At 54.6% G+C, this 48,436-nt stretch carries 45 protein-coding genes and 1 tRNA gene (1 of these 46 running past the window's edge); 14 read left to right on the top strand and 32 right to left on the bottom strand.

Annotation, left to right across the window (positions count from 1 at the left end; genetic code table 11):
• Positions 1–32: 32 nt before the first annotated feature.
• The 20 genes from WFN87_RS05830 to sdhC form a co-directional block, all read right to left on the bottom strand.
• Positions 33–108: transfer RNA gene (locus WFN87_RS05830), tRNA-Lys, on the bottom strand.
• A 164-nt stretch (positions 109–272) separates the two neighbouring features.
• Positions 273–1,058, bottom strand: coding sequence for a cell division protein CpoB (gene cpoB / locus WFN87_RS05825; RefSeq protein ID WP_008456174.1), 786 nt, complete (start codon positions 1,056–1,058; stop codon positions 273–275).
• Positions 1,059–1,067: 9 nt separating this feature from the next.
• On the bottom strand, positions 1,068–1,589 hold the full coding sequence (gene pal / locus WFN87_RS05820; RefSeq protein WP_008456172.1) for a peptidoglycan-associated lipoprotein Pal: 522 nt from the start codon (positions 1,587–1,589) through the stop codon (positions 1,068–1,070).
• Between the two features lie 31 nt (positions 1,590–1,620).
• A complete protein-coding gene (gene tolB / locus WFN87_RS05815) occupies positions 1,621–2,913 on the bottom strand; it encodes a Tol-Pal system beta propeller repeat protein TolB (protein ID WP_008456170.1) in 1,293 nt (430 codons plus the stop codon).
• Between the two features lie 131 nt (positions 2,914–3,044).
• Entirely contained in the window at positions 3,045–4,364 is a 1,320-nt protein-coding gene (gene tolA / locus WFN87_RS05810) for a cell envelope integrity protein TolA (RefSeq protein WP_039291240.1), read from the bottom strand.
• Positions 4,365–4,396: 32 nt separating this feature from the next.
• Positions 4,397–4,822 (bottom strand): colicin uptake protein TolR, encoded by a 426-nt coding sequence (tolR, locus tag WFN87_RS05805; RefSeq protein WP_008456166.1) that lies wholly within the window; start codon positions 4,820–4,822, stop codon positions 4,397–4,399.
• Between the two features lie 13 nt (positions 4,823–4,835).
• Positions 4,836–5,522 carry a Tol-Pal system protein TolQ gene (gene tolQ, locus WFN87_RS05800; protein ID WP_008456164.1) on the bottom strand — a complete coding sequence of 229 codons (687 nt, stop codon included), beginning with the start codon at positions 5,520–5,522 and terminating at the stop codon, positions 4,836–4,838.
• A complete protein-coding gene (gene ybgC / locus WFN87_RS05795; protein ID WP_008456156.1) occupies positions 5,519–5,923 on the bottom strand; it encodes a tol-pal system-associated acyl-CoA thioesterase in 405 nt (134 codons plus the stop codon). The genes tolQ and ybgC overlap by 4 nt, the downstream gene beginning before the upstream one ends.
• A 148-nt stretch (positions 5,924–6,071) precedes the next feature.
• A complete protein-coding gene (gene ybgE, locus WFN87_RS05790) occupies positions 6,072–6,365 on the bottom strand; it encodes a cyd operon protein YbgE (protein WP_008456154.1) in 294 nt (97 codons plus the stop codon).
• On the bottom strand, positions 6,365–6,478 hold the full coding sequence (gene cydX, locus WFN87_RS05785; RefSeq protein ID WP_008456153.1) for a cytochrome bd-I oxidase subunit CydX: 114 nt from the start codon (positions 6,476–6,478) through the stop codon (positions 6,365–6,367). Before cydX ends, ybgE begins: the two co-directional genes overlap by 1 nt.
• Before the next feature lie 13 nt (positions 6,479–6,491).
• Positions 6,492–7,631 (bottom strand): cytochrome d ubiquinol oxidase subunit II, encoded by a 1,140-nt coding sequence (gene cydB, locus WFN87_RS05780; RefSeq protein WP_008456151.1) that lies wholly within the window; start codon positions 7,629–7,631, stop codon positions 6,492–6,494.
• A 15-nt stretch (positions 7,632–7,646) separates the two neighbouring features.
• A complete protein-coding gene (gene cydA, locus WFN87_RS05775) occupies positions 7,647–9,215 on the bottom strand; it encodes a cytochrome ubiquinol oxidase subunit I (RefSeq protein ID WP_039291231.1) in 1,569 nt (522 codons plus the stop codon).
• 820 nt (positions 9,216–10,035) lie between these two features.
• A complete protein-coding gene (gene sucD / locus WFN87_RS05770) occupies positions 10,036–10,908 on the bottom strand; it encodes a succinate--CoA ligase subunit alpha (RefSeq protein ID WP_336982242.1) in 873 nt (290 codons plus the stop codon).
• Entirely contained in the window at positions 10,908–12,074 is a 1,167-nt protein-coding gene (sucC, locus tag WFN87_RS05765) for an ADP-forming succinate--CoA ligase subunit beta (protein WP_008456146.1), read from the bottom strand. The genes sucD and sucC overlap by 1 nt, the downstream gene beginning before the upstream one ends.
• Before the next feature lie 98 nt (positions 12,075–12,172).
• Positions 12,173–13,399 carry a 2-oxoglutarate dehydrogenase complex dihydrolipoyllysine-residue succinyltransferase gene (gene odhB / locus WFN87_RS05760; RefSeq protein WP_008456145.1) on the bottom strand — a complete coding sequence of 409 codons (1,227 nt, stop codon included), beginning with the start codon at positions 13,397–13,399 and terminating at the stop codon, positions 12,173–12,175.
• A gap of 15 nt (positions 13,400–13,414) precedes the next feature.
• Positions 13,415–16,222, bottom strand: a complete 2,808-nt coding sequence (sucA, locus tag WFN87_RS05755; protein ID WP_166875785.1) for a 2-oxoglutarate dehydrogenase E1 component — start codon at positions 16,220–16,222, stop codon at positions 13,415–13,417.
• A 261-nt stretch (positions 16,223–16,483) separates the two neighbouring features.
• Positions 16,484–17,200 carry a succinate dehydrogenase iron-sulfur subunit SdhB gene (gene sdhB, locus WFN87_RS05750; RefSeq protein WP_085541216.1) on the bottom strand — a complete coding sequence of 239 codons (717 nt, stop codon included), beginning with the start codon at positions 17,198–17,200 and terminating at the stop codon, positions 16,484–16,486.
• 15 nt (positions 17,201–17,215) lie between these two features.
• The gene (gene sdhA / locus WFN87_RS05745) at positions 17,216–18,982 is read right to left on the bottom strand and encodes a succinate dehydrogenase flavoprotein subunit (protein WP_008456142.1); all 1,767 of its coding nucleotides are present in this window, start codon (positions 18,980–18,982) and stop codon (positions 17,216–17,218) included.
• Complete coding sequence (gene sdhD, locus WFN87_RS05740) at positions 18,982–19,329, bottom strand: succinate dehydrogenase membrane anchor subunit (RefSeq protein ID WP_008456141.1); 348 nt, start codon at positions 19,327–19,329, stop codon at positions 18,982–18,984. Before sdhD ends, sdhA begins: the two co-directional genes overlap by 1 nt.
• Positions 19,323–19,727, bottom strand: coding sequence for a succinate dehydrogenase cytochrome b556 subunit (sdhC, locus tag WFN87_RS05735; protein ID WP_034808195.1), 405 nt, complete (start codon positions 19,725–19,727; stop codon positions 19,323–19,325). The genes sdhD and sdhC overlap by 7 nt, the downstream gene beginning before the upstream one ends.
• Before the next feature lie 645 nt (positions 19,728–20,372).
• Between sdhC and WFN87_RS05730 the strand changes: the two genes are divergently transcribed.
• Positions 20,373–21,659: a citrate synthase gene (locus WFN87_RS05730; protein WP_008456139.1), complete on the top strand. Its 1,287-nt coding sequence runs from the start codon at positions 20,373–20,375 to the stop codon at positions 21,657–21,659.
• Positions 21,660–21,704: 45 nt separating this feature from the next.
• Here the strand turns inward: WFN87_RS05730 and nei are convergent, their stop codons facing one another.
• From nei to WFN87_RS05700, 6 genes are all read right to left on the bottom strand, one after another.
• Positions 21,705–22,496 (bottom strand): endonuclease VIII, encoded by a 792-nt coding sequence (nei, locus tag WFN87_RS05725; protein WP_336982241.1) that lies wholly within the window; start codon positions 22,494–22,496, stop codon positions 21,705–21,707.
• A gap of 18 nt (positions 22,497–22,514) precedes the next feature.
• On the bottom strand, positions 22,515–23,447 hold the full coding sequence (pxpC, locus tag WFN87_RS05720; RefSeq protein WP_336982240.1) for a 5-oxoprolinase subunit PxpC: 933 nt from the start codon (positions 23,445–23,447) through the stop codon (positions 22,515–22,517).
• The gene (gene pxpB / locus WFN87_RS05715) at positions 23,441–24,097 is read right to left on the bottom strand and encodes a 5-oxoprolinase subunit PxpB (RefSeq protein WP_008456136.1); all 657 of its coding nucleotides are present in this window, start codon (positions 24,095–24,097) and stop codon (positions 23,441–23,443) included. Before pxpB ends, pxpC begins: the two co-directional genes overlap by 7 nt.
• A gap of 13 nt (positions 24,098–24,110) precedes the next feature.
• On the bottom strand, positions 24,111–24,854 hold the full coding sequence (locus WFN87_RS05710) for a type 2 GTP cyclohydrolase I (RefSeq protein ID WP_166994592.1): 744 nt from the start codon (positions 24,852–24,854) through the stop codon (positions 24,111–24,113).
• Positions 24,855–24,869: 15 nt separating this feature from the next.
• Complete coding sequence (gene phrB / locus WFN87_RS05705) at positions 24,870–26,279, bottom strand: deoxyribodipyrimidine photo-lyase (protein ID WP_166994555.1); 1,410 nt, start codon at positions 26,277–26,279, stop codon at positions 24,870–24,872.
• 207 nt (positions 26,280–26,486) lie between these two features.
• On the bottom strand, positions 26,487–26,693 hold the full coding sequence (locus WFN87_RS05700; RefSeq protein WP_336982239.1) for a YbfA family protein: 207 nt from the start codon (positions 26,691–26,693) through the stop codon (positions 26,487–26,489).
• A gap of 313 nt (positions 26,694–27,006) precedes the next feature.
• Here WFN87_RS05700 and kdpF point away from each other — a divergent pair, with 313 nt between their 5' ends.
• From kdpF to WFN87_RS05665, 7 genes are read left to right on the top strand one after another with little or no spacing between them, the layout of a single operon-like run.
• Positions 27,007–27,096, top strand: a complete 90-nt coding sequence (gene kdpF / locus WFN87_RS05695; protein WP_008456132.1) for a K(+)-transporting ATPase subunit F — start codon at positions 27,007–27,009, stop codon at positions 27,094–27,096.
• Entirely contained in the window at positions 27,096–28,781 is a 1,686-nt protein-coding gene (gene kdpA / locus WFN87_RS05690) for a potassium-transporting ATPase subunit KdpA (RefSeq protein WP_336982238.1), read from the top strand. Before kdpF ends, kdpA begins: the two co-directional genes overlap by 1 nt.
• A 13-nt stretch (positions 28,782–28,794) precedes the next feature.
• Entirely contained in the window at positions 28,795–30,843 is a 2,049-nt protein-coding gene (gene kdpB / locus WFN87_RS05685) for a potassium-transporting ATPase subunit KdpB (protein WP_008456125.1), read from the top strand.
• 12 nt (positions 30,844–30,855) lie between these two features.
• The gene (gene kdpC, locus WFN87_RS05680; RefSeq protein ID WP_336982237.1) at positions 30,856–31,431 is read left to right on the top strand and encodes a potassium-transporting ATPase subunit KdpC; all 576 of its coding nucleotides are present in this window, start codon (positions 30,856–30,858) and stop codon (positions 31,429–31,431) included.
• Positions 31,432–31,443: 12 nt separating this feature from the next.
• A complete protein-coding gene (gene kdpD, locus WFN87_RS05675) occupies positions 31,444–34,131 on the top strand; it encodes a two-component system sensor histidine kinase KdpD (RefSeq protein WP_008456121.1) in 2,688 nt (895 codons plus the stop codon).
• A complete protein-coding gene (kdpE, locus tag WFN87_RS05670; protein WP_336982236.1) occupies positions 34,128–34,805 on the top strand; it encodes a two-component system response regulator KdpE in 678 nt (225 codons plus the stop codon). Before kdpD ends, kdpE begins: the two co-directional genes overlap by 4 nt.
• 36 nt (positions 34,806–34,841) lie before the next feature.
• Complete coding sequence (locus WFN87_RS05665; RefSeq protein WP_008456117.1) at positions 34,842–35,270, top strand: EamA family transporter; 429 nt, start codon at positions 34,842–34,844, stop codon at positions 35,268–35,270.
• A 34-nt stretch (positions 35,271–35,304) separates the two neighbouring features.
• Here WFN87_RS05665 and pgm read toward each other — a convergent pair whose 3' ends face one another.
• The gene (pgm, locus tag WFN87_RS05660) at positions 35,305–36,948 is read right to left on the bottom strand and encodes a phosphoglucomutase (alpha-D-glucose-1,6-bisphosphate-dependent) (RefSeq protein ID WP_336982235.1); all 1,644 of its coding nucleotides are present in this window, start codon (positions 36,946–36,948) and stop codon (positions 35,305–35,307) included.
• 27 nt (positions 36,949–36,975) lie between these two features.
• On the bottom strand, positions 36,976–37,524 hold the full coding sequence (seqA, locus tag WFN87_RS05655) for a replication initiation negative regulator SeqA (protein ID WP_008456114.1): 549 nt from the start codon (positions 37,522–37,524) through the stop codon (positions 36,976–36,978).
• A gap of 174 nt (positions 37,525–37,698) precedes the next feature.
• Here seqA and ybfF point away from each other — a divergent pair, with 174 nt between their 5' ends.
• From ybfF to fur, 4 genes are all read left to right on the top strand, one after another.
• On the top strand, positions 37,699–38,466 hold the full coding sequence (gene ybfF / locus WFN87_RS05650; RefSeq protein ID WP_336982234.1) for an esterase: 768 nt from the start codon (positions 37,699–37,701) through the stop codon (positions 38,464–38,466).
• 141 nt (positions 38,467–38,607) lie between these two features.
• Positions 38,608–38,886 carry a LexA regulated protein gene (gene ybfE, locus WFN87_RS05645; RefSeq protein WP_008456110.1) on the top strand — a complete coding sequence of 93 codons (279 nt, stop codon included), beginning with the start codon at positions 38,608–38,610 and terminating at the stop codon, positions 38,884–38,886.
• Positions 38,887–39,065: 179 nt separating this feature from the next.
• A complete protein-coding gene (fldA, locus tag WFN87_RS05640; RefSeq protein WP_008456108.1) occupies positions 39,066–39,596 on the top strand; it encodes a flavodoxin FldA in 531 nt (176 codons plus the stop codon).
• 279 nt (positions 39,597–39,875) lie between these two features.
• On the top strand, positions 39,876–40,322 hold the full coding sequence (gene fur / locus WFN87_RS05635) for a ferric iron uptake transcriptional regulator (protein WP_008456106.1): 447 nt from the start codon (positions 39,876–39,878) through the stop codon (positions 40,320–40,322).
• 94 nt (positions 40,323–40,416) lie between these two features.
• Here the strand turns inward: fur and chiQ are convergent, their stop codons facing one another.
• From chiQ to nagE, 4 genes are all read right to left on the bottom strand, one after another.
• The gene (chiQ, locus tag WFN87_RS05630) at positions 40,417–40,743 is read right to left on the bottom strand and encodes a ChiQ/YbfN family lipoprotein (RefSeq protein ID WP_008456104.1); all 327 of its coding nucleotides are present in this window, start codon (positions 40,741–40,743) and stop codon (positions 40,417–40,419) included.
• A 47-nt stretch (positions 40,744–40,790) separates the two neighbouring features.
• Positions 40,791–42,197: a chitoporin ChiP gene (chiP, locus tag WFN87_RS05625; RefSeq protein WP_008456102.1), complete on the bottom strand. Its 1,407-nt coding sequence runs from the start codon at positions 42,195–42,197 to the stop codon at positions 40,791–40,793.
• 464 nt (positions 42,198–42,661) lie between these two features.
• A complete protein-coding gene (gene glnS, locus WFN87_RS05620; protein WP_166994543.1) occupies positions 42,662–44,329 on the bottom strand; it encodes a glutamine--tRNA ligase in 1,668 nt (555 codons plus the stop codon).
• 177 nt (positions 44,330–44,506) lie between these two features.
• Positions 44,507–46,531, bottom strand: a complete 2,025-nt coding sequence (gene nagE / locus WFN87_RS05615; RefSeq protein ID WP_336982233.1) for an N-acetylglucosamine-specific PTS transporter subunit IIBC — start codon at positions 46,529–46,531, stop codon at positions 44,507–44,509.
• Positions 46,532–46,865: 334 nt separating this feature from the next.
• Between nagE and nagB the strand changes: the two genes are divergently transcribed.
• Positions 46,866–47,666 (top strand): glucosamine-6-phosphate deaminase, encoded by an 801-nt coding sequence (gene nagB, locus WFN87_RS05610; protein ID WP_008456097.1) that lies wholly within the window; start codon positions 46,866–46,868, stop codon positions 47,664–47,666.
• 175 nt (positions 47,667–47,841) lie between these two features.
• Positions 47,842–48,436: the 5' portion of an N-acetylglucosamine-6-phosphate deacetylase gene (nagA, locus tag WFN87_RS05605; protein WP_336982232.1), read on the top strand. The gene runs 554 nt beyond the window's last position; only the first 595 of its 1,149 coding nucleotides appear in the window; it begins with the start codon at positions 47,842–47,844; its stop codon lies off the right edge, out of view.

Below are 48,436 nucleotides of genomic sequence, written 5' to 3'. Positions count from 1 at the left end.
TTCACGCCTTGCTACTGCTTACTACTTTAAAGTGGTGGGTCGTGCAGGATTCGAACCTGCGACCAATTGATTAAAAGTCAACTGCTCTACCAACTGAGCTAACGACCCACTTTTGCGTCACTTTGGGTTTGTTTAGTATCCCTTGGCAACGGCGGCATATATTACTGATTTAAGATTTTGACGCAACAATAATTTTGACGCAGATCGCTCAACTGCTTATGTTTCGCACGGCAAGACCAGAAAAGCGACGATATCTGGTCAGGCCGCACGCATTATTGCGCATTCAGACGTTTTTGAGCCTGCTTTGCACCGTCAGTATTGGGATACTGTTTAACGACCTGCTGGTAGACGGCTTTCGCTTTTGCAGCGTCGCCTTTGTCCTGCATGATCACGCCAACCTTAAACATGGCGTCCGGCGCTTTAGGGGATTTCGGGTAGTTTTTCACCACGGAGGCAAAATAAAACGCCGCATCGTCCTTTTTGCCTTTGTTGTAATTCAACTGACCCAGCCAGTAATTGGCGTTAGGCAGATAAGTTGAATCCGGATACTTCTTCACAAAGGACTGAAACGCATTGATAGCATCGTCCTGGCGCGATTTATCCTGCACCAGCGCGATAGCAGCGTTGTAATCGCTATTAGCATCACCGCCTTGCACTGGGGCCGCAGGCGCCGCGTTAGAGGCCCCTGCGTCCGGCGTGGCAGTCTGGGATGCACCGGCAGCAGGCTGTTGCCCTGCTCCCGCCGCAGCGCCGCTAAGGCTATCCATCTGCAGCAAAATTTGCTTTTGACGTTCCACAACCTGATTCAGCTGATACTGACTTTCCTGGATCTGACCACGCAGGGAATCAATATCATTCTGGTTATCGGAGAGTTGCTGCTGGAGTTGGGTCAAAAGCTGACTGTGAGCGTTAGAAATACGCTCGAGTTGAGTGACACGGTCTTCGACCGAGCCTGAGCCGACACTACTGATTGGCGCCTGAGCAGTAGCGGCCCAGGGGGCCGCTATGCCAACCAGTAACGACAGACTCAACAAGTGATGTCTGAAGTTACTGCTCATGCGATTCTCTTAGTAAACCAGTACGGCACGACGGTTTTTAGCGTAAGCCGCTTCGTCATGACCCAGTACTGCAGGTTTTTCTTTACCGTAAGAAACGATGGAGATCTGGTCTGCAGAAACGCCTTTACCTTGCAGGTACATTTTAACAGCGTTAGCACGACGTTCGCCCAGTGCGATGTTGTACTCTGGGGTACCGCGCTCATCCGCATGACCTTCTACGGTCACTTTGTAAGACGGGTTGCTACGCAGGAAGTTAGCGTGTGCATCCAGCATTGCAGCGAATTCAGAGCTAACATCGTATTTGTCCAGACCGAAGTAAACGATGTTGTTCTGCTGCAGCTGTTGCATCTGCAGACGAGCCTGCTCTTCAGAAGACATGTTGCCGTGGCCGTTAGCGTCCATACCAGTGCCGGCACCCAGCATACCTTCACCGCTCTGACCATTGTTGGCGCTCTTGTTAGAAGAACACGCCGCGATAGCCATAACCGGCAGAGCAATCATCAGCCCTTTCAGCACTTTGTTCAGTTGCATTTCTTTGATCCTTTAATAATCAATATTGTTATCACAGATACGGCGACCAGGCAGGGAATTTGACCTGTCCATCAGTTGCCGGAAGACGCGCTTTGAAACGCCCATCTGTTGAAACCAAATTCAGCACGGATCCCATCCCCTGAGAAGAGCTGTAGATTACCATAGTGCCGTTAGGTGCCAGACTTGGCGTTTCATCCAGGAACGTTGACGATAAAGTTGTTACGCCACCCGCTACCAGATCCTGTTTGGCAATGTGCTGCTGACCGCTTGCGGAGCTGACCATTACCATAATTTTACCGTCGGCACTGACATCGGCATCCTGGTTCTGAGAACCTTCCCAGGACAGACGCTGCGGAGCACCGCCACTAATACTGACTTTATAAATCTGTGGACGACCCGCCTGGTCAGAGGTATAGGCCAGGGTTTGGTTGTCCGGGAACCAGGTCGGTTCGGTGTTGTTGCTGCGACCTTCAGTTACCTGACGAATCTGGCCAGAGCCCAGGTCCATCACGTACAGCTGCAGGCTGCCGGTTTTAGACAGCGCGAACGCCAGCTTAGAACCGTCCGGAGAGAACGCCGGTGCACCGTTGTGCTGCGGGAACGAAGCAATCTGACGTACTGCACCGTTAGCCAGAGTCTGCACAACCAGCGCAGAACGGCCGCTTTCGAAGGTCACATAAGCCAGTTTACTGCCGTCCGGAGACCAGGCTGGAGACATCAGCGGCTGCGGAGAACGGTGTACCACAAACTGGTTGTAGCCATCGTAATCAGACACGCGAAGCTCATACGGGAACTGGCCGCCATTGGTCTGTACAACGTAAGCAATACGGGTACGGAATGCGCCTTTAATGCCGGTCAGCTTCTCAAACACTTCATCGCTGGCGGTATGGCCGGCATAGCGCAGCCACTGTTTGTTCACTTTATAGGAGTTCTGCGCCAGCACCGTGCCCGGTGCACCAGAGGTGTCAACCAGCTGGTAAGCCACGGTGTAACTGCCGTCGCCGTTTGGCGTAACCTGACCTACCACGACGGCGTCAATGCCGAGCGCGGTCCAGGCAGCAGGCTGAACTTCCTGAGCAGAACCCGGCTGCTGTGGCAGGCGAGATCTGTCGAGCGGGTTGAATTTACCGCTGTTACGCAGGTCAGCGGCAACAATACCGCCGATATCTTCAGGCGCGGCGCCAGGGCCTGCCCAGGTGAACGGAACCACACCGATTGGACGAGCAGAATCCACGCCCTGGGTGATCTCGATACGAACTTCTGCGTGCAGCACTGCTGCCCACAGCATTAAGAAACTTAACGCTACACGAAATGCCTGCTTCATCATATCTCCCTTATCCGGGCGAAAAGCCCACGATAATTTAGCAGAATGTTAACAAACCCAAATACACAAAACTACCAAAACCCTGTAACTCAGCTTAGTGTGCTTTCCCCGTCGTGACGGGGAAAACCGCGTTAAGGCTTAAAGTCGATCGGTGCGTTCTTGAAGACTTCATAAACAGCTTCACTTGGCGGCTTCGGAATCTTCGCCAGACGCGCTGCCGCAACGGCAGCCTGACAAAGTGCTGGATCACCGCCTTCTGGCTTGATATCAAGCAGAAGGCCGTCTGGTGCCAACTTGATCCGCAGCGAACAGGTCTTACCGGCAAACGAAGGATCGTTATAGAACTTACTCTCGATCGCCGCCTTTATCTGACCAGCATAGCCGTTGATCTCCGCGCCACTAGCGCCGTTGTTCTTATTATTCCCTTTTCCAGCGGCAGCTGCGGCATTACCTTTCGCCCCACCGCCCGTTTTCGGTGCATTCTTACCTGAGCTTAAATCACCGAATAAATCGTCGACGCCCTGCGCTGCGGCCTTGTCAGAAGCAGCTTTCTCAGCAGCAGCCTTTTTCTTCGCGTCGGCGGCCGCTTTCTTATCTGCGGCGGCTTTCGCTGCGGCAGCCTTGTCAGCAGCGGCCTTCTCGGCAGCTTTTTCTGCCGCTGCCTTTTCTGCAGCAGCCTGTTTCGCAGCTTCAGCTTTTTCAGCAGCAGCCTGCTTAGCTGCTTCAGCGGCGGCTTTCTTCTCCGCATCCTGCGCAGCCTTCTTAGCGGCAGCATCTGCAGCTTTCTTCTCAGCATCCTGCTGAGCTTTTTTCGCTGCAGCAGCAGCGTCAGCGGCGGCTTTTTTCTCAGCGTCAGCTGCTTTCTTAGCAGCTTCTTCAGTGGCTTTCTTCTGAGCATCCGCAGCCGCTTTCTTCGCGGCTTCTTCCGCAGCTTTGGCCTGGGCATCAGCCTGAGCTTTTGCCTGCGCGTCAGCCTGCGCTTTCGCCTGAGCGTCCGCTTTTGCCTTCGCCGCTGCGGCCGCAGCTTCGGCCTGTTTTTGCTGCTCTTGAGCCTGCTTCGCGGCCGCTTCAGCCTGTTTCTGCTGTTCGGCCTGCGCTTTTGCCTGCTCCTGGGCGGCTAAACGCTCCTTCTCCAGCTCTTTCAGCCGCTGTTGCTCCGCCGCCTGTTTTTGCTGAAGCTCTTCTGCCTGCTGCTGCGCCTGTTTTTCACGCTGTTCAGCGGCGCGCTTGCTGCTTGCCTGCTGCTGCTGTTGGCGATTGTAGTTTTCCACTACCGCACCCGGGTCAACCATCACCGCGTCAATAGAAGAACCACCGCCACCGCCAGCGGATGCATCAATGTGCTCATCAAACGAGCTCCAGATCAGGATGGCAATCAAAATGATATGCAGCACCACTGAAACGATGATCGCCCGTTTTAATTTAGCGTTCTCTTCGGTTGCCTTTGACACTCTCGGTTCCCAAACGGTTTAAGCGAAATGGATCAGATTGGCTGTGTCATCAAACCAACGGACTTCACGCCCGCCTGATGCAACAGATTCAGCGCCTTGATGATCTCGTCATACGGAACATCTTTTGCGCCGCCGATCAAAAAGACCGTTTTTGGATTCGCCTGCAGACGGCGCTGCGCTTCGGCAACAACCTGCTCTGACGGCAGCTGATCCATGCGATCTTTTTCAACCACTACGCTGTACTGCCCTACCCCGGACACTTCAATAATGACCGGCGGTTCATCGTTACTGCTGACGGTCTGAGAATCTGTCGCATCCGGCAGATCCACCTCGACGCTCTGGGTGATGATCGGCGCTGTTGCCATAAAGATCAGCAGCAGCACCAGCAGCACGTCCAGCAATGGAACGATGTTAATTTCTGACTTCAGCTCACGACGACCACGTCCGCGTCTGGCCATGACTTACCCCTTGTTACTGCTTTTCGCTGCTGGTAAAAGCCTGACGGTGCAGGATAGCCGTGAACTCTTCCATGAAGTTGTCGTAATTCAATTCCAGTTTGTTCACGCGTTGGTTAAGGCGGTTGTACGCCATAACGGCCGGAATAGCAGCAAACAGACCAATCGCAGTCGCGATCAGCGCTTCGGCAATCCCTGGCGCAACCATCTGCAGCGTCGCCTGCTTCACCGCGCCCAGGGCGATAAACGCATGCATGATCCCCCACACCGTACCAAACAGGCCGATATACGGGCTGATGGAACCAACGGTGCCGAGGAAAGGAATATGGGTTTCCAGCGTTTCCAGCTCGCGGCTCATCGAGATACGCATCGCACGAGATGCCCCCTCAACCACAGCTTCTGGCGCATGGGTATTGGCGCGATGCAGTCGCGCGAACTCTTTAAAACCGGAATAGAAGATCTGCTCAGAACCGCTCAAGCTGTCGCGGCGGCCCTGGCTCTCCTGATACAGGCGAGACAGTTCGATACCGGACCAGAACTTGTCTTCAAACGCCTCAGCTTCACGGCTGGCGGCATTAAGGATACGCGTTCGCTGAATGATGATTGCCCATGATGCGATGGAAAAACCAATCAAAATCAACATGATAAATTTGACCAGAAGGCTTGCCTTCAGGAACAAATCAAGGATATTCATGTCAGTCACTGCTTGAACTCCGCGACAATAGACTTGGGAAGCGCACGAGGCTTCATTAGGTGTGGATCAACGCAAACAATCAGCACTTCAGCTTGGTTAAGCAACTGATTTTCAGCGTTGACTATTCGCTGCGTAAACACCATAGAAGTGCCGCGCATCGATGTAATTTCACTTTGGATTTCGAGTAAATCGTCGAGTCGGGCAGGCGCAAGATAATCAACCGTCATCCTGCGTACGACAAAGGCGACACGCTCCGCCAACAAGGAATGCTGATTAAAGTTGTGCTGGCGCAGCATCTCTGTGCGTGCTCTTTCATAAAAAGCAACATAACTGGCATGGTAAACCATACCACCGGCGTCTGTGTCTTCGTAGTAAACACGGACCGGCCATCGAAACAGCGTTGTACTCACTTTACATCCCGGTAATGCAATTAAACGCTGCTTACTATACGCAAGAGAATGAGGGTTTGGAATGGATTGTTTTAAACGTTAAGTAAATTTTTATGGGCTTGTTAAAGCCCATAATTTCTGCTTCAGGCGGGGGAATGTACGCAGACATTCAGAAGAAGAAAAACAGCAGGCCAGCGATGAGCACTAAATCGGCAACCAGCGGGCAGAAAATGCCCTGCCAGAGCACTTTGGTTGGGCGGAAACCCACGCCGTGAATGATCCCAGCACAAACGCCCCACATCAGCAGGAAGCCATGCCAAATCTCCAGCTCACTCGTTTTGGCGGCAAAACGAGACGGGTCCCAAAAAATACACCCAGCCAGCACCAGTGCCATCACTAAGGAAAGAGCCCGCAAGGGGCTCTTGTCCATTACCGCGTACAGTTTCGCGATAACGTATTCCATCAGTGCTCTTCTTTTCCGGCTTTGCTCGCCTCAACGTGCTCGAGAGCCAGCGCGGTAATAATCCCGAATGCACACGCCAGAAGCGTGCCCAGAATCCATGCAAAGTACCACATAATCAGCTCCTTATTAGTACAGAGAGGTGGAGTTGCTTTCGATGTGCTCTTTCGTGATACGACCGAACATTTTCCAGTAACACCAGGTGGTGTAGAGAAGAATGATTGGCACGAACACGATGGCAACATAGGTCATCACATTCAGCGTCAGCTGGCTGGATGTCGCATCCCACATGGTCAGGCTAGCGTTCATCATGGTGCTGGAAGGCATCACGAACGGGAACATCGCGATACCGGCCGTCAGGATCACACAGGCCAACGTCAGCGAAGAGAAGATAAACGCCAGAGCGCCTTTCTCCAGACGAGACATGAGGATGGTCAGCAGCGGCAGCACAACACCCAGAGCAGGAATCAACCACAGCGCTGGCGTATTGTTGAAGTTCACCAGCCAGGCACCCGCCTGACGCGCGACTTCTTTGGTCAGCGGGTTAGATGCAGCATGATGATCCAGAGCAGAAGTCACCACATAGCCATCAATGCCGTAGATCACCCAGACACCGGCCAGCGCGAAGCAAACCATCATCACCAGCGCAGCAATCTGAGCCGCCGCTTTAGCACGCAGATGTAACTCACCTACGGTACGCATCTGCAGATAGGTTGCGCCCTGGGCCACGATCATCGACACGCTAACAACGCCTGCCAACAGGCCAAACGGATTTAGCAGTTGGAAGAAGTTACCGGTGTAGTAAAGGCGCAGGTAGTCATCAACGTGGAACGGAACGCCCTGCAGCAGGTTGCCGAAAGCGACACCTATCACCAGAGGTGGTACGAAGCTACCAATGAAAATGCCCCAGTCCCACATGTTGCGCCAGCGGGTATCTTCGATCTTCGAGCGGTAGTCGAACCCTACCGGACGGAAGAACAAAGAAGCCAGCACCAGAATCATCGCGACATAGAAGCCGGAGAAGGCAGCGGCATAAACCATTGGCCAGGCAGCAAACAGAGCCCCGCCCGCGGTGATCAGCCAAACCTGGTTCCCGTCCCAGTGCGGCGCGATGGAGTTAACCATGATGCGGCGTTCAACGTCAGTACGGCCAATCACGCGCGACAGCATGCCCACGCCCATATCGAAGCCGTCGGTGACGGCAAAGCCAATCAGCAGAACGCCGACCAGCAGCCACCAGATAAAACGCAATACTTCATAATCGATCATTTGACGACTCCTGTCTTAGCGTGCCGGCTGAGAAGCCACGTTGGACTGCTCAAAGTGATAGCGCCCTGTTTTCAGACTGCTCGGCCCAAGGCGAGCAAATTTGAACATCAGGAACAGTTCCGCCACCATAAACAGCGTGTAAAGGCCGCAAATCAGTATCATGGAGAACAGCAGGTCGCCCACGCTCAATGACGAGTTTGCCACTGCCGTCGGCAGAACCTCACCCACCGCCCAAGGCTGACGCCCGTATTCCGCGACAAACCAGCCGGATTCGATAGCGATCCAAGGCAGTGGAATACCGTACAGCGCGGCACGCAGCAGCCATTTTTTCGAACCAATGGCGTTACGGGTCACGGTCCAGAAGGACACAGCAATAATGAACAGCATCAGGAAGCCACAGGCCACCATAATACGGAACGCGAAGTACAGCGGTGCTACGCGAGGAATAGAGTCTTTGGTTGCTTTCTGAATCTGCTCTTCGGTCGCGTCAGTGACGTTTTCCGTGTAGCGCTTCAGCAACAGACCATAGCCCAGGTCTTTTTTCACGTGGTTGAAGCTATCACGCACGCTTTGATCGGTTGAACCACTGCGCAGTTGCTCCAGCAGGCTGTAAGCCTTCATCCCGTTACGGATACGCTCTTCGTGCTGCACCATCAGCTCTTTCAGGCCCGTGACCGGCTTATCTACCGAGCGGGTAGCGATGATGCCCAGCGCGTAAGGAATTTGAATGGCGAAGCGGTTTTCTTGTTTATCCTGGTCAGGAATACCAAACAGGGTAAACGCCGCCGGCGCTGGCTGAGTTTCCCATTCGGCTTCAATCGCGGCCAGTTTGGTTTTCTGCACGTCACCCATTTCGTAGCCAGACTCATCGCCCAGTACGATAACGGAGAGAATAGCGGCCATACCGAAGCTCGCGGCAATCGCGAAGGAACGCTTCGCAAAAGCGACGTCGCGGCCTTTCAGCAGGTAGTAGGAGCTGATACCGAGCACGAACATCGCGCCACAAACATAGCCGGACGCTACGGTGTGTACGAATTTAACCTGCGCAACCGGGTTCAGGACCAGCTCGGCAAAGCTGACCATTTCCATACGCATGGTTTCGAAGTTGAAATCGGAAGCGATAGGGTTTTGCATCCAGCCGTTAGCGACCAGAATCCACAGCGCGGAGAGGTTGGAGCCCAATGCCACCAGCCAGGTGACGGCCATATGTTGAACTTTGCCGAGGCGATCCCAGCCAAAGAAGAACAGACCAACAAAGGTAGATTCGAGGAAGAATGCCATCAGGCCTTCGATCGCCAGCGGCGCACCGAAGATATCCCCTACATAGTGAGAATAGTAAGACCAGTTAGTCCCGAACTGGAACTCCATGGTCAAACCGGTTGCCACCCCCAGCGCAAAGTTGATTGCAAACAACTTGCCCCAGAATTTGGTCATATCTTTATAAATCTGCTTACCTGACAGCACATAGACCGTTTCCATGATGGCCAGCAAGAACGCCATACCTAGCGTCAGCGGCACAAACAGGAAGTGGTACATCGCGGTCAAGGCAAACTGTAAGCGCGACAGTTCGACAATATCAAACATCTTGACTCCTTGCTCTTCGCATGAAGACTTCGACTGTGGTTCACCGGGAGGTTCACCACAAGCATGCCCTAATACAAATACATTCGCTTCCAGTCCCCTTTTTCTCGCCCACTTTATTCAAATGTGAAATCAAAAGGTGAAAGGTTACAAACACGTTAATTAAATCAAAAATAACCCGTAATTATATTACCCTGCAATTCCCTTACAATAAACAGGTCTTTGCTTAATGTTTTTTACGTTTTACGACGGCGATCAATTTATAGCTAAAACACCGTTATTCGGCCAGTTTGATCTGCAGCAATTTTGCCCCTTTATACCCCGCAACGCCAGCTTTAAACATTGATCCAAAACAATTTACATTGGCAATGTTAATTATTTTTCAATAGAGAATTAATCGTGAATTTGTTGTTAATGATATGTTCCAACGCTTCGTTTGAGGTTAATTTCATGACGCTTATTCTCAACATAAAGCCGATATTTAAAGCTGAAGATTAAATTTCTCCCATGCACGCCAGGTCATCTTTACACTATTTATCGGGCATCTTTTTCCGTAGTTTTGGCTCCCTCCTTTTAATATTCACAAATAATTCACTTTTGATATAAACTAAATTAACAAATCATTATTTTTTATAAGGTTACATCAAGAAAATATTGCAGAGAGAAATTATTCAGGAAAAGAATAAGTGCGTGGGCATGCGCGATACAACGTAAGACGAGGCAGGGTTATCAAAGCCGAAACATAAAAAAAGGCCACCCAGGGTGGCCAACCATGTCGAACACTTATTATTACTGTTTCCCCCGCTTGCGCGGGGGCATCTGCTTACTGCGGCAGAATAGCTTTCAGCGCATCGCCAATGTCGGCGAGGCTGCGAACGGTTTTCACGCCAGCGGCTTCCAGAGCAGCGAATTTCTCATCCGCCGTCCCTTTCCCGCCCGCGATGATGGCGCCCGCGTGGCCCATACGCTTGCCTTTTGGCGCGGTAACGCCGGCAATGTAGCCCACAACAGGTTTGGTCACGTGCTCTTTGATATAGGCCGCAGCTTCTTCTTCTGCGCTCCCGCCGATTTCACCGATCATCACAATGGCCTCGGTTTTCGGGTCTGCCTGGAACATCTTCAGGATATCAATGAAGTTGGAGCCAGGAATCGGGTCACCACCGATACCAACGCAGGTTGACTGGCCGAGGCCGATGTCAGTTGTCTGCTTAACGGCTTCATAGGTCAGCGTCCCGGAACGGGAAACGATGCCTACTTTGCCCGGCAGGTGAATGTGGCCCGGCATGATGCCGATTTTGCATTCGCCTGGGGTGATAACGCCCGGGCAGTTTGGCCCGATCATGCGCACGCCAGCTTCATCCAGCGCCACTTTCACGGTCAGCATATCCAGCGTAGGGATACCTTCAGTGATGGTGATAATCAGCCTAATGCCCGCATCAATCGCTTCCAGGATAGAGTCTTTGCAGAACGGGGCTGGAACGTAGATAACGGAAGCAGTCGCGCCGGTAGCTTCAACGGCTTCACGCACGGTATTGAATACCGGCAGACCCAGATGTTCAGTACCGCCTTTGCCTGGCGTCACGCCGCCAACCATTTGCGTACCGTAGGCAATCGCCTGTTCGGAGTGGAAAGTCCCCTGGCTGCCGGTAAAGCCCTGGCAAATTACCTTGGTGTTTTTATCGATCAAAATGGACATTATTTCCCCTCCACGGCAGCAACAACCTGCTGTGCTGCGTCCGTCAGACTTTTCGCTGCAATGATGTTCAGGCCGCTATCTGCCAGTTTTTTCGCGCCCAGTTCGGCGTTGTTACCTTCCAGACGCACCACCACCGGCACGTTAACGCCCACTTCAGCTACCGCACCAATGATGCCGTCGGCAATCAGGTCGCAACGGACGATACCACCGAAGATGTTCACCAGAACGGCTTTGACTTTGTCGTCGGACAGGATGATTTTGAACGCTTCGGTAACGCGCTCTTTGGTCGCACCGCCGCCCACGTCGAGGAAGTTAGCCGGCTCGCCGCCGTGCAGCTTAACAATGTCCATGGTGCCCATTGCCAGGCCCGCACCGTTAACCATACAGCCGATGTTGCCGTCCAGCGCCACGTAGTTCAGTTCCCACTGTGCAGCCTGAGCTTCACGCGGGTCTTCCTGAGACTGGTCGCGCATTTCACGCAGATCCGGCTGGCGGAAAAGCGCGTTACCGTCAGCGCCCAGTTTGCCGTCGAGGCAGATCAGGTCGCCCTGCTTAGTGATCACCAGCGGGTTGATTTCGATCAGCGCCAGGTCGCGCTCGAGGAAGATAGTCGCCAGCCCCATAAAGATCTTGGTGAACTGCTGAACCTGTTTACCTTCCAGACCCAGTTTGAACGCCAGCTCACGTCCCTGGTAAGGCATTGGTCCCGCCAGCGGATCCAGCGCAACTTTGTGGATCAGGTGCGGCGTTTCTTCCGCTACTTTTTCGATTTCCACGCCGCCTTCGGTGGAGGCCATGAAGACCACGCGGCGAGAGCTACGGTCAACTACCGCGCCCAGATACAGCTCTTTGTCGATGTCGGTTGCAGCTTCAACCAGAATCTGGTGTACAGGCTGGCCAGTAGCGTCCGTTTGGTAAGTCACCAGACGTTTGCCCAGCCAGTGCTCGGCAAAAGCACGAATGTCTTCTTTGCTGTTAACCACTTTCACACCGCCCGCTTTACCGCGGCCACCGGCATGAACCTGACATTTCACCACCCAAGGACCCGCGCCAATTTTAGAGGCGGCTTCTTCCGCTTCACGCGGTGTGGTGCAGGCGTAACCGACGGGTGCCGGCAAACCATACCGAGCAAACAACTGTTTCGCCTGATATTCGTGTAAGTTCATGAGTTCTATCCATCCAGATAAAGAGCATTAATGCTCGGGGTAAGGTTAGATTTGGTTGTAGGGGCGGGTGTCATAGCACCCGCCAGAGTCTTGTTCGACTACACGTCCAGCAGCAGACGAGTTGGATCTTCCAGCAGCTCTTTAATGGCTACCAGATAACCCACGGACTCGCGGCCATCGATCAGACGGTGATCGTAAGAGAGCGCCAGGTACATCATCGGCAGGATCTCAACTTTACCGTCCACCGCCATTGGGCGGTCTTTGATGGCGTGCATACCCAGGATCGCACTCTGCGGTGGGTTGATGATTGGCGTAGACATCAGGGAGCCGAAGACGCCACCGTTGGTGATGGTGAAGTTACCGCCGGTCAGCTCTTCCACGGTCAGTTTGCCGTCACGGCCTTTCACCGCCAGCTCTTTGATGCGTTTTTCGATGTCGGCCATGCCCAGGGTATCAACGTCTTTCAGCACTGGGGTCACCAGGCCACGCGGGGTAGAAACCGCGATGCTGACATCGAAGTAGTTGTGGTAAACCACGTCTTCGCCGTCGATGGAAGCATTCACTTCCGGATAGCGTTTCAGCGCTTCAACAACCGCTTTAATGTAGAAGGACATGAAGCCCAGACGCACGCCGTGGCGTTTTTCAAACGCTTCACCGTACTGCTTACGCAGTTCCATGATTGGCTTCATGTTCACTTCGTTGAACGTAGTGAGCATGGCGGTAGAGTTTTTCGCTTCCAGCAGACGTTCGGCCACGCGCTTGCGCAGACGGGTCATCGGCACGCGTTTTTCGCTGCGGCCAGCCAGTGGCGCAACCGGCGCCTGAGTGGCTTCGGCGGCTTTCGCCTGCGCAGGTTGTTTCGCTTTCGCTTCGCTCAGGTGTTTTTCAACATCTTCACGAGTGAGACGGCCACCTACGCCGCTGCCTTTAATAGCGCTGGCGTCGAGGTCGTTCTCTGCGATCAGGCGGCGGATAGCCGGGCTGAGGGCATCATTGCTCTGCTCTTCCAGAGAAGCCTGCTGGCGCTGAGCCGGAGTAGACTCTTTGCTGTCAGCTTTTGCGGAGGTTTCTTTCCCGCCGCTGTTGCCTTCACGCAGACGGCCCAGAATCTGACGAGAGGTCACGGTCGTGCCTTCGTCTTCCAGTACCGCATCCAGAACGCCGTCCGCAGACGCGGGGACTTCCAGTACCACTTTGTCAGTTTCGATTTCAACCAGTACTTCGTCACGTTTGACGCTGTCGCCCGGTTTTTTATGCCAGGTTGCCACTGTCGCGTCGGCTACGGACTCAGGCAGGTCAGGAACTAGAATATCTACGCTACTCATTATTTATCCTTTAATTTATTCGACGTTCAGCGCGTCATTAACCAGATCTTGCTGTTGCTTCTGGTGAACGGACATATAGCCTACCGCCGGAGAGGCGGAGGCCGGGCGACCTGCATAACGCAGAGCGGACCCAAACGGAATCACTTCGCGGAAGTGGTGCTGGCTGCAGTACCAGGCGCCCTGGTTCAGCGGCTCTTCCTGGCACCAGACGAAGTCGTGTACGTGTGCGAACGGCTTCAGCGCTTCCTGTACCGCCTGGTGCGGGAACGGATAGAGCTGCTCAATACGCACAATCGCCACATCCTTCTGCTCATTCTTACGGCGCTGCTCAAGCAGGTCGTAGTACACCTTACCGGAACACAGAACAACGCGCTTCACGCCTTTCGGATCCAGTTCGTCAATCTCACCAATTGCCGGCTGGAACGTGCCGTTGGCCAGTTCGTCGAGGCTGGATACCGCCAGCGGATGGCGCAGCAGAGATTTCGGTGACATGACGACCAGTGGACGGCGCATCCCGCGCAGCGCCTGACGACGCAGCATGTGATAAACCTGAGCCGGAGTCGACGGCACGCAAACCTGCATGTTCTGCTCGGCGCACAGCTGGAGGTAACGCTCCAGACGCGCGGAGGAGTGCTCTGGGCCCTGGCCTTCATAGCCGTGTGGCAGCAGCATGACCAGGCCACACATACGGCCCCATTTCTGCTCGCCGGAGCTGATGAACTGGTCAATCACAACCTGTGCCCCGTTGGCGAAGTCGCCGAACTGCGCTTCCCAAATGGTCAGGGTGCGAGGTTCTGCCGTGGCATAGCCGTACTCAAAGGCCAGAACCGCTTCTTCAGATAACACGGAATCCCAGACTTTGAAGATGCCCTGGCTGTTGTGGACGTGCGCCAGCGGCGTATAGGTAGAGCCGTTGGTTTGGTTGTGGATCACGGCGTGGCGGTGGAAGAAGGTCCCACGGCCAGCATCTTCACCGGACAGACGAACGGACACGCCTTCATCTACCAGCGTTGCATAAGCCAGGTTTTCCGCTGCACCCCAGTCGAACAGTTTGTTGCCGTTCGCCATGTCCTGACGGTCGCTGTAGATTTTCGCCACGCGGGACTGCATTTCTACGGCTTCCGGCACGGTGCTGATGCGCTTAGCCAGTTCCTGAACGCGCTTCATCTCAACCTTGTTCGGGTAGCTTTCGTCCCACTCGTGGTTGAGGTACGGCGACCAGGTAAAGGAGTGCATGTTCATCGGACGCCACTCTTGCACGACACATTCGCCGGCATCCAGCGCATCGCGGTACAGATTCACCATTTCGGTGGCATCTTCCAGCGTGGCCAGTTTGTCCTGCTCCAACTTGTCAGCATAGATCTTACGCGGGGTCGGATGTTTTTTGATTTTCTGGTACATCACCGGCTGCGTTGCGCTTGGCTCGTCAGCTTCGTTATGGCCGTGGCGGCGGTAGCAAACCAGGTCGATAAACACATCACGCTTGAAGGTATTACGGAAGTCCAGCGCCAGACGGGTAACGAAAGCTACGGCTTCCGGGTCATCCGCATTAACGTGGAAAATCGGCGCCATGACCATCTTACCGATGTCGGTACAGTATGGCGTGGAGCGCGCATCCAGCGGGTTAGAGGTGGTGAAACCAATCTGGTTGTTGATCACGATACGCACGGTACCGCCCACTTCGTAACCACGCGCTTTGGACATGTTCAGGGTTTCCTGAACCACGCCCTGCCCGGCTACCGCGGCATCACCATGAATGGTGATAGGCAGTACCTGGTTGCTGCCTGGCTTATCCAGACGATCCAGACGCGCACGCACGGAACCGATAACCACCGGGCTAACGATTTCCAGGTGAGACGGGTTAAACGCCAGCGCCAGGTGAACCAGGCCGCCTTCGGTTTCAACATCGGAAGAGAAGCCCATGTGGTACTTCACGTCGCCGGTGCCGAGATGTTCTTTATGTTTGCCCGCAAATTCGTCAAACAGATCCTGCGGTTTTTTACCCAGCACGTTGATCAGCACGTTAAGACGACCGCGGTGCGCCATACCCAGCACCACTTCGCGCGTGCCGCTCTTACCGGCGTGGCGAATCATCTCTTTGAGCATCGGTACCAGCGCGTCGCCGCCTTCCAGCGAGAAGCGTTTCGCCCCAGGGAATTTAGCCCCCAGGTAGCGCTCCAGCCCTTCCGCCGCAGTCAGCTCGCTCAGGAAACGTTTTTTCTCTTCCTGAGTAAAGCTTGAACGCCCGGCTACCGATTCGATGCGCTGCTGGATCCAGCGTTTTTCTTCGGTATTGGTGATGTGCATGTATTCCGCACCGATCGACCCACCGTAGGTTTGCTTCAGCGCAGCGATCAGGTCGGCAAGCTTCATGGTCTCTTTGCCGATGGCAAACGATCCCACGTTGAAACTCTGCTGCAAATCCTCTTCGGTCAGGTTATGGAACGCCGGATCCAGATCGGCAACCGTTTCCTGCTGCCAAAGCCCGAGCGGATCGAGATTAGCAGCCTGATGGCCGCGGAAACGCCAGGCGTTGATCAACTGCAACACTTTTACCTGTTTGGCATCGGTGTCAGGATCGGTGACTGCGGTGGAGTAACGTGAGGCATCCTTCGCCAGACGACGGAAATAATCACGCGTTTTTGAATGGAATTGATCCGGTCTGGCTCCGGTGCCAGGTAACTGCTGGAACATCGTGCGCCAGTGCGCATCAACAGAGTCAGGATCGGTTAAGAAGTCTTCATAGAGCTGCTCTATGTAGGACTGGTTTGCGCCCGCCAGCCAGGAAGAGTCCAGCCAGGGCTTCATCGCGCCGTTCTGCATCGTGATCCCTTAAGCATTTTATGCTTATTTCGCCGTGGATAACTATAACGCACACCGTAGGGTATACAGGTATACGTTCCAGGGTTCACTTTCTTCGAGCCTGTTGCCGTGGAGGGCGGCCCGCGAAGGAACCTTTAGAAACTGTCTTAAGGGTTTCCCCTCACCCCTTCCCCTTATAAGAGAGGGAAGATCGTCGGCAGTTTTTAAAGATTTCCTGCAATTTGCACCCTCTCCCCTGCAAGGAGAGGGTACTTTTCTGACTTAAGCGCTTTTTTGCAACAGCATCGACTTAATATGGCCGATAGCTTTCGTCGGGTTCAGCCCCTTAGGACAAACGCTGACGCAGTTCATAATGCTGTGGCAGCGGAATACGCTGAAAGCATCGCTCAGGCCGTCCAGACGCGCGTCCGTTTCGGTGTCGCGGCTGTCGATCAGGAAGCGATACGCAGCCAGCAAACCGGCCGGGCCGATAAACTTGTCCGGGTTCCACCAGAACGACGGGCAAGAAGTCGAGCAGCAAGCGCAAAGAATGCACTCGTACAGACCATCCAGCTTTTCACGCTGTTCAGGCGACTGCAAATGCTCGCGAGCGGGTGGATTTTGCCCATTATTCAACAAGTAAGGCTTAATCTTCTCATATTGAGCATAGAATTGCCCCATGTCTACCACCAGATCGCGGATCACCGGCAGGCCAGGCAGAGGACGGATGACTATCTTCTGCTTACCGTTGCCGAGCGCCGAGATTGGCGTGATACAGGCCAGCCCGTTTTTGCCGTTCATGTTCAGGCCGTCGGAGCCACAAACGCCTTCACGGCAGGAGCGACGGAATGACAGACTAGGATCTTTTTCTTTCAGCTGCATTAAAGCGTCAAGCAGCATCATGTCGCGACCCTCTTCCGCTTCCAGGGTGTAATCCTGCATGCGCGGAGCGTCGTCTACATCCGGGTTATAACGATAAACTGAGAATTCGAGTTTCATTGTCCTGTCTCCGCATTAATAAGTACGAATCTTCGGCGGGAACGCCGGACGCAGTTTCGGTTCCATGTTCACGCTACGACGCGTCATGGATTCCGTCTCTGGCAGATACAGGGAATGGCACAGCCAGTTTTCGTCATCACGCTCCGGGAAGTCGAAGCGGCTATGCGCGCCACGGCTCTCGGTACGGAAGTTTGCCGACACCGCCGTGGCGTAAGCGGTTTCCATCAGGTTATCCAGCTCCAGGCACTCAACGCGCTGGGTGTTGAACTCGCTGGAAGTGTCGTCCAGACGGGCATTTTTCAGGCGCTCGCGGATTGCTTTCAGCTGCTCAAGCCCTTTGGCCATCGCGTCACCTTCGCGGAATACCGAGAAGTTGTGCTGCATACATTCCTGCAGCGCTTTGCGGATTTCCACCGGATCTTCACCGTTACGGTTGCCGTTCCAGCGGTTAAGGCGCTCAAGGGAGGCGTCGATTTCAGCGTCGGTTGCGTCAAGCAGATCGCCCTGCTCGGCAATGGATTCCTGCAGGTGCAGGCCAACAGCACGCCCGAACACCACCAGGTCAAGCAGGGAGTTGCCGCCCAGACGGTTCGCACCGTGTACGGAAACACAGGCAATTTCGCCTACGGCGAACAAACCAGGGATAACCACATCTTCGCCCTGCTCGTTCACGGTCAGCGCCTGGCCAGTCACTTTGGTCGGAATACCGCCCATCATATAGTGGCAGGTTGGGATAACCGGGATCGGCTCTTTCACCGGATCGACGTGGGCGAAGGTACGGGACAGTTCCAGAATGCCCGGCAGGCGGGATTCCAGCACTTCTTTACCCAGGTGGTCGAGTTTCAGTTTGGCGTGTGGCCCCCACGGACCATCACAGCCGCGCCCTTCACGGATTTCGATCATGATGGAGCGCGCCACCACGTCACGACCCGCCAGGTCTTTCGCGTTCGGGGCATAACGCTCCATGAAGCGTTCGCCGTGTTTGTTCAGCAGGTAACCGCCTTCACCACGGCAGCCTTCTGTGACCAGAACCCCTGCCCCGGCAATGCCGGTTGGGTGGAACTGCCACATTTCCATATCCTGCACCGGCACGCCAGCGCGGATAGCCATACCAACGCCGTCACCGGTATTGATGTGGGCGTTGGTGGTGGATTGATAAATACGGCCTGCGCCGCCGGTTGCCAGCACGGTTGCGCGGGCTTTGAAGTAAACGACTTCACCGGTTTCGATGCACAGTGCGGTACAGCCAACCACTGCGCCATCGGCGTTTTTCACCAGATCCAGCGCATACCACTCGGAGAAGATGGTGGTGTGGTTTTTCAGGTTCTGCTGATACAGCGTGTGCAGTAAAGCGTGGCCGGTACGGTCAGCCGCTGCCGCAGTACGCGCCGCCTGCTCGCCGCCGAAGTCTTTCGACTGGCCGCCGAACGGACGTTGATAAATGGTGCCGTTTTCCAGACGGGAGAAAGGCAGGCCCATGTGGTCCAGTTCCAGAATCGCTTCCGGGCCGGTTTTACACATATATTCGATGGCGTCCTGGTCACCGATATAATCGGAACCTTTTACCGTGTCATACATGTGCCATTCCCAGTTATCTTCATGGGTATTACCCAGCGCCACGGTGATACCACCCTGCGCAGATACGGTATGGGAACGAGTTGGGAACACTTTAGAAAGCAGCGCACAGGTCTGGCCGCTCTGGGAAATCTGTAGCGCCGCGCGCATACCTGCGCCGCCGGCACCAATCACTACAGCATCAAATTCTCTGACTGGCAGTTTCATTACACACCCCACACCACAACGAATCCATAAATGACGTAAACCAACAGCGCGACAACAATCAGCAGCTGTAAAGGAAGGCGAATCGCCAGTGGTTTAACGTAGTCGGTCAACACCTGCCACATGCCAATCCAGGCATGGATCAAAATAGAGAACAGTGCCAGCAGGGTGAAAACTTTGGTGAAGGCAGAGGCAAAGAAGCCGTGCCAGACGTCGTAGGTCAGCTCGCCGGTGACAGCGAAGAAGCCAATCATGTAGATGATGTACAGGGTGAGTACGATGGCGGTAGCGCGAACCAGCACATAATCGTGCACGCCATTGCGACCCAATGCGGAGGCATTGCTTACCATACGAGGACTCCTGCAAGAATTGAAAGCACGACAGTAATAACAAAGGCGATATGTGCGGATCGTTTGCCCGCTACAAAGGTCTCTTCCAGATAGCCAAAGTCCATCAGCAGATGGCGAATACCCACCACCACGTGATAGGCCAGAGCCGTCAGAATGCCCCACATTATAAATTTAACGATAAAGCTGCTCATCACGGCGGACGCGGTCAGAAAACCTTCCGGGGAGGAGAGTGACAGTCCCAGCAACCAAAGCAGAATGCCGACCGCCACAAATGTGATCACGCCGGAAACGCGGTGGAGGATGGAAGCGATTGCAGTGACGGGGAACCGGATCGTTTTCAGATCCAGATTGACAGGTCGTTGTTTTTTCACGTTTCTTATCATGAATAGCGCCCACATGCTCTTCTTATTGTTTCCTTCCTCCGGATCTGCATTCGGGGTCAGACAGCGCTAACTTTCTATAACTGTGCGTCATGCAAAAAACAGCTACATCCAGAGGCCAGGGATCTGGCTACAACGCTGGGTGGCTCCCGGTAGCAGGGTGTTCCGGAGACCTGGCGGCAGTATAGGCTCTTCACAAAATCATTACAATTAACCCACATAATGTTTGAAGGGTTTTGCTCGGAACAGTGAGCAGGATCACGATAACAACATTATTTTAAATTTTAATCATCTGATTTGACAAAAGTTAAACATTCTTGTTACAAACAGGGCCAGAAAAGCCGTATAATTCGTAAAAGTTATAGGGTCAGCCTTTCACCTGAGTAATAGTTATGTAACAGTGGATGGGTATTGACCCGAGAGATCAGGACAGTTATTAGTGATATACAGGTTTGAATGATACTGATTGCTAAGACGCTGATTTGCTGTAGTTTCGCCCCCAAAGCGAGTGTTACCTGCAAGCGCCCATCGCTCTGTACCCTGGTTGTACTCCTCTAAACAGAGCCGCGAGCCAATTAAAAAACTGGTAACCAACCATTGTGGGTTCGAATGCAAATCGGACGCCCGGCAGTCTTATGAAATAAGGCGCTAAGGAGACCGTAAATGGCTGATACTAAAGCAAACCTCACCCTTAATGGTGACGATGCTCTCGAACTTGATGTGCTAAAGGGCACGCTAGGTCAGGATGTAATTGATATCCGTAGTCTTGGTTCTAAAGGTGTATTTACTTTTGACCCAGGTTTCACCTCTACCGCATCCTGCGAATCCAAAATCACTTATATCGACGGTGACGAAGGCATTCTGTTGCACCGCGGTTTCCCGATTGACCAACTGGCCACCGAATCCAGCTACCTGGAAGTGTGCTACATCCTGCTGAACGGCGAAAAACCGACGCAGGAGCAGTTCGACGAATTCAAAACTACCGTTACCCGCCACACCATGATTCACGAGCAGATCACCCGTCTGTTCCACGGCTTCCGTCGCGACTCACATCCGATGGCCGTGCTGTGCGGCGTAACCGGCGCGCTGGCGGCCTTCTACCACGACTCCCTTGACGTGAATAACCCACGTCACCGTGAAATCGCGGCGTTCCGTCTGCTCTCCAAAATGCCAACCGTAGCGGCAATGTGTTACAAGTATTCGATTGGCCAGCCGTTTGTTTACCCACGCAACGACCTCTCCTACTCGGCTAACTTCCTGAACATGATGTTCTCCACGCCGTGCGAAGAGTACAAAGTTAACCCAATTCTGGAGCGAGCAATGGATCGTATTCTGATCCTGCACGCTGACCACGAGCAGAACGCATCGACGTCAACCGTACGTACCGCAGGTTCTTCCGGCGCTAACCCATTTGCGTGTATCGCGGCGGGGATCGCTTCCCTGTGGGGACCGGCTCACGGCGGCGCGAACGAAGCTGCGCTGAAGATGCTGGAAGAAATCAGCACCGTGGAGCACATTCCAGAATTTATCCGTCGTGCCAAAGACAAGAACGACTCGTTCCGCCTGATGGGCTTCGGCCACCGCGTGTACAAAAACTACGACCCGCGCGCCACCGTGATGCGTGAAACCTGTCACGAAGTGCTGAAAGAGCTGAACCTGAAGGATAACAACCTGCTGGAAGTGGCGATGGAGCTGGAACACATCGCGCTGAACGACCCGTACTTCATCGAGAAGAAACTCTACCCGAACGTAGACTTCTACTCCGGAATCATCCTGAAGGCGATGGGCATTCCTTCCTCCATGTTTACCGTTATCTTCGCGATGGCGCGTACCGTGGGCTGGATTGCACACTGGAACGAAATGCACGACGACGGCATTAAAATTGCCCGTCCACGTCAGCTGTACACCGGCTACGACAAACGTGATTTCAAATCCGATCTCAAAAAGTAATATTTCTTACTTGATGAGTAAAAAACGCGCCCTGTGGCGCGTTTTTTATTTCTGGCAGCGAGGGCACCAGTAAAACGGCCTTGAAGAGAAGTTGGTTCTTTCAATAATCCCTCCACATCGTTCGCACGGTTCACCCGCCCGGTGAAACACCCTAAAGCTGAAAACAGCCCCGTGATGTTTGTTCTCATCTCCCTGGCCTCGCGTCTGATAAGAAAGCCGTGGAATCGCCAGCAAAGCAGTCGCTAACCGCTCAATCTGCTCTTCGCTTAAATCCTCCGCGCGGTGCTGCGGCGCAAGTTCCGCTTCCCAAAGGATTTCCACTCGCAGGTAATTCCCCAAACCGGCAAGAAAAGCCTGGTCGAGCAGTAACCCGCTGAACTGCCGACGGCGAAACTTTGGCGACAGCAAACGTGCTTTGACCAGATCCACCGTCAGCGTTTCATCCAGCACATCCGGCCCCACGCGCTGCAAGAAAGGCTGTTGTTCAAGCTGCCCCTGATCGAGGATTTCTATGTCCGAGGCGCTGTAAAGAAGAATGGCTTTTTTAGCCGTTTGCAGCCTGACACGCAGCACACGGTTCGTTTCTGCTACTTTACCTACGTCAGCCACTCGCCATACGCCGTAAAGCTGATTATGACTGTACAAGGTTAAGCCGTTGGAAAAATGCGTCAGCATTGCTTTTCCTCGGGTTTCGATACGATCGATGGTTTTCCCCACCAGCATCGCTTCAAACGGCTTAAGCTCTTCAAAAGCAAACCAGGCTTCGGTTAACGGCTCCCCGCCCACGGCGGCTTCCAGCTTGTCCGCCGCGCGGCGAATCTCCGGTCCTTCCGGCATACTAAACTCCCTGAAACGTTATGCTTCCTGTGCTAGTTGCCAGGCAATCTGCTCGAGATAAATAGCCTGTTCGCGGCGCGCTTTGAGCGCCTCCGCCAGCGTACACGGCACAAAATGAATGGGTTCCCCCAGCCTGACCTGAGCCAGATGATAAAGATCGGCCTCAATCACGCAGGCAATGCGAGGATAGCCCCCGGTTGTCTGGGCATCGTTCATTAACACAATCGGCTGGCCGTTATGCGGTACCTGAATCACGCCCGGCAGCAGGCCATGAGACAGCATTTCTCGCTGGGTCGTCCGCTCCAGCTCTGGCCCCTGAAGCCTGTAGCCCATCCGGTTACTCTGCGGGCTAATTTGCCAGGCCAATCGCCAGAAACTCTCCTGAGATGCCTGGCTGAATTCCTGATACTCCGGCCCGGTCACGGCGCGAATGCGATTTCCCCAAAGCAGTTGTTTTACACCGCGGGGATGCTGAAATTTACGTTGAGGTTTACGCAAAGCTAAACGGTCACCATCCCGCAGCAAACGGCCATGATGACCGCCGATCCCGGCTTTAAGATCGGTGCTGTAAGACCCCATCACTTCCGGCACATCCAGGCCACCGTCGACGGCAAGGTAGCTGCGCATACCGTGCGTAGGTTTTTTCAGCGTCAGCCTTTGGCCTTTTTTGACAGGCAGTCGCCAGCCCGTCCACACGGCGTTGCCATCCAGCTCCGCATGGCAGCCCGCCCCGGTAAGCGCAAACCAGCCGCTACGCCCGAATTCAATCACGCACTGTCCAAGGGTGATTTCCAGCGCGGGGGCATCTGGCGCATTCCCAACCAGTAAATTGGCGACGGAGATGGCGGGAGTATCGAGCGCGCCGCAGCGGCTCACGCCCAAATGACGCTGCCCTTCCCGGCCCGTATCCTGCACGCTGGTTTGTATCCCGGCGCGAACAATATTCAGCATATGCCCCCCTGCTGCGGGACGAAACGCACGGTATCACCCGGCAACAATAAAGTGGGTGATGAGCCGTTGGGGTTAAACAAATCGAGTGAGGTGCGGCCGATGATTTGCCAACCTCCCGGCGTCACCAGCGGATAAATGCCGGTTTGACTGCCACCAATGCCTACAGAGCCAGCGGCAACCTGCAGCCGGGGTTCTGCCCGGCGGGGCGTAGCGAGGACTTCAGGCAGTCCCCCCAGATAAGCAAAGCCCGGCTGGAAGCCAAGGAAGTAGACGATGTACTCCGCTCCAGAATGCAGGGCGACTACCTGTTCGGGCGTTAAGTTATTGTGGCGAGCCACGACATCAAGATCGGGCCCCACCTCGCCGCCGTATACGACCGGAATATCAATCTTACGAGGCGGAGGGATCACAGCCTCACTTTCTTCCCACCAGCGCTGGAGCCATTCAATGCCATCCAGCGCCAGCCGCTGAGGATCTTTCAGCACCACGGTGATGTTATTCATGCCCGGAATGGCCTCGCTCACCTCGTCAGAGGCATTCAGGCGCTGCAGCAGTCCCCAAATGCGCTGCTGGCTGGCAAGCCTGACAGGAGGATCCAGCTCCAGAACCACCGCTTTTTCACCCAATAAATAACAGCGAGCTCGTTGCACAGCTCCTCCGGTATCAGGCTGGATTAGGGATATCGATAAAGATAACGTCGAGATCGGTTTCGCTGTTTAGCCAGTCGCTAAGCGCCTGGATCCCACCCCGCTCGGTGGCATGGTGACCCGCGGCGTAGAAATGCAGCCCCTGTTCGCGGGCGGAATGAATCGTCTGCTCGGAAACTTCGCCGGTAATAAACGCATCCACACCAAAGCGCGCCGCGCTATCGATAAAGCCCTGCCCACCGCCCGTGCACCACGCCACGCGGCGGATCTGATCCGGGCCGGTGTCTCCACACCACAGCGGCGTGCGGCCTAAGCGCATTTCAATCCAGGAAGCCAGCTCCACGCCGGAAAGCGGCGTCGGGAACTCGCCCCAGGGGACCAGCGGCTCAACTTCCCCTTTCGTTTCAATCCCCAGCAGCGCGCCAAGTTGGGCGTTATTCCCCAACTGCGGATGGGCATCAAGCGGCAAATGCCAGCCGTAAAGGTTGATGTCGTTCGCCAGCAGCGTTTTCAGGCGGTTGCGCTTCATGCCGCGGATCACCGGCGATTCATTTTTCCAGAAATAACCGTGGTGGACGATCACCGCATCGGCCTGCTGGCGCACAGCTTCGTCCAGCAGCGCCTGGCTGGCAGTAACCCCAGTGACAATCTTGCGGATCGCTTCCCGGCCTTCAACCTGCAGGCCATTCGGGGCGTAATCACTGATTGCCGAGCTGTTCAGCTTGTCATTAATCAGGCGTTCCAGTTCACTGTTTTTCATCATTATTCTCTTTGGTTATTTTCTTGCCGCTTCATAAGCCGCAAGCGTATTCAGTCGGGCCTGCCTATGGTCAACAATCGGGCGCGGGTAGTCCAGCGTTTGCTTTTGTTTATCAGCCCAGTCCCACGGCGAATGAATCTGTTTCCCTGGCACAGTTTTCAGTTCAGGTAGCCAGTGGCGAATAAAATCCCCTTCAGCATCGAAGCGTTCACCCTGAGTTGTCGGGTTAAAAATGCGGAAATAAGGCGCGGCGTCGGTGCCCGTAGAAGCCGCCCACTGCCAGCCGCCGTTGTTCGCCGCCAGATCTCCGTCAATCAGCTGCGACATAAAATAGCGCTCGCCCTGCCGCCAGTCGATCAGCAAATCCTTCACCAGAAAACTCGCCACGACCATGCGTAAACGGTTATGCATCCAGCCCGTTTGGTTCAGCTGCCGCATCGCCGCATCGACAATGGGGTAACCCGTTTTACCCTGCTGCCAGGCTTCAAGCCATGCATTATTTCCGCTCCAGCGAACTTTATCTGTCCAGGCAATAAACGGCTGGTGACGGCAAAGTTTTGGGTACGCAACCATCAGATGGCGGTAAAACTCGCGCCAGATGAGTTCGTTGAGCCAGGTAGCTCCGGCTTCGCCCTCCAGCGCTTTAGGGTGCTCTTTTAGCAGACGATGCAGGCACTGGCGCGGAGACAAAACGCCGGTGGCCAGATAAGGTGACAGCCGGCTGGTGCCTTCTATCGCCGGGAAATCACGTTGTTCCGGGTAGTCGGCAGCGGGCTGCAGGCAAAATTTACGCAGCATGCCAATGGCCTCCGGCTCACCCACCGGGAAGAGTTCGCGGTCAAACGCCTCACGGGGCATATCAAACGCAAAGCTTTCATTGAAGTCGCACTCTCCACGGGCTTTTGGCGCAGGCACGCATTCCGGCAGCCCTTCCTGCAAGCGCCGAATAAACGCCTTGCTGAACGGGGTAAAGACTTTGTACATCTCGTGGTTGCCGGTAGTGACGCTGCCCGGTGCAAGCAGCAGGCTGTCATCAAATCCCTGCACGGTAACGTCCACATCCAGAGCTTTTTCCAGCGCGGCGTCACGGGCACGCTCGTTAACTTCATACTGGTAGTTGTAAAAAAGCGCATCGACTTTTTGTTCAACGCAGAACGCTTTTATACACTCTATCGACGCGGCAAAATCCGCAGCCTGTTGGATATGAAGTTCAATCCCACGCCCGGCCAGGGCATGACCCAATGCCCGTAAATGCTCAAAGATAAATTCGGCCTGTTTGGGTGCCATGACGTGCTGCCGCCATTGTTCGGGCGTCACGACAAAAAATCCGATGACTTTTGCATCGGGATTACGGCAGGCGGCGTGTAAGGCGTAGTTATCGTGAATACGTAGATCGTTGCGGAACCAGACCAGATGGGTAGGCATAACTCTCCCTGGATTCATTACCTGACCGCCGCCATTGCGCGTTGGCGACGGTTCAATATTGGAAGTTATTCCGGACAGCAGAAGCATACCAATGCCAGACTAAGCGACATCGCTGGCTGCCCGCGTCTCAGTTGTTAATTCAGTGTAGCAAGACGCAGGCAACAAAAAAGCTACCCGGAGGTAGCTTTCGTCAAATCGATTCAGCTTTTAGTAATAATCGAAGGCGGCGGCTTCAGATTGCGCCATCCACACCGGCTTGTCGCTGGTTTTGGACCAGACGCGGTGCAGGTAGCTGTAAAAACGCGCGCGATCTTTCCAGAACAGCATTACAGGCAGCGCCAGCACACCGGCAGCGATTGCGAAAGTGCGACGCAGGATGACCTGATGCGCAGGGTATTCTTTGTATAAAGACATAGGCTTCTCCTCATAATGTGTGACCGACACCGCATGTCGGAAAATCGAAACTTGTTATCTGGTCAAAATACTATCTCATTGTTTGAAAGTTTACTACTCCTCCGACCAGATAAATGCACTTTTTTGTGCGCTATTTATCTTTTCACCTGTAATTAAGTTACAAAATGGTTAAATAAATACTAACCATTAGTTAACTAATGGCTTTTGCCATTTTTATACTTTTTTTACACCCCGCCCCCGGACTTTTACGACATCTTTTCACCCGAAATCCTATTCTGCCGCGAAATGCTTAACGCACCGTTGGAGGTGGATTGTGAGTGCAGGCGTCATAACCGGCATCGTGCTGGTCTTCTTGCTGTTGGGTTACCTGGTTTATGCCCTGATTAAAGCGGAGGCGTTTTAATGGCTGCGTCCGGATTTTTACTGATCGCCAGCTTCCTGCTGGTGCTCTTTGCCCTTGCGAAACCGCTGGGCGCCGTGCTGGCACGACTGATCGACGGCGAACCGCTGCCGATCGTGGGCCGCATTGAGCCCATTTTGTGGTCCCTGATGGGCAGCAAAGGTGAAGAAATGGGCTGGAAACGCTATCTGATGGCGATTCTGGCATTTAACGTTTTTGGGCTGATCCTGCTGTTCGCGATGCTGCTGTTCCAGGACAGTTTGCCGCTTAACCCTCAGCATCTGCCGGGCCTCTCCTGGCATCTGGCGCTGAACACTGCCGTCAGTTTTGTCTCCAACACTAACTGGCAGTCTTACGGCGGCGAAACCACGCTGAGCTACTTCAGCCAGATGGTGGGCCTGACGGTACAAAACTTCGTTTCTGCCGCCACCGGCATTGCCGTAGTGTTTGCGCTGATCCGTGGTTTCTCTCGCCATTCCACCAGCACGCTGGGCAACGCCTGGGTCGATTTAACCCGCGTTACGCTGTACATCCTGCTGCCAATCTCGCTGGTGATGGCGCTGTTCTTTATCAGCCAGGGTTCGCTGCAGAACTTCTCTGCTTACCAGCCTTACACCACCATTGAAGGCGTTCAGCACCTGCTGCCGATGGGGCCGGTGGCTTCTCAGGAAGCGATTAAAATGCTGGGAACCAACGGCGGGGGCTTCTTCAACGCTAACTCCTCTCACCCGTTTGAGAACCCTACGGCGCTGACCAACTTCGTGCAGATGGTTTCCATCTTCCTGATCCCGGCCGCGCTCTGCTTCGCCTTTGGTGAAGCCGTGGGTGACCGCCGTCAGGGCCGCGCGCTGCTTTGGGCGATGACCATTATCTTCGTGGTCTGCGTGGTGGTAGTGATGTGGGCCGAGCTGCAGGGCAACCCGCACTTTATCCAGTTGGGCGCCAACAGCAGCATCAACATGGAAGGCAAAGAGAGCCGCTTCGGCATTCTGAATAGCAGCCTGTTCGCGGTGATTACTACCGCCGCATCCTGCGGGGCGGTCAACGCCATGCATGACTCCTTTACGGCGCTGGGCGGCATGGTGCCAATGTGGCTGATGCAGATTGGTGAAGTGGTCTTCGGCGGCGTAGGCGCTGGCCTGTACGGCATGCTGCTGTTCGTCCTGCTGGCCGTGTTTATCGCCGGGCTGATGATTGGGCGTACCCCGGAATACCTGGGTAAGAAAATTGACGTGCCGGAAATGAAGATGACTTCGCTGGCCATTCTTATCACCCCTGCCCTGGTGCTGCTCGGCACCGCGCTGGCGATGATGACGGATGCAGGCCGCAGCGGCATGGCAAACCCAGGGATCCACGGCTTCAGCGAGGTGCTGTATGCGATTTCTTCCGCCGCAAACAATAACGGTAGCGCCTTCGCCGGCCTGAGCACCAACACGCCGTTCTGGAACGTTCTGCTGGCTGTATGCATGTGGTTTGGTCGCTTTGGGGTGATTATCCCGGTAATGGCTATTGCCGGTTCCCTGGCCGCGAAAAAATCCCAGGCCGTCAGCATCGGTACGCTGCCAACGCACGGCCCGCTGTTTATCGGTTTACTGATTGGGACAGTGCTGCTGGTTGGCGCCCTGACCTTTATCCCCGCCCTCGCTTTAGGCCCGGTTGCGGAACACCTTTCTCTGGTTAATTTCTGATTACGAGGCTTCCATGAGTCGCAAGCAACAGGCGCTGTTTGAACCTGGTCTGATCCGTCAGGCGCTAATTGATTCTTTTAAAAAGCTCGCCCCGCAGGTGCAGTGGCGCAACCCGGTGATGTTTATCGTCTGGGTGGGGAGCATCATCACTACCCTGCTCGGGATAGCGATGTTCACCGGCCTGCAGCAGGGGGATGCCCTCTTCACGCTCGCCATCAGCCTGTGGCTGTGGTTTACCGTGCTGTTCGCCAACTTTGCTGAAGCGCTGGCAGAAGGCCGCAGCAAGGCCCAGGCGAACAGCCTGAAAGGGGTGAAAAAAACCAGTTGGGCACGCAAACTGCGCAGCCCACAGCATGATGCGCAGGTGGACCACATTCCGGCGGCCGATCTGCGTAAAGGCGACGTCGTGCTGGTGGAAGCCGGGGACATCATCCCTTGCGATGGCGAAGTCCTTGAGGGTGGCGCGTCGGTGGATGAAAGCGCCATCACCGGGGAATCCGCCCCGGTTATCCGTGAGTCCGGCGGCGACTTTGCCTCGGTGACCGGCGGGACGCGCATTCTGTCCGACTGGCTGGTCATCCAGTGCAGCGTTAACCCAGGGGAAACCTTCCTCGACCGCATGATTGCCATGGTGGAAAGCGCCCAGCGTCGTAAAACGCCGAACGAAATCGCCCTGACTATCCTGCTGGTAGCGCTGACAATCGTCCTGCTGCTGGCGACCGCAACCCTGTGGCCGTTCTCTGCCTACGGCGGCCAGGCGGCTAGCGTAACCGTGCTGGTAGCCCTGCTGGTCTGCCTGATCCCAACCACCATCGGCGGCCTGCTTTCCGCCATCGGTGTGGCCGGGATGAGCCGCATGCTGGGTGCGAACGTGATCGCTACCAGCGGCCGGGCGGTAGAAGCTGCCGGGGATATCGACGTCCTGCTGCTGGATAAAACCGGCACCATCACGCTCGGTAACCGCCAGGCCTCCGCCTTCCTCCCTGCCCCTGGCGTGGATGAAAAAGAGCTGGCCGATGCCGCGCAGCTGGCCTCACTGGCGGATGAAACGCCAGAAGGCCGCAGTATCGTGGTGCTGGCAAAACAGCGCTTTAACCTGCGTGAACGCGACGTGCAGAACCTGCAGGCAACGTTTGTGCCGTTTACCGCACAAACCCGTATGAGCGGTATCAATATTCAGGACCGCATGATCCGCAAAGGTTCTGTGGATGCCATCCGCCGCCACGTAGAAGTGAACAACGGCCACTTCCCGGCCCAGGTCGACACGCTGGTTGAAGGCGTGGCTCGCCAGGGCGGTACGCCGCTGGTGGTTGCCGAAGGCGCTAACGTGCTGGGCGTAATCGCGCTGAAAGACATCGTGAAAGGCGGCATTAAAGAGCGTTTCGCACAACTGCGCCAGATGGGCATCAAAACGGTGATGATCACCGGGGATAACCGCCTGACCGCCGCGGCGATTGCCGCCGAAGCCGGGGTGGATGACTTCCTTTCTGAAGCCACACCGGAAGCCAAGCTGGCGCTGATTCGCCAGTATCAAGCCGAAGGACGTTTGGTGGCGATGACCGGCGACGGCACCAACGACGCCCCTGCCCTTGCGCAGGCAGACGTAGCGGTAGCCATGAACTCCGGGACTCAGGCAGCGAAGGAGGCCGGGAACATGGTTGACCTGGACTCTAACCCAACCAAGCTGATTGAAGTGGTCCACATCGGGAAGCAAATGCTGATGACTCGCGGGTCACTGACCACCTTCAGTATCGCTAACGACGTGGCGAAATACTTCGCCATTATCCCGGCGGCGTTTGCGGTGACTTACCCGCAGTTGAACGCGCTGAACGTGATGCACCTGCACTCCCCTGCTTCGGCCATCTTGAGCGCGGTGATCTTCAATGCGCTGATCATCATCTGCCTCATTCCGCTGGCGCTAAAAGGCATTAGCTACAAGCCGCTGAGCGCGGCCGCGATGCTGCGCCGCAACCTGTGGATCTATGGCCTGGGCGGTATCGTCGTGCCGTTTATTGGTATCAAAGTGATTGACGTGATCCTGACCGTACTCGGTCTGGTCTAAGAGGAAAAGAACATGGCTACGTTACGCCCCGCTTTATTACTGCTGATTATCCTGACGCTGATTACCGGAGGGGTTTATCCTCTCCTCGCCACGCTGCTGGGGCAATGGTGGTTCCCGGCTCAGGCCAACGGCTCGTTAATCGTTGAAGACGGCAAGGTTCGCGGTTCAGAGCTGATTGGTCAGGACTTCACTAACGTAAAATATTTCCAGGGTCGCCCCTCTGCCACCTCGGATAGCCCCTATAATCCAATGGCATCCGGCGGCAGCAACCTTGCGGCCAGCAACCCGGAGCTGGACAAAGAGGTTAAGGCTCGCGTTAGTGCGCTGCGTGCGGCTAACCCGGAGGCTAATCCAGCGGTACCCGTTGACTTAGTCACCACCTCCGCCAGCGGCCTGGACGGGCAGCTTTCTCCTGAAGCGACCGCGTGGCAAATCCCACGGGTAGCGAAAGCCAGAAATCTGCCAGTGGAGCAAATCGCTCGCCTGGTGGCGGAAAACACCACCACGCCGCTGGTGAATTTTATCGGCATGCCGGTAGTGAATATCGTTAAGCTGAACCTGGCGCTGGACCATCTCCAGGCGAAGTAAAAAGGACGTGTTATGACCGAGGAGCCGCTGCGCCCCAACCCCGATAAGCTGCTGGAGAAAGTCAACCGCCAGCCGCGTGGGAAACTGAAAATCTTCTTCGGCGCCTGTGCAGGCGTCGGGAAAACCTACGCGATGCTTCAGGAGGCGCAGCGCCTGCGGGCGCAGGGCCTCGATGTGCTGGTGGGCGTGGTGGAAACCCACGGCCGCCAGGAAACTGCCGAACTGTTAAAGGGGCTGACGATTCAGCCCCCTCGTCGTATTCACCACCGGGGGCGTCTGGTCCAGGAGTTTGACCTGGACGCCGCCCTCGCCCGCAACCCTGCCCTGATTCTGATGGACGAACTGGCGCACAGTAACGCGCCAGGCTCGCGCCACCCCAAACGCTGGCAGGACGTGGAAGAGCTGCTGGAAGCCGGGATCGACGTCCTGACCTCCGTTAACGTTCAGCATCTGGAAAGCCTGAATGACGTAGTAGGCGGAGTCACCGGGATTCAGGTACGCGAAACCGTCCCCGACCCTATTTTCGACGCCGCCGACGAAGTCGTGCTGGTTGACCTGCCGCCGGACGACCTCCGCCAGCGCCTGCACGAAGGCAAAGTTTATATCTCCGGCCAGGCCGAACGCGCCATCGAGCACTTCTTCCGTAAAGGCAACCTGATAGCGCTGCGAGAGCTGGCCTTGCGACGCACAGCCGACCGCGTTGACGATCAGATGCGCGCCTGGCGGGACAACCAGGGACAGGAAAAAGTCTGGCACACGCGGGACGCCATTCTGCTGTGCATCGGCCATAGCAACGGCAATGAAAAACTGGTTCGCACCGCCGCTCGCCTTGCCGCCAAGCTCGGCAGCGTCTGGCACGCCGTCTACGTCGAAACGCCGCAGCTTCACCGCCTGCCGGAACATCAGCGCCGGACCATTTTAAGCGCTCTGCGGCTCGCCCAGGAGCTGGGAGCCGAAACCGCCACGCTTGCCGATCCCAATGAAGAAAAAGCGGTGCTGCGCTACGCCCGCGAACACAATCTCGGCAAAATCATTATTGGCCGTCATACCACGCGCCGCTGGTGGCACCGTACGTCTTTCGCCGACCGGTTAGCCAAACGCGCTCCGGACCTCGATCTGGTGATTGTTGCGCTGGATGAAAAACCGCTCCCCTCCCCGACCAGAGCACCGGACACCAGAACGCTAAGCGAGAAATGGCGCATTCAACTGCGCGGCTGCGCCGTGGCAGTGGTGCTCTGTGCGTTTATTACCTTTATCGCCAATCAGTGGCTGGTGGCCTTTGATGCCGCCAACCTGGTGATGATCTACCTGCTTGGCGTGGTGATGGTCGCGCTATTTTATGGCCGCTGGCCGTCCGTCCTCGCGACGGTCATCAACGTGATTAGCTTCGACCTGTTCTTTATTGCGCCGCGAGGCACGCTCGCCGTGTCGGATGTTCAGTATCTGCTGACCTTCGGCGTAATGCTCACCGTCGGGCTGGTGATCGGGAATCTGACCGCCGGAGTACGTTATCAGGCACGCATCGCCCGCTACCGGGAACAGCGCACCCGTCATCTGTATGAAATGTCTAAAGCTCTGGCCGATGACCGCACGCCGCAGGACGTCGCCGCCACCAGCGTGCAGTTTATTAACAACACCTTCCAGGCCCGCAGCCTGCTGCTGCTGCCGGACGATCACGGGAAACTCAGCCGTATCGCAGCCGAAGGGGAACCCGCTCAGTGGGATGAAGCGATTGCCCGCTGGAGCTTTGATAAAGGCCAGCCCGCCGGTGCCGGAACGGATACGCTGCCGGGCGTGCCCTACCGCATCCTGCCGCTTAGCACCACGGAAAGGACCCTGGGTCTGCTGGTCGTTGAGCCGGAGAATCTGCGCCAGCTGATGATCCCCGAACAGCAGCGCCTGCTGGAAACCTTTACCCTGCTGGTGGCCACCGCGCTCGACAGGCTGCTGCTCACCGCCAGCGAAGAACAGGCCCGGCTTTCCAGCGAACGGGAGCAAATCCGCAACTCGCTGCTGGCCGCGCTTTCGCACGACCTGCGCACGCCGCTGACCGTGCTGTTTGGCCAGGCAGAAATCCTCACGCTGGATCTCGCCAGTGAAGGATCAAAACATGCCCCGCAGGCCAACGAAATCCGTCAGCATGTGCTGAACACCACCCGGCTGGTGAATAATCTGCTGGATATGGCCCGCATTCAGTCGGGCGGTTTTAATCTTCGTAAAGAGTGGCTGACGCTAGAGGAAGTCGTCGGCAGCGCGCTGAAGATGCTCGAACCGGGCCTCGGCGGCCGCCATATCGCCCTTAATTTGCCTGATCCGCTGATGCTGATTGAAGTCGACGGCCCGCTGTTCGAACGCGTGCTGATCAACCTGCTGGAGAATGCGGTGAAATATGCCGGTTATAAAGCCAACATCGGTATAAAAGCGACCTCGACAGCAGACAAGCTGGACCTGGAAGTTTGGGACAGCGGCCCGGGGGTTCCCGCTGGTAAAGAGCTGCTGATTTTTGATAAATTTGCCCGCGGTAACAAAGAGTCAGCTATTCCAGGCGTTGGGCTTGGGCTGGCTATCTGCCGGGCGATTGTTGAAGTTCACGGCGGCACAATTTATGCGCTTAACCGCCCGGAAGGCGGTGCCAGCTTCCACGTTGTGCTACCTTTATCACCTCCCCCCGAACTCCCTGAAATGATTGAGGTGCTGTGACAACGGTTCTGATAATTGAGGATGAAAAAGAGATCCGCCGCTTTCTGCGCACCGCGCTGGAAGATGAATCGTTGCGCGTGTTTGATGCCGAAACCCTGCAGCGCGGCCTGATTGAAGCCGCCACCCGCAAGCCGGATCTGGTGATTCTGGATCTCGGCCTGCCGGATGGCGACGGCATCGATTTTATTCGTGACTTCCGCCAGTGGAGCCAGACGCCGGTCATCGTCCTGTCGGCCCGGAGTGACGAGCAGGCGAAGATTGCCGCCCTGGATGCTGGCGCAGACGATTTTCTCAGCAAGCCGTTTGGCATCGGTGAACTGCAGGCCAGGCTTCGCGTCGCCCTGCGCCGCCACGCCAGCACCGTTCAGCCCGATCCGATTTATCAGTTTTCCGAAATTCGGGTCGACCTCGCCTCGCGCCGTATTACCCGCGGCGAAGAGGAAATTCACCTGACCCCCATTGAGTTCCGCCTGCTGGCAACCCTGCTGAATAATCACGGCAAAGTCCTGACCCAGCGCCAGTTGCTTAATCAGGTTTGGGGCCCGAATGCCGTGGAACACAGCCACTATCTGCGCATTTATATGGGCCACCTGCGCCAGAAGCTGGAGAGCGACCCCGCTCGCCCTCGCCATCTGCTCACCGAAACCGGGATCGGCTACCGTTTTATGCTCTGAAGGAGTAATCTCTGGCTCGTTCAAGAGGAGCCCGTTATGAGCGCATGGTTAGTCTACGCCCTGTTGTCTGCCGCTACGGCAGCGCTGGTCGCTATTTTTGGCAAAGTTGGTTTGCAGCATCTGGATGCCAATACCGCCACAGCCGTTCGCGCTGTGGTCATGGCGTTATTTTTAGTTGGGGTGGTCGTCGTTCAGGGAAAACTGAATCTTGTTAGTACGGTGTTTGCCGATAAAAAAGCGCTGCTGTTTATTTTGTTAAGCGGCGTGGCCGGGGCGCTGTCCTGGCTGTTCTATTTTATGGCGATCAAAAGTGGTGACGTGTCGAAGGTCGCCCCTATCGATAAGCTAAGCGTAGTGTTCGCGGTTATTCTGGCGGTGATTCTGTTTGGTGAGAAAGTGTCGCTGATTGCCGGGATAGGCGTGGCGCTTATCACCTGCGGCGCACTGATGGTGGCTTTGGGTTAAAAGAGAAAGGCTCCCTGGGGAGCCTTTTTGCATATTACTTCGCGCTTTTCAGCACTTCGCTGACAATCTCTACCGCTTCTTTCTCGATCTGCTCGCGGTGCTCTGCGCCGAGGAAGCTTTCACAGTAAATCTTGTAGGCGTCTTCGGTGCCGGACGGACGAGCGGCAAACCAGCCGTTCTTGGTCATCACCTTCAGGCCGCCAATGGAAGCGCCGTTGCCCGGTGCCGCCGTCAGACGCGCGGTGATCGGGTCACCTGCCAGCGTGTCTGCACTCACCATTTCAGGTGACAGCTTGGACAGCGCGGCTTTCTGTGCAGAAGTGGCTGGGGCCTGAATACGGTTATAGCTCGGTGCGCCAAAGCGCGCGGCTAACTCATCGTAATGCTGCTGCGGGTTTTTGCCCGTCACGGCGGTGATTTCTGCCGCCAGCAGGCACATGATGATACCGTCTTTGTCGGTCGACCATGGGGTGCCGTTGAAGCGCAGGAACGATGCCCCGGCGCTCTCTTCGCCCCCGAAGCCGAAGCTGCCGTCGAACAGGCCGTCAACGAACCACTTAAAGCCCACCGGGACTTCCACCAGCTTGCGGCCCAGATCTTCTACCACGCGGTCAATCATCGCGGAGGAAACCAGGGTTTTACCGACGGCCACATCTTTGCCCCAATGCGGACGGTGCTGGAACAGATAGTTAATAGCCACAGCCAGGTAATGGTTCGGGTTCATCAGGCCCGCCGGCGTGACGATGCCGTGGCGGTCGTAATCCGGGTCGTTGGCAAACGCCAGATCGAATTTGTCGCGCAGCGCCAGCAGGCCCGCCATCGCACATTCGGAGGAGCAGTCCATGCGAATTGCGCCGTCTTTATCCAGGTGCATAAAGCGGAAGGTCTGGTCGACCTGATCGTTCACGATGGTCAGATCGAGGTTGTAATGCTTCGCGATACGGTGCCAGTATTCGATCCCGGAACCGCCGAGAGGATCAACCCCCAGCTTCAGGCCCGCTTTTTGAATCGCGGCCATGTCGACGATATCCACCAGCCCTTCGATGAACGGCTGAATCAGATCCTGCGCCTGAACGTGACCGCTTTCCCAGGCTTTATCCAGCGTAATGCGCTTCACGCCTTTCAGGCCGTCGGCCAGCAACGCGTTAGCGCGATCTTCAACGACTTTGGTGACGTTAGTATCAGCCGGGCCACCGTTTGGCGGGTTGTACTTGATGCCGCCGTCGTCCGGTGGGTTGTGGGATGGCGTGATAACAATCCCGTCCGCCTGAGGGCCGCCCTTTTGGTTATGCACCAGGATGGCGTTAGAAATTGCAGGCGTCGGCGTATAGCCGTTATCCTGCTGCACAATGACGTCCACGCCGTTAGCGGCCAGCACTTCCAGCACGGAGATAAACGCAGGTTCGGACAGCGCGTGGGTGTCTTTGCCCACATAGCATGGACCGGTGATCCCATTCTTTGCGCGTTCTTCAGCGATAGCTTGCGCAATCGCCAGAATATGAGGTTCGTTAAAGCTATGCCGTGCTGCACTGCCGCGGTGGCCGGAGGTCCCGAATTTCACCGCGTGTTCGCTATTCCCCACCACTGGCTTAAGCACGTAATACTGCGCCGTAAGCTGGGCTACGTTAATCAAGTCGCTCTGTTGTGCAGGTTGACCCGCACGATCGTGGTTAGCCATTGGCTCTTCCTTACTGACGCCAGGTTTTTAAATAGTGCCGCAAACCTTTTCAATCAGCTCCGCAGGGAACTGCATTGACTGCATGATGTGTTCGATCATGCTGCATTTACGACCAGTATTCGTATTGGTGATCACCCAGTATGGGGTGCCCGGAACATGTTTCGGCTTGGTTTGATTGCCGTTTGCCAGCAGAGTTTGCTCATCGCCAGCAAAATAGACGCGGGTGCGGCCATGCAGCGATTCAGTGGCTTCGCCAAAGGTTTTTGCATCCAGCATATACAGCGTGGACAGCACCATCATAAAGCGGTTTACGGCTTTATTCTGGGCAGCGTACTCGTCGGAAAGCAGCAGCTCACGAACGGCACGCACGCGATTACGAGCGGTGTTCGCTGGTTTTTCTTCAACAACGGGAGCCGCAGCGCGCTCAGGCGCAGCGGGCGTAGAAGTGGCTGCTGGTGTTTGCCCGGCGGTAAATTTAAGCATACGCCGTAAAATGTCTGACGCGCTCTCGCCGATGTGTTTTGTCTGGCTGGCAATATAGCGGTAAAGCTCGTCATCAACTTCGATTGTTTTCATCTTAATCCAGTGCGATATCTTTTCTGAATACAAGTCGTTGGGATTATAGGGTCAAATCCCAACAGCGAACAGGAGAGGCGACTCAAAGTCAGAGTAAACTGAATATTTGCCGCACGCCCGCGAGAATGCCAACATGATACCCTAACCAAACGAACCAAAATAAAGAACTTTGCCATGAAATTAAATGCTCGCCTGCAAACTGCGCAACAATTGAATAGCAATTCCCCTATCGTACTGATCCACGGCCTGTTCGGCAGCCTGGATAACCTGGGTGTCCTGGCACGGGATCTGGGTAAAGATCATGCGTTGCTGCAGATCGATCTGCGCAATCACGGGCTGTCACCGCGCAGCGATGATATGAGCTATGCCGCAATGGCCGGGGACGTTCTGGACACGCTGGACGAATATGGTATCGAGAAAGCGTCGTTTATTGGCCATTCCATGGGCGGTAAAGTGGTGATGGCGCTTACCGCAATCGCCCCTCAGCGTATTGATAAGCTTGTGATGATAGATATTGCGCCGGTTAACTATCAGGTTCGCCGTCACGACGAAATTTTCGCGGCTATCCGCGCGGTCACCGAAGCGGGCGTAAAAACTCGCCAGCAGGCGGCGCAAATCATGCGCGACCACGTAGCTGAGGAAGGCGTCATTCAGTTTCTGCTGAAATCCTTTGCTGACGGCGAGTGGAAGTTCAACGTGCCCGTGCTTTGGCAGCAATACGAAACTATCGTTGGCTGGCGGCCTGTTCCGGCCTGGCCATATCCTGCACTATTTATTCGCGGCGGGAATTCTCCATATGTTGATGAAAGCCACCGCGAGGCGCTGCTAAGTCAGTTCCCACAGGCCCGTGCTCACGTCATCGCTGGAGCGGGTCATTGGGTTCATGCGGAAAAACCGGATGCCGTTCTACGGGCGATCCACCGATTTATCGACGCAGAGTAGAAAAACTGATTAAAAACAGACCGACCGGGCAGCTGAAGTCGCTAACGCGTTGGCGCGAATGGCGCGCTGATGTATGATGGCGCGCTTAATTGCACCGGCACCCTGCCCCTGCAGCCAGAATTTCCTGTCAGTATTCTAATCATGGCAAAAGAACAAACGGACCGTACTACATTAGATCTGTTCGCGGACGAGCGTCGCCCCGGGCGGCCGAAAACTAATCCGCTCTCGCGCGATGAGCAATTGCGTATCAATAAGCGCAATCAGCTGAAGCGCGATAAAGTGCGTGGTTTGAAGCGGGTTGAGCTAAAACTGAACAACGAGGCGGTCGATGCCCTCAACCAGCTGGCTGACGCCCGTAACATCAGCCGCAGCGAACTGATCGAAGAGATGCTGCTCGAGCAGCTTAAAAATCTCGGGTAACGCCTTCAGCCACCCTGCGGGTTATCTGAAATCTCAAAAGGGTGAGCAAAACCATGTTGCAGACTGTGCACCCGGGCGTGATAGCTGTTTCCGCTGCTGGAGCTGTTCTGCTATGATTGCCCTATACGTGGGCATTGAACGGCCAGCATACTATTAAGTTTCAAGAGGTTATTTTACTCATGGCAATCGTAGGCATTTTTTTCGGCAGCGACACCGGTAACACCGAAAATATCGCGAAAATGATTCAAAAACAGCTCGGTAAAGACGTTGCTGAGGTGCATGACATTGCTAAAAGCAGCAAAGAAGATCTCGAAGGTTTCGACATTCTCTTGCTCGGCATCCCGACCTGGTACTACGGCGAAGCCCAGTGTGACTGGGATGACTTCTTCCCTACGCTTGAAGAAGTCGATTTCAACGGTAAACTGGTGGCGCTGTTCGGCTGCGGCGACCAGGAAGACTACGCGGAATACTTCTGTGATGCGCTGGGCACCATTCGCGACATTATCGAACCGCGCGGCGCGGCGATTGTGGGCCACTGGCCAACCGCGGGCTACCACTTTGAAGCCTCCAAAGGCCTGGCGGATGACGACAATTTTGTCGGCCTGGCCATCGATGAAGATCGCCAGCCGGAACTGACCGCTGAGCGCGTTGAGAAGTGGGTTAAACAGGTTTCTGAAGAACTGAATCTGTCGGATATCATTAACGCCTGATTTCTCTGGCGCAAATACAGCATTTGCGCCATCTTGATAGCTTGTAGCAATGAAAATAATTGCTACAAGTTTGTAACTTTCTCGTACATCCCTGTACAATGTCTTCCTGATAGCTTGGCTGATAATTACTGTAAATGGCGACGCCGCCACGATTTTTCAGCCTTATTTTGCACCATACTTGCGGTTCCCATTTAGAAGTAGCAGTTCTATAATGAGACGCATTACTCTTTACGCTCACTGCAGTTTGAGCGAATCGTTAAGCAACAGGACACTTTCCGCATGACTGACAACAATACCGCATTAAAGAAGGCCGGCTTGAAAGTCACGCTTCCTCGATTAAAAATCCTCGAAGTGCTGCAAGAGCCGGTAAATCATCACGTCAGCGCGGAAGACTTATATAAACGTCTGATCGACATGGGCGAAGAAATCGGCCTGGCGACCGTCTATCGCGTGCTGAACCAGTTTGATGATGCAGGGATCGTGACCCGCCATAATTTTGAAGGCGGCAAGTCCGTTTTTGAGTTGACCCAGCAGCATCACCACGACCACCTGATCTGCCTCGACTGCGGTAAAGTGATCGAGTTCAGCGATGATTCTATTGAATCCCGCCAGCGTGAAATTGCCACTCGCCACGGCATCCGCCTGACTAACCACAGCCTCTATCTGTACGGACACTGTGCTGAAGGTGATTGCCGCGAAGACGACACGGCCCACGATCCTAAATAAGTAATCCGCATTAACAAACGCTGCTTCGGTGGCGTTTAAAAGCAAAAACCGGCAGGTTTCCCTTGCCGGTTTTTTTATTGACTGAAAAAGGCTATCAGCTGTTATTGGCGCGAATCTCCTGCCAAATCTTATCGCAGCGTACCTTCGCGGCTTCATCATTGCCGCTCTTTCTTGCCTGGATACATTTCTGGTAATCCAGCACGTTCACCGTTTCTTTCTCAACAAACGCTTTATGCTGTTTTTCCTGGCGCAGTACGTTCAGCACGCTCTGGCAGGCTTCAATTTTATCCGGATTGCCTTCCGCCGTATTGATACAGGCGCTATAGGCCTGCTTCAGGCGTGAATCTTCCGGAGGTGCAGGAGGTTGAACGCAGGCAGACAGCGTGAATACAGCGGCGGTAATCAGCAGAATCTTTTTCATGTTCGGTTCCTTATAAAAAAACGGGCGCTTGCGCGCCCGGTTTCACATCAGAAGATGGTGAACGGAGCAATCACGATGAATTTCACGTCACGCTCATCCTGGAAGATGTTGCCGTACCCGCCGCCCCAGCTTGGGATGTCAGAGTGGTTGTCGTACTGAGTGAAGTGCAGTTTGAACAGCGTGCCTTTCGCACGGCCTTCCTGCACGGTATACATGGCGTCGAGGCTGTAAGAAGACTCTTTGATCTTGTTGGAAGCGAGATCCTGGCGGTTACCGGAAGCATCAAGCGCCCATGTAGACGGTTTTGCGTCCCATGCATAAACGTAAGAAGCACCCACTGCCCAACCCGGCAGGTTCCAGTTGCTCAGGTCATACATTGCACCGAAGAACACGGCTTTTTCACCGTTGGCGTTGAAGTCAGAGCGGTTATCCCACCACACATCCAGACGACCGTTGGAAGACGCGTAGGTTGGCGTCATACGCTGCAGGAAGTAACCCTGCTGGCCTTCTGCCTTCACCATGGTCCCTTCCAGACGCAGGTCGACCTGGCCAATTTTATAGCCAAATGTCAGCGCCTGGAGCCATGCGGTGCCATCGTAGATATCATTGATGGTGTTGTTCGCGGCTTTATCACGGGTGCCGTAGAACTGGTAGCTGGTGCTCAGCGGGCTGCCTGCAACGTCGAATTTGTAGCTGGCTTTAGCAAAGTACTGATCAACAAAGCCCTGAGCCTGACCGAATGCGGCTTCCAGAATCAGATCGTTTTTGAAGTCATACTTCGCGCCGATGGAGTGCAGATAGTCAACTTTGGTCTTTTTATCGTTCTGGTAGAACTTATCGGTTTCAAGGTGCCATGGCGCCTTGTACTCGTTAGTCCACATGTAGGAGAAGCTCAGCGCACCGGCATCACCGTAGTCAAATGCGGCTCCCGCTTCAGCCCCCTGATAAGTACCAGGCATGAAGCTCCAGTGTGGTGCTAACAGCGTTTGACCGGTTGGCTGAATGTAACCTGCGCGAGCCCAAACCGGGCCGTATTTGAATTTGGCCGCCGCTTTATAAAGGCTGATGCCACCTTTATCGCCGGAGTAGTCTTCGTCGTAGGTTTTATTTTTAGAGGAGAATGCGATTTCGTTCGGGTGACCGCTGGCGCTGTCTTCGGCCATTTCAATGGCGGTGAAAGCGGCAATATCAAAACCAAACATATCGGCCGCATAGCCAGACTGGAAGTCGAGGTTGGCGTTCCAGGTTGAGTGCGACAGGTTAGTTTTGTACTTACCGTCGGAGACGTCTTTACGGTCACGTTCACGCTGCCAGTAATAGATGCCGCCGGTCAGCGTGGAGTCATCAACAAAGCCCGCGGCGCTAGCCTGCGGAGCCACGACAAAACCTGAAAGAGCGGTAACGCTTGCAATAGCAAGAGCAAGCGCACTACGTTTGCCACTAAACGTACGCATAGTTAAATTCCTCTTTGACGTAAAAATCATCGTCTGACGTGAAAAGCGCCAATGACGAAAAAAAGTAAAATTGCCTGACGGCTAAAAGCGGTTTTTGCCTAACACACCCGCATTACTGCTGCTCATAGACTATTTTTCGCGACGCGAATTATCAATGACTTTGTATCAGAGATTTCCTGGAGTATGACAGAGAGCACATAATCTATGTGCATTTGTAACAAAATTGCGCAGCAGATTATTAACCCTGATTACGATTGATTTTAAGAATAAAACTTCATTGAGAGCGCTTTCATTATAAGCATCAGGAGATTACGGGGAAGGCATGACTTCCTGTGAGGAGATTCTTACAGAAATGTAAATGAGAATTAATTCGCATCGCGAATGTGCATATAAGGTTAATGACTGGTAATCAAAAAGAAAAAACGCCGCATTTAGCGGCGTTTTCATCAGGCAATAAACGGCAATTATTCGCCGATCTTAGCCCAGGTATCACGCAGGCCAACGGTGCGGTTAAACACCAGTTTTTCCGCCGTCGCATAGCGGCTGTCCAGGCAGAAGTAACCTTCACGCTCGAACTGATATGCCTTACTTTTTTCCGCGTTCTGCAGACTAGGCTCAGCGAAGCCCTGGCGAATGATCAGGGAATCTGCATTAATGGTAGACAGGAAGTCTTCAGCAGCCCCTGGATTCGCGACGCTAAACAAGCGGTCGTACAGACGAATTTCAACCGGCAGCGCGTGTGCCGCGCTCACCCAATGAATAACACCCTTCACCTTGCGACCGTCCGCCGGATCCTTGCTCAGGGTTTCCGGATCGTAGGTGCAGTAAAGTTCGGTGATATTACCTTCTGCGTCTTTTTCTACGCGTTCGGCTTTGATCACATAGGCATTACGCAGGCGAACTTCTTTACCCAGCACCAGGCGCTTGTACTGCTTGTTTGCTTCTTCGCGGAAGTCAGCGCGATCGATATAGATCTCGCGGCTGAACGGCACTTCACGGCTACCCATTTCAGGTTTGTTAGGATGATTCGGCATGGTAACCGTCTCTTCTTCACCTTCAGGGTAGTTAGTGATAATAACTTTTACCGGATCCAGCACGGCCATTGCACGCGGCGCATTCTCGTTAAGATCGTCACGGATGCAGGATTCCAGAGACGCCATTTCAACGGTGTTGTCCTGTTTGGTTACGCCAATGCGCTTACAGAACTCGCGAATGGATGCTGCGGTATAGCCGCGGCGACGCAGGCCGGAGATAGTCGGCATACGCGGGTCGTCCCAGCCTTCTACAATCTTCTCGGTCACCAGCAGGTTCAGCTTACGCTTGGACATGATGGCGTATTCGAGATTCAGGCGAGAAAATTCGTACTGACGCGGGTGAGCAGGAATGGTGATGTTATCCAGCACCCAATCATACAGACGGCGGTTGTCCTGGAACTCCAGGGTACACAGCGAGTGCGTAATGCCTTCCAGCGCATCGGAAATACAGTGGGTGAAGTCGTACATCGGGTAGATGCACCACTTGTTGCCGGTCTGGTGGTGATCGGCAAATTTAATGCGGTACAGCACCGGGTCGCGCATAACGATGAACGGCGAAGCCATATCGATTTTGGCACGCAGGCAGGCGGTACCCTCGGCAAACTCCCCGTTGCGCATTTTCTCGAACAGCGCGAGGTTTTCCTCAACGCTACGATCGCGGAACGGGCTATTTTTACCGGGCGCAGTCAGAGAGCCACGGTATTCACGAATTTGTTCCGGACTCAGCTCATCAACATACGCCAGTCCTTTATTTATCAGCTCAACGGCATAATTAAAAAGCTGGTCAAAATAGTCAGACGAATAACGCACGTTGCCGGACCAGTGGAAGCCCAGCCATTCAACGTCGTGCTTGATGGACTCTACGTATTCGATGTCTTCTTTTACCGGGTTTGTGTCATCGAAGCGCAGGTTGCATTGCCCCTGGTAATCCTGGGCGATGCCAAAGTTCAGGCAAATAGACTTGGCGTGACCAATATGCAGATAGCCATTTGGCTCAGGCGGAAAACGGGTGCAAATACTGGTGTGCTTACCGTTCGCCAGGTCTTCATCAATAATCTGACGAATAAAGTTAGTTGGGCGGGCTTCAGCCTCACTCATCGCGGGTTCCTCAAAGCGTGTACCTTAGTTAACGGCGTATGATCTAATAAGCGGCCTCGGGAAACAACCTTTAGTTGCATAAATTAGGGTTATCCATGTCGGCTAACGGCACGCAATAAAAAAGCGGCTGACGATTTACGTCAGCCGCTTAAGGCACAAATGCTTACTCAGGAGCGATTATTTGCCTTTAATCTCATACAGTGGCGTTTGGCCTGCAACCACCTGACCTTTAGCCTGGATAACCAGACCGCTGAAGTCGTCGATGTTGCTGCAAACTACCGGGCTAATCATGGAGCGCGCGTTGGCGTTCAGGAAATCGAGATCCATTTCCAGAATCGGCTGGCCGGCAACCACTTCGGCCCCTTCTTCCACCAGACGCGTGAAGCCTTTGCCACCCAGAGCAACGGTATCGATGCCCATGTGAACCACAATCTCTGCACCTTTTTCTGTTTCAAGGCAGAACGCGTGGTTGGTGTTGAAGATTTTCACGATGGTCCCGGCGGCAGGAGAAACCACGGTTTTGTCCGTTGGCTTAACGGCTACGCCATCACCGACTGCTTTGCTGGCGAAAGCTTCGTCAGGCACCTGATCCAGCTCAACCACGTCGCCAGTGACTGGAGAAACCAAAGCGGCAATAGTTGTGCTGGTCGCGTTTGGAACAGCCTGTGGTTTAGCCGCAGCAGCCGGTGCCGCAGCAGCAACAGGCGCCGCTGCTTCTACAGTGCCAGCTGTTTTCATTGCGTTAGCAATTTTTTCTGCCGCAAAGCCAACGATGATTTGCACGCTGGTTTTGTTCAGGCGAATAACGCCTGTCGCACCGAGACGCTTAGCCAGAGCTTCGTTAACAACGGAAGAGTCTTTCACGCTCAGGCGCAGACGAGTGATACAGGCATCAATACCGGTCAGGTTTGCAGAGCCACCTACCGCAGAGATGTACTGACGAGCCAGACCAGAAACGTCCTGGTTTGCGTCACCGCTCACGTTCACGTCCTGACCATCAGCTTCGTCACCGGCTACAGCCAGTTCACGGCCTGGCGTCAGCAGGTTGAATTTGGTGATAGTGAAACGGAACACCACGTAGTAGAGAACGAAGAACACCAGACCCTGAGGGATCAGCATCCACCAGTGGGTTGCCAGCGGGTTACGGGAAGAAAGCACCATATCCACCAGGCCCGCGGAGAAGCCAAAGCCCGCAATCCAGTGCATGCTTGCTGCGATAAATACGGAGATACCGGTCAGCACTGCGTGAATCACGTACAGTACCGGCGCAACGAACATGAAGGAGAACTCCAGCGGTTCGGTGATACCGGTGAAGAACGCAGCGAAAGCAGCGGCCATCATGATACCGGCAACTTTTGCTTTGTTTTCAGGACGTGCACAGTGGTAGATGGCCAGCGCTGCACCCGGCAGACCGAACATCATGATTGGGAAGAAGCCCGCCTGGTAGCGACCGGTGATACCGACAACCGCTTTACCTGCTTCGATGGACTGAGCGCCACCCAGGAAGTTAGGGATGTCGTTAATCCCTGCCACGTCAAACCAGAACACGGAGTTCAGAGCGTGGTGCAGGCCAACCGGGATCAGCAGACGGTTGAAGAAGGCGTAGATACCTGCGCCCGCAGAACCCAGCTTCTGAATGTGCTCCCCGAAGTTCACCAGACCGTCGAAGATCATCGGCCAGACGTACATCATGATGAAGGCAACAACAATCATCAGGAAGGAGGTGAGGATAGGAACCAAACGGCGACCGCTGAAGAACGAAAGCGCTTTCGGCAGCTCAACGCCGCTGAAGCGATTGTACAATTCCGCAGAGATAATACCGACCAGAATACCCACAAACTGGTTTTCAATTTTACCAAATGCCGCCGGAACCTGATCCACCGGAATTTTCTGGATCATAGCAACCGCTGCCGGTGAGCAGAGGGTGGTCAGAACCAGGAAGCCAACAAAGCCGGTCAGTGCCGCGGCACCGTCTTTGTCTTTGGACATACCGTAAGCGACGCCGATGGCAAACAACACGGACATGTGATCGATAATGGCGGAACCGGATTTAATGAAGAGCGCCGCTAACGCGTTGTCTCCACCCCAACTGACTGGGTCAATCCAGTAACCAACCCCCATTAATATTGCTGCTGCTGGCAGTGTAGCCACCGGCACCATAAGTGCCCGGCCCACGCGCTGTAGATAACCTAGAATACTCACTTTATTCCCCCTATGAGACCCCGTTAAGGCTCGCTCAAGCAGTGTTTTTATTGTCTTACTTACATTGAATACACGGCGACGATTCACATCACACGGTGAAGTGTGAAAAAAATTAATTCGTACCGCAAATTAAACGCACCTTTTTTGTGATATTTATCACCAAATATCGCTTCAACCCTCCCCCTTCACTGGCTATCTCCGAAAACTTATTTTATGATTCAAAAAATCAAGACGGATTGATCCCTGTCGGTTCAGTATAAAAGTGGTTTACCCTTATGCTTATCGAGATCGATTCAGCTAACCATATTTTTACTCTTAAACTACGAGGTGAATGATGAGACTGATTCCCCTGGCTACCCCGGCACAAGTCGGCAAATGGGCAGCTCGCCATATTGTAAATCGCATCAATGCATTCAAACCGACCGCGGACCGTCCTTTTGTTCTGGGTCTGCCAACCGGCGGCACGCCGCTGGAAGCTTACAAAGCTCTGGTTGAGATGCATAAAGCAGGCCAGGTTAGCTTTAAGAACGTCGTTACCTTCAACATGGATGAATACGTCGGCCTGCCGAAAGAACACCCGGAAAGTTATTATACTTTCATGCACCGCAACTTCTTTGATCACGTTGATATCCCTGCAGAAAATATCAACCTGCTGAACGGCAATGCGGAAGACGTTGATGCAGAGTGCCGCCGCTACGAAGAGAAAATTCGCTCCTACGGCAAAATTCACCTGTTCATGGGCGGCGTGGGTAACGACGGTCATATCGCGTTCAACGAACCAGCGTCTTCTCTGGCTTCCCGCACCCGTATTAAAACCCTGACCCATGACACACGCGTGGCAAACTCCCGCTTCTTCGGCGGCGACGTGACTCAGGTACCTAAATACGCGCTGACCGTTGGCGTAGGCACCCTGCTGGATGCAGAAGAAGTGATGATCCTGGTGCTGGGTGGCGTCAAAGCGCTGGCGCTGCAGGCGGCCGTGGAAGGCAACGTTAACCATATGTGGACTATCACCTGCCTGCAGCTGCATCCGAAGGCTGTAATCGTGTGTGACGAGCCGTCCACCATGGAGCTGAAGGTGAAAACGTTGAAATATTTCAACGAGCTGGAAGCAGAAAACATTAAAGGCCTTTAAGGCCTGGTCGGCCACTGATGCGCCTCAAACGGCAACCGCTGAGGGCGTCAGTAGTTCTGGAAAATCAATGCATTGGTTTTCTAAAGTCAGTCATAAAGAGGAAGGTGTTTCGGCTTTTCCTCTTTATTAGCGATCTTACAGTCTTAAAGCACGACGTTATTACCGGGGGTAGGATATGTATGCATTAATCCACGGTCGGATTTATACCGGCCACGAAATTTTGGATGACCACGCGGTAGTTATTGCCGATGGCCTGATTGAGCGCGTTTGCCCTGTTGATTCACTGCCGGCAGGTATCGAAACGCGCGATGTGGGCGGAGCCGTCATTGCCCCCGGTTTTATTGATGTACAGCTGAACGGCTGCGGCGGCGTGCAGTTTAACGACACAGCAGAAGCCGTTTCCGTTGAAACGCTGGAAATCATGCAGAAAGCAAACGAACGCTCAGGCTGCACCAGCTACCTGCCAACGCTCATCACCACCAGCGACGAGCTGATGATGCAGGGCGTGAAAGTCATGCGCGACTATCTGGCGAAATACAGCCATCAGGCGCTGGGCTTGCACCTTGAAGGGCCGTGGCTCAACATCGTGAAAAAAGGGACGCACAACCCAGGCTTCGTCCGCAAGCCGGATGCGAAGCTGGTTGATTTCCTCTGCCAGAATGCCGATGTGATCACCAAAATCACCCTCGCACCTGAAATGGTTGAGCCATTAGTCATTCAGAAACTGGTGGCAGCAGGCATCATCGTTTCTGCCGGTCATTCCAATGCAA

The organism is Cedecea sp. AS113 (genome assembly GCF_037152415.1).
Lineage (GTDB): Bacteria > Pseudomonadota > Gammaproteobacteria > Enterobacterales > Enterobacteriaceae > Cedecea.
Note: the sequence above shows the minus strand (reverse complement) of the source record. Positions and strands in the feature narration are given on the sequence as shown.

Bases quoted from the DNA above. Each gene is read 5' to 3' on its own strand.
- cpoB (WP_008456174.1), bottom strand. From the start codon at position 1,058: ATGAGCAGTAACTTCAGACATCACTTGTTGAGTCTGTCGTTACTGGTT.
- pal (WP_008456172.1), bottom strand. From the start codon at position 1,589: ATGCAACTGAACAAAGTGCTGAAAGGGCTGATGATTGCTCTGCCGGTT.
- tolB (WP_008456170.1), bottom strand. From the start codon at position 2,913: ATGAAGCAGGCATTTCGTGTAGCGTTAAGTTTCTTAATGCTGTGGGCA.
- tolR (WP_008456166.1), bottom strand. From the start codon at position 4,822: ATGGCCAGACGCGGACGTGGTCGTCGTGAGCTGAAGTCAGAAATTAAC.
- ybgE (WP_008456154.1), bottom strand. From the start codon at position 6,365: ATGGAATACGTTATCGCGAAACTGTACGCGGTAATGGACAAGAGCCCC.
- cydX (WP_008456153.1), bottom strand. From the start codon at position 6,478: ATGTGGTACTTTGCATGGATTCTGGGCACGCTTCTGGCGTGTGCATTC.
- cydB (WP_008456151.1), bottom strand. From the start codon at position 7,631: ATGATCGATTATGAAGTATTGCGTTTTATCTGGTGGCTGCTGGTCGGC.
- cydA (WP_039291231.1), bottom strand. From the start codon at position 9,215: ATGTTTGATATTGTCGAACTGTCGCGCTTACAGTTTGCCTTGACCGCG.
- sucD (WP_336982242.1), bottom strand. From the start codon at position 10,908: ATGTCCATTTTGATCGATAAAAACACCAAGGTAATTTGCCAGGGCTTT.
- sucC (WP_008456146.1), bottom strand. From the start codon at position 12,074: ATGAACTTACACGAATATCAGGCGAAACAGTTGTTTGCTCGGTATGGT.
- odhB (WP_008456145.1), bottom strand. From the start codon at position 13,399: ATGAGTAGCGTAGATATTCTAGTTCCTGACCTGCCTGAGTCCGTAGCC.
- sucA (WP_166875785.1), bottom strand. From the start codon at position 16,222: ATGCAGAACGGCGCGATGAAGCCCTGGCTGGACTCTTCCTGGCTGGCG.
- sdhB (WP_085541216.1), bottom strand. From the start codon at position 17,200: ATGAAACTCGAATTCTCAGTTTATCGTTATAACCCGGATGTAGACGAC.
- sdhA (WP_008456142.1), bottom strand. From the start codon at position 18,982: ATGAAACTGCCAGTCAGAGAATTTGATGCTGTAGTGATTGGTGCCGGC.
- sdhD (WP_008456141.1), bottom strand. From the start codon at position 19,329: ATGGTAAGCAATGCCTCCGCATTGGGTCGCAATGGCGTGCACGATTAT.
- sdhC (WP_034808195.1), bottom strand. From the start codon at position 19,727: ATGTGGGCGCTATTCATGATAAGAAACGTGAAAAAACAACGACCTGTC.
- WFN87_RS05730 (WP_008456139.1), top strand. From the start codon at position 20,373: ATGGCTGATACTAAAGCAAACCTCACCCTTAATGGTGACGATGCTCTC.
- nei (WP_336982241.1), bottom strand. From the start codon at position 22,496: ATGCCGGAAGGACCGGAGATTCGCCGCGCGGCGGACAAGCTGGAAGCC.
- pxpC (WP_336982240.1), bottom strand. From the start codon at position 23,447: ATGCTGAATATTGTTCGCGCCGGGATACAAACCAGCGTGCAGGATACG.
- WFN87_RS05710 (WP_166994592.1), bottom strand. From the start codon at position 24,854: ATGAAAAACAGTGAACTGGAACGCCTGATTAATGACAAGCTGAACAGC.
- phrB (WP_166994555.1), bottom strand. From the start codon at position 26,279: ATGCCTACCCATCTGGTCTGGTTCCGCAACGATCTACGTATTCACGAT.
- WFN87_RS05700 (WP_336982239.1), bottom strand. From the start codon at position 26,693: ATGTCTTTATACAAAGAATACCCTGCGCATCAGGTCATCCTGCGTCGC.
- kdpA (WP_336982238.1), top strand. From the start codon at position 27,096: ATGGCTGCGTCCGGATTTTTACTGATCGCCAGCTTCCTGCTGGTGCTC.
- kdpB (WP_008456125.1), top strand. From the start codon at position 28,795: ATGAGTCGCAAGCAACAGGCGCTGTTTGAACCTGGTCTGATCCGTCAG.
- kdpC (WP_336982237.1), top strand. From the start codon at position 30,856: ATGGCTACGTTACGCCCCGCTTTATTACTGCTGATTATCCTGACGCTG.
- kdpD (WP_008456121.1), top strand. From the start codon at position 31,444: ATGACCGAGGAGCCGCTGCGCCCCAACCCCGATAAGCTGCTGGAGAAA.
- WFN87_RS05665 (WP_008456117.1), top strand. From the start codon at position 34,842: ATGAGCGCATGGTTAGTCTACGCCCTGTTGTCTGCCGCTACGGCAGCG.
- pgm (WP_336982235.1), bottom strand. From the start codon at position 36,948: ATGGCTAACCACGATCGTGCGGGTCAACCTGCACAACAGAGCGACTTG.
- seqA (WP_008456114.1), bottom strand. From the start codon at position 37,524: ATGAAAACAATCGAAGTTGATGACGAGCTTTACCGCTATATTGCCAGC.
- ybfF (WP_336982234.1), top strand. From the start codon at position 37,699: ATGAAATTAAATGCTCGCCTGCAAACTGCGCAACAATTGAATAGCAAT.
- ybfE (WP_008456110.1), top strand. From the start codon at position 38,608: ATGGCAAAAGAACAAACGGACCGTACTACATTAGATCTGTTCGCGGAC.
- fldA (WP_008456108.1), top strand. From the start codon at position 39,066: ATGGCAATCGTAGGCATTTTTTTCGGCAGCGACACCGGTAACACCGAA.
- fur (WP_008456106.1), top strand. From the start codon at position 39,876: ATGACTGACAACAATACCGCATTAAAGAAGGCCGGCTTGAAAGTCACG.
- chiQ (WP_008456104.1), bottom strand. From the start codon at position 40,743: ATGAAAAAGATTCTGCTGATTACCGCCGCTGTATTCACGCTGTCTGCC.
- chiP (WP_008456102.1), bottom strand. From the start codon at position 42,197: ATGCGTACGTTTAGTGGCAAACGTAGTGCGCTTGCTCTTGCTATTGCA.
- glnS (WP_166994543.1), bottom strand. From the start codon at position 44,329: ATGAGTGAGGCTGAAGCCCGCCCAACTAACTTTATTCGTCAGATTATT.
- nagB (WP_008456097.1), top strand. From the start codon at position 46,866: ATGAGACTGATTCCCCTGGCTACCCCGGCACAAGTCGGCAAATGGGCA.